The following is a 57,671-nucleotide window of genomic DNA, read 5'->3' on the forward strand; positions in this document are numbered from 1 at the left end:
CACCAGCCCGCCCAAGCTGGCGCAGAGTTCATTAGGCTTAAACTCAAGATGAGGCTCAGGGTAAGGCCCTGCCCGAGCACTGCTACTTTAGGAATCAACCTCATAATGCCAGCTCTCCATTGCTGATGAGATACCATCGCCCTTGCTTTAATGTCTCTACATCGGTTTTCACCAATGGAACCACCCTTGTTGTTTTAGGCATAATGCCAGTGTGAGCTTAGCTCAGTGCCGCTAATGACTTGGCCGCCTCACTAAAACGTGGGCGACTGGCGAAGTCGGCCTGCATACATTGCTCTTTTAGCTGCAGCAGCTGTGCGTGCAGCACCTCGTCCTCAAAACGATTAGCGAAGGGCAACAAATCATCAATCAAACAGCCCAGAGCCCGCACCTCTATGGCCTCCATCGCCTCTCGCTCTGATTGGGATAGCTTGGCCAAGTTTGAAGCGGCACCAAAGTCACCGAACAATAGCGCCATCTGCCGATTAATCATCATATTGTGCGCATACACATCCCCATGGCTGATTTGCTGGGCGTGCATATGCGCGAGAGTCTCGGCCAACTGCAAGGCTATCTTAACTATGCCCTTAAGGCTGAATTCGGTGCCCGCCTTAAAGGTATCGCGGGTGCAGGTTTCGAGTGAGGGCGGTAAACCTAAGTTAGAAAAACCTTGGGGGATTAACGCCATCACTAGCCCTAGCTGATCCTTCTGACTGATATGCGCTAAGACCTTGATGAGATTTGGATGCTCGCCCGTGGTTAAACAACAATCCAACTCATCGGCAGGGTAACCATCACTGGTCACCTCGCCCTTAAATAATTTCACCGCAATCTGCTCAGTCCCCGTGGCGGCAACCATCGCAGAATTTAACCAACGCCCCTGATAAATAATACCCGAGGCGCCCTCACCCAATTTGTCACCGAGGGCGATATCCGCTAATGACACATTGGGTACACTGGCCACATCGGCATGGGGGTCGACTAGCGAATGGCTAAAGGGATTGCCCGCAAACGCCAGCCAAGTGAGTTTAGGCAGCTTAAGCAACCAACTCGGCAGCGCGGCTAAAGCATTTGCCGATAAACGCACTAGCTCTAGGTTATGGCATTGGGCCATGGATGCTGGCAGCGAGGTTAACCGATTGCCCGCTAAGGCTAATTTTTGCAGGCGATACAACTGCCCCATACGTTCGGGCAAGGCGGTTATTTGGTTATCCGTTAAGATCAACCAGCGGGTATGCAAGGGCAATGACGCCTCAGGAACCGAACGAATTTGATTCGCCTTAAAGCCAATCATCTCCAGTTTGGGGCACTGACCTAACACTTCGGGCAGCACTTCAAAGCGGTTATTGGAAGCAAATAAAATCTTCAACTGAGTTAAGCGATGTAAATCGTCGGGCAGTGAACTGAGCTGGTTATTGGATAAGTCGAGGATCTCAAGGGTATCGGCTAAATCGAAGATCTCCCGCGGAAACTCGGTTAAATTTTCAACCAACTGTAAACGGGTAACCCCTTGTAATTGTCCCGCTTTTAACTGCGCTAACGTCTGCACACTCTCATCCACTGCAATAAAAAACCGCCGCTATCTTAGCGTATTTAGCGCTAAAGCTAAACGTAACTAACGCGGTCAAATTTTAAGCAAAGCTATTCACAAATGCGAAAACAGATTAGCATGTGCCAAATCATGGAATACCAAGTCATTACAGATTACAGGACAATCATGCGGAAAACCTTTCGCCAACCCCATGCCTTAGCTGCGCTCGTGGTCGCCATCTTGATGGGCCAGCTAAGCGGCTGCGCAACCACGTCGGCGCAAACGTCGCCTACGGAATACGCTGCAACCATGCCAGACGCCCAGGGCAATAGTGAAGAAACAGCACAACCTCAGCATGTTGAAACGGAAGTTATCGACGAGCGTTACGCCGATGTGTGGGAAAAAATCCAACACGCCCGCACCATTGATGTACATGACGATGCCGAAGTCCGCAAACAGCGTAACTTTTTCGATGATAAGCAAAAGTTTATGACTCAGGTGACCCAGCGCGCCGAGCCATTTTTATACTATATTGTCAGCCAACTCGAAGCCCGCAATATGCCGCTCGAACTGGCACTCCTGCCGATTGTTGAGAGTGGTTATAACCCGCTCGCTCAGGCAAATGGCCCCGCCGGGCTCTGGCAAATGATCCCTGCGACGGGACGTAATTTTGGCCTAACCATCAACTCGGCCTACGATGGCCGTAAAGATGCACTGGCCTCGACCGATGCCGTGCTCGACTATTTACAGCACTTGCACGACACCTTAGGTAACGACTGGATCAACGCCGTTGCGGGTTATAACAGTGGCGAGCTAGTGATCAAAGCCGCTATCGATAGAAACAAAGCGAAAGGCAGACCCACGGATTTCTGGTCGCTGAATATTCCGGCTCGCCAAGTGCAAACCGTGCCTAAATGGCTCGCCTTTATTCAAATTATCCGCGCACCTAGCCATTACAATCTCAAGGTGATGCCGATTGCCAACCGCCCATTTTTAGAGCGTTTACCTGCTCCTAACGGCGTTGAACTCAGTCAAATCGCCAATGCTGCGGGACTCACTAAGGCGGAGTTTAAAACCTATAACCCTGGTTATCGCCAAAGCGTGATCCCAAGTAAGGGCAAATACCAAATCGCCCTGCCGATTGAAAACATCGGCCAATATCAAGAGAATCAGCACCAGCTGTCCGCGCAAAAACATTACGACAGCCAAAGTTATATTGTGAAATCCGGCGATAGCCTAGGCACAATTGCTGCGAAATTTGATATCTCAGTCAAAGAGTTAAAGCAGGCAAACAACCTCAGCTCCGATAGAATTAAAATCGGCCAAGAGTTAACCCTGTTAACGCCGATGACAAGCGAAGATAACGCCTCGAGCGAGACGCCAAAACAGAGCAAAGCTCAAACAACATCTCAATCGGCTAAGGCTAAAACCAGCAGTAAAACCGCTGACAAGCCCGCCGCGAAAGCCAGCACATACAAGGTAAAGTCCGGTGACTCGTTAGATAAAATCGCGCGCAAAAACAAAGTGAAGCTCGCGGATTTAATGAAGTGGAACCAGCTCAATGCCAAGAGCATTATTAAGCCAGGCCAAGAGCTAAAACTGTCGGAATAAAGACGGTCAAGACGAAAAAGCACTACCTAGGTAGTGCTTTTTTATTGCCCAATCTATTTAGCGATTAAAGCTTAACGAGGTTATAGCCAAAGCTGGTTGAAGCGTCCTTATTCAGCACCATAGTGACATTATCTTCGTTATTAAAATCCATCATCTCTGATGCATAAACCACTGTCTTAGTGCCATTTTCTACCGCAATCACCTTGATAGAATACTCACCTTTTGGCACCACTAACGACTGCGGCGCCGTAGGGTTAACCGCACTGATCTTATAGGCAGCGGTTTCAATGGTGTCGTTCGCCTTTAAGAAGTACAGCGTAAGGTTACTCTTGTCCGCAAAACTGACGATATCAAACTTGAAGCTGTAGGGACTCGGCGTTTGCGTTTGCTTCATCTCCATCGCCTTCACTTGGCTACCTTCTTCGGTGGCTTGTTCGTAGATGAAGATGGTTTTGATCTCGTCCTGATTAAGGGTAATCAGCACATTATCGAGCAGTTTAGCTTGGCTAGTATGGTCAAACACGCTCACTCCAAAATCATTAAACTCAGCGCCTTGATAAGCCGTCACGCCAAAGGGAGCCACATTGCTAAATAGGGCTTCTTGCTTGTTGCTCACGACTTTGACATCGACATTATGTTCAGCCAAGCCATTGAATACCCTAAAATCGACACTGCTTTCGAGGGCAACGTGGTTACGCACATTGGTGGTCGAATCCACACTATCTAAGCTGATTTTGGCATCCGAAGCGCCAAAACTTTCCCGTAAAATCAACTTATAGGGCACCTTAGTCTTAAAGTTAATGCTTGCCGTGGTGTAGCTCACGTTGGTCGTTCCCGCAGGGGCGAGGTAAACCTTGTAATCCCCAGTGTCCAAAATCTGCGGTGTCGAAACTTCACCGTAAGCGACACTGCCTAGCATCACAGCATCGGCAAAGCTTTGATCGGCTTTGGCAATATAGGCATCGTAGGCGGGCGCATCCATCGCCGTATGGGCGATCAATAATTGCATTTTGCTCTTGTCCGCTTCGGCATTTTGCTTATCTAACTCAGTGCGGGAGTAATTGATATTCAGCAGCGATGGCGAGGCAAAATCCCCATGTAAGACGAAGAAGTGGTCAGTTGCGGTTTTTAAATCGATATCCTCTTTATAGAGCGAGATATCTTTGTTCGACGCATCTTTACCCATTACCTCGACGGCACTCACACCGGGTGTCGACGTGAACCTTGGCATGGCATCGGCGTAATTCACACTCTCGTAGGTTTTATCGCCAATCTTCAGTGCAGTTGCCGTGCTCCCCACAGAGGCATTGTAAAATTGCACATAGGTATCGGTCTTCGAGGTATCCTCGTCTTTGTTGTTATCGGAGCCACCACAAGCGGTCACGCCCAAACAGGCGAAGGTTAAAACCGCGAATCCTTTTAGTTTATTGTTGAGCATCGTATCCCTCATTAGCAGACAAAAAATTCAGTTCAGTCTACGCAGTTATACAATGACAACAACGGCAATTGCCACTTAAAACTCAAACAAATATTTCACAAACTCAAACACTTAACAAACATTTCAGCAACAAGGCCAAAGTTGATACAAATCACATTTTTAGCAGGATTTTTTGATACAAATTGCCCCTATCGCCACTGCAGCTCACCTCCATCGCATCGGCTGGCGAGAGTCGCATTTAGGCGAAAATTCCCAAAAGAAGTTGTCCTACACCTCGCATTGATCATCGACATGTTAATTACACAAATCGATATTGCAGATGCTAAAACCGACTCAATAAAAAAGCCCCCGTGATACTGAGATGACGGGGGCTGATTAGTTTAAGAAGCGACTTAGATTCGATAACCACAAGATGCCGCAGTTTAGCGCCTAAAAGTCTTTAGGCTTTATGGCGCCAAACCTTGGCTCATTACTGCGCCGTAGCGGGTGCAGGTAAGGTTTCGATGGTTAAACGCTTATCATCCTTGAGATATTTCAGCGCCAACTGGCTTAGCTCCGCAGGCGTAATTTGTTGCACCAGCGCCAATCGTTGATTAAAGGCGCTAAAACGCTCCGGTTGGCTTTGAGCGGTTGAGGCTAAATCGAGCCAAAAGTTATTGCTTTGCGGCGCCATCTGCATCCACTCCAACACAGGTTGGCGGGCGCGATTGAGTAAATCTTCACTGATCCCCGCTGGCGCTTGGACTTGCTTCACCGCGGCAGCGTAATACTGAGCCACCTCAGGCAACATGCTCTTAGTTGTGACGCTAAATAAGCCAAGATAGCCATAACCCGTTGGATTTAAATCATTATATGAGAATGCCGAAGGAGAATAACTCGCGCCGGCTTTTTCACGCACATTTTCGGTGAGTAGGATGTTTAGTACCTGCTCGAGCAAACCCAAACCCACCTGCTCACGGGGATTACTCATATCCGTGGTCGGCCACACCTGCGCCAGCGCCGCCATATCGACCTGACCATAATGCATCAGGCTCATGTGTGCGGGCACTTTGGGAAACACGGGCACAATCGTCTGCCCCTTAGGGATAGGCTGACGGGCAATGGCCCCTAAGGTTTGCGCCACTTCGGCAATCGCTTTGTCTTCATTCACATCACCCACAATTGCCAGTTCAATCGCCCCCTGCTGAACGGCAGAATGGAAGCTAGGCGCGAGCTCAGCAAACTGACGCTTGAGGATTTCCTCTGGATTACCATAGCCATAGCGTTTATCACCATTATGGGCAATACGGGCAAACTGGTTCGAAAACTCCAGTTGCGGATTGCTATGAATACTCTGTTGCTCGGCAATCACTTGCTCACGGAATAACTGCTCTGCTTGCTTATCCATACCGGGATCGACTAAGTATGCCGTCAGCACGCCTAATTGAGTGCGAAGCTCGGCAGCATTGCTGCTGATCTCGCCACCAAAACTCTGCTCACGCAGACTCAAACTCACCGAGATATCTTGGCCAGCAAAAATATCGCGCATGCTGTCCCAGTCATGTAAGCCTAAGCCGCCCTGCACAAAGGCGCTGTTAAACAGATAGGACAAGCCGTCTAACTCGGGGAATGGCACCTCGCCAAAGCCGATGTTTAAGCTCACTAACGCCACGCCCTGATTAAAATCCGTTGGCTTGATATTAAGGCGTACACCATTGGCAAACTGTATCTTACGGATCCCAGTTATGGCATCACGCTGATCGGCAACGATCTGCCCCGGCTCACCAAATTGACTATAAGCAAACTCGGCAATGGCTTTGGTTTCAGGCGCTTTTACCGCTTGCTTTTGGCTCGCGTTGTAGGCGGCTAATAGCTGTTTTTCAACATCATCTATGGGCTTATTACTGGTTAAATACAAATAAGGCGTGCCATTCCAAGTCTGTTTAAACAACTGCTGCAGTTTTTGCGGCGTGATACTCGGCATCAGTGTCTCAAACAATGCCAATTGCCACTCAGGCTCGACGGGCACCCGCTTGCTCGCTACGGCATTCACTAGGCTTTCGGCAATGTTCACGCTGTGAATAGTGTTGCTACCAGCGGCATTGAGCTGATACCCCTTATGCATTCGTTTAAGTTGTTGGTCGATTTCCTGTTGGCTAAAGCCAAATTCAAGCACCTGACGCAGGGTTTGCTCCAATAGCGCAATACCCTGTTGCCAGTTGTTTTCCTGCGTGCCCAGCGTCATTTGAGTGCCGTAGGCAATATCATACTCGGGACCAATTTGCAGATTAACGCCGTACAGGCCTTGACTGTGGAGTAATTGCGATTCTAGGCGGCGGTATAAAATGCCATGGGCAAGCTCTAATAAAATCTCCTGCTCACGCTGGGCAATGGTATCGGCTTTAGACTGTTGAGGCTTTAACAGCCCTAGAGAAACCGAGGTTTGCAGACTTGGATCGAAGAAGGCGCTCGCCTCCACCTTAGACTTGGTTTGCACCACACCGATAGATTGCACCTTTACCCCTGCGGCCTGCGGCGCAGCTTGCCAGTCGGTAAATTGCTGTTTGATCTTTTGCTCGATACGGCCGACATCAATATCGCCCACCACAATTAAGGTGGTGCGGGACGGCGTGTAAAAACGTTGATAGAGGGATAATAACTTTTCACGGTTCGCATTTTTAATGCTCGTCGCCTCCCCCACGGGGAAGCGCTGCGACAGCACTGTTTGCGGCATTAAAAAGGCTAACTGGTGGCGATAGTTTTCTAAATCGGCGCTGCTACGCTCACGCAGTTCAGACAAGACCACCGCCTTTTCACGCTCGATAAGCGCGGGATCAAGCAGCAGATTACCAGCGATTTCGCGCATTAAAAACAAAGCGGTATCGACTTTATCTTGGCTATTGCTCGGTAAATTAAACTGATAAACCGTCTGCTGAAATTCAGTCACCGCATTGGTATCGGCCCCAAAACTTAAACCTAAACGCTGTAGTGTCGGGATCATCTCCCCCGCCGCGAGCCCGGTAGAGCCATTAAATGCCATATGCTCTAAAAAATGCACCAGACCTTGCTCGGCATCCGTTTCCATCACAGATCCCACATCGACCCGCATACGGACGATAACGGCCTGTTCGGGAGTTTTATTGTTCACTAACAGGTAGTGCAACCCATTAGTCAGGGTGCCTGTGTGCACCCGTTGACTTAAGGGTAAATCGGCCGACTCTGGCCACAAAGGCGCTTCAACCGCTCTTAAGGGCAAGGCCACGCTGATAAATAGCAGCCATAGCCACAGGTGTTTAAACTGGATTCGCTTGAAATGATTCATAAAAATTCATTTTCTCCCCCAAATTGGGTTCATTAACCGGAGAAAATGCTAACCTCAGTACTGATAAATTGACTTTTTACTATAGCCGCTAAAAGGCTTTAAGTCACAAAATCAATACCTTACACCGTACCAAAAGCAATTATCACCTTGATATTTAGCACAATATCTTTAGAAATTATTTCACCAAAATCTCGAACCAAATGCCTAGTCCAGCGGCACACACTCTACGCCCCGAAGCGGCTGACACAGATCGCGAATAGTTTGATTCACTATGATATAAGCCAGTTTTTCCTGTAGCGAAAATATCGACGCTCCCCCCACCTTGCTGGCATCAATCACTAAAGTCTGGATTTGGAGTGACTGACATTCACCATAGCGGCGATAACTGACTTGCGAGCGATTCATATCGATACAGGCGAAACGTTTAAGCACCTTCATCGCATAAAATTGATGATTGATATCTCCGCTGTTATCACGAATTTCAGCAGGGATAAATTGGACTTCTTTGTCGCTAACTGCACGAAATTACTCGACAAATAATGAGCTGACAAGGGGAAGGCCTATGGTGGGCAAAATGTCGTACTGGGTAATCGCCTCATCAAGCACGCCCACCTCATAGTAAAGGGGCGTTACACCATTCAAAGGCTTAGTAAAGCTATCAATATAGGGCTGCTCATTCTGCTCCGAATACACAAAATAAACATCCCTGTGATAGAAAGCATCCAACTCAAAAAATGGTTCCATCTCTACATCCTGTAAATGGTTTGAAAGCAACTCAACGTTTTGCTATCGATGGAAAAATTGCAATTAAAACAAAGCCCCGTAAACGGGGCCTTGTGTTTGAATCTTAGCACTATGCTAGATAATCAAGCTTAGAACGGGATATCGTCGTCCCAACCATCATCCAAATCTGGGGTAAAGTTTTGTTGTGGCTGTGGCGCTGGACGTTGTGCAGGTGCCGCTGGAGCTTGATATGCTGGTGCAGCAGGCTTAGGCGCATAACCACCTTGCTGTGGCTGAGCATGGGATTGCTGTTGCTGGCCATAGCTTTGCTGAGCAGGCTGCTGATTGTAGCCAGATTGTGGCTGCTGTGCAGGTGCTTGGTAACTTTGCTGTGCTGGCGCGTATTGGTTTTGCGCTGGCGCTGTTTGAGCCGGTGCCGCTTGGTAACCCGCGTTTTGTTGCATGCCACCCATAGGTGCACCTTGGCCTTGACCTTGACTTTGGCCTTGATTGCGACCACCTAACATTTGCATGCTACCGCTTTGGTCGATAACCACTTCAGTGCTGTAACGATCTTGACCACTTTGGTCTTTCCACTTACGCGTCTGCAGTTTACCTTCGAGGTAAACCTGTGAACCTTTACGCAGGTACTCACCCGTAATTTCAGCCAACTTGCCAAACAGAACCACACGGTGCCATTCAGTACGCTCTTGCTGTTGACCTTGTTGGTCTTTCCACGATTCGCTGGTCGCTACTGTGATGTTAGCGACTGCGTTACCGTTTGGCATGTAACGTACTTCTGGATCTTGTCCCAAATTGCCAACCAAAATTACCTTGTTAACACCACGACTGGCCATTGAAATCTCCTGCGATTCTTTAAATAATCTATTAATTCAGTATGTTGTTTATAATTGTTGCCGCAAGGGAAAATCCGCTTCCCTAAAACTCGCGGCAATAAAACATATTATTGAGCAGAGCCTAACACAGCTCGGGCTTCTCTTAAATCGAAATGCTCATCAACCTTTAAGTAGGCCACTTTTTCGTCTAGCACCACAATCGCTTCGACCACACCCATCAATTGTGACAGCTGCGACGCCATATCCCGCGCTTGGGCCTTATCTTTCACGGCGGCTTCTAAGGTGTAACTCTTAAGCAGCACAGGATTTTTCATCCCTAGGGTCAATAATAACCAAACGCCCATCAATACCAGCGCGACGATAAACACGCCCACGGCGCCAACTAATTGGAACGCACCACCGCCGAGCATACCGCCACAGAAGGCGCCTAAGAATTGGCTAGTTGAATAAACCCCCATGGCCGAGCCTTTTTCACCCACGGGGCAGAATTTCGCAATCAAACTCGGCAGCGACGCTTCAAGGTAGTTAAAGCCGGTAAAAAACAGCAATACCGCTACGCTCAATACCCAGAGGTTGTTCGAAAACATCGCCATGGCCGCAAGGGCAAACATCATGATCACTAAAGCAATTTGAAACATCGCCTTGGTATTCTTACGCTTCACCCCGATAATGATTAACGGCACCATCAAGAAGAATGCGCCCACAAACGCGGGGAAATACAGCATCCAATGTTTTTCTTTCACCAGACCCGCATCGACTAAATCGAGTGGCAAGGCAACAAACACCGCGGTTAACACTAAGTGCAGAATAAAAATACCCGCATCGAGCCTAAACAGCTGCGGATCGGTCAACATACGCTTGAGCTTGGCGGGCGCGGCTAAGGTATCGCCCTTAGGTGCATGGGAAATCGGATTTGGCACTAATAACTGCACAATCAACATGCCAAGTACCGCAAGGCCAGCGGTTAGCAGGAATAAACCCGATAAGCCTAAATGCTGCGCCACAATTGGGCCCACGAGCAACGACAGGGCAAAGGAGCCGCCGATACACATGCCGATAATGGCCATCACCTTAGTGCGCTGCTCATCTCGGGTTAAGTCCGCCGCTAAGGCCAACACGGCGGCGGCAATCGCCCCCATCCCTTGCACAGCGCGGCCAAATACCACGCCGTAAATCGTATCGGCATTGGCGGCAATTAAGCTGCCGATGGCGAACAATACCAGGCCTGCGAGGATGACAGGTTTGCGACCATACTTGTCGGATAAAATCCCCATCGGGATCTGCAAAACGGCCTGAGTCAAGCCATAGGCACCAATGGCAATCCCCACCCAAAGGGGAGAAAAACCTTCTAAATGCTGACCATAGAGTGCAAAGACGGGCATGATCATAAACAAGCCCATCATACGTAAACCAAATACGCTGGCTAAAGAAAACGCGACTTTTTTCTCGGTTCCTGAAAGTCCGTTGTTACCCATGATTTTGCCCTGGATTGAAGTCTTTTAGGGGGCGCATGTTAACACACCCAAAAGCGTTTGCTCAAAAGGAAAAACCGCCCACGCCAAGAGTGTAAAACAGCGGGTTTTGCCCCACACCAATGCTGATGCTCGCGCGTTAGCGTACGCTTAGGCCTTTATTTTTAAGGCTTATCTAAAAGCCCATTGGCTACAAATAGTTAACTCGATGCTTACAGAAGTTGGATAAGTTCAAAGCCGATAGACGGATTAATCTTCGTTAATCCGCTAACTGTATCACCTTTATCAGCAATACCAGCCCCACAACCGCGCCCATTGGGCGTGTCAGCAAGATCACAGAATCGACTAAACTCGGCCGCCGAACTGTGCGATACTTAGGCTCATTTTTTTAAGCATAAGACTTGAGCGATAGATGGATAAGATTGAAATACGCGGCGCACGGACCCACAATCTCAAAAATATCAACCTGACTATCCCAAGGGATAAGTTAATCGTTATCACAGGGTTATCGGGTTCAGGCAAATCTTCCCTAGCATTTGATACCTTATATGCCGAAGGCCAACGACGTTACGTTGAGTCTCTTTCTGCCTATGCCCGCCAATTCTTAAGCTTGATGGAAAAGCCCGATGTCGACCATATCGAAGGCTTGAGCCCGGCGATTTCCATCGAACAAAAATCGACATCCCATAACCCGCGTTCCACCGTCGGGACTATTACCGAAATTTACGACTATCTGCGTCTGTTGTTTGCCCGTGTGGGCGAACCGCGCTGCCCGACACACGGCCAACCACTTGCTGCGCAAACCGTGAGTCAGATGGTCGATAAAGTGTTAGAAATGCCCGAAGACAGCCGCTTGATGCTGCTGGCGCCCGTGGTCAACGGTCGTAAGGGTGAGCACGTAAAATTACTCGAAGGCTTATCGGCGCAGGGCTATATCCGCGCCCGTATCGACGGTGAAGTCTGCGACTTAACCGACCCACCAGCACTCGATTTACACGTTAAGCACACCATCGAAGTGGTGGTCGACCGCTTTAAAGTCCGCAGCGATATTCAGCAGCGTCTCGCCGAATCCTTTGAAACTGCGCTCGAACTCTCCGGCGGAATTGCCGTGGTCGCCAGCATGGATGAAGGCAGCACAGAAGAATTAATCTTCTCTGCAAATTTTGCCTGTCCGCACTGTGGTTATTCGATGGCCGAGCTTGAGCCCCGGATCTTCTCCTTTAACAACCCAGCTGGCGCTTGCCCAACCTGTGATGGTTTAGGGGTACAACAATTTTTCGACCCAGACAGAGTGATCACTAATCCTGAGTTATCCCTTGCGGGCGGCGCGATTCGTGGTTGGGATAGACGTAACTTTTATTATTTTCAGATGCTGAGTTCGCTCGCCGACCACTATAAGTTCGATGTCGAAGTTCCCTTCGAACAGCTGTCGGATAAGGTGAGAAAAATCGTCCTCTACGGCTCAGGCAAAGACAGTATCGCCTTCAAATACATCAACGACCGTGGCGATGTGGTGGTGCGTAATCACCCCTTCGAAGGCATCTTAAATAATATGGATCGGCGCTACCGCGAGACCGAAAGCAACGCGGTGCGCGAAGAATTAGCCAAGTTTATCAATACTCAAGCCTGCCAAAGCTGTGGCGGCTCGCGCCTACGTGAAGAAGCCCGTAACGTGTTTATTGGCGATCTTAACCTGCCCAAACTCACTGTTTGGTCGATAGGTGAAGCCCTCGAATACTTCGACAAACTCGAGTTCAGCGGCCAAAAGGCACAGATCGCCGAGAAGGTATTGAAGGAAGTACGCGATCGCTTAGGCTTCCTCGTTAATGTCGGCCTCAACTATTTAAGTCTATCGCGTTCGGCCGAAACGCTTTCAGGCGGTGAAGCGCAGCGTATTCGTCTCGCCAGCCAAATCGGCGCAGGACTTGTCGGTGTGATGTATGTGCTCGACGAGCCATCTATTGGCTTGCATCAACGGGATAACGAACGGTTATTGCAGACCTTAATCCACCTGCGGGATTTAGGTAATACAGTGATTGTGGTGGAGCATGATGAAGATGCGATTCGTATTGCGGATCATATTATCGATATCGGCCCCGGCGCTGGTGTACACGGCGGCGAAGTGATTTGCGACGGTCCAATTGAGAAAATTGTCGCCTGCGACGAGTCTGTCACTGGCCAATATATTTCGGGCAAACGCAATATCCATATCAGCACCCCACGTACACCTTACGACCCAAAACAAGTGATTGAGCTTTATGGCGCCCGCGGCAATAACCTGCGCAATGTGGATTTAACCATCCCAGTGGGATTATTCACCTGCGTGACCGGGGTATCGGGTTCGGGTAAATCGACGCTGATTAACGACACCTTTTTTAGAATTGCCCATAAGCAACTCAACGGTGCCACAGTCGATGAGCCTGCGCCATACGATCGCATCGTCGGCATGGAGCAATGCGATAAAGTGGTCGATATCGACCAAAGCCCGATTGGCCGCACACCGCGCTCTAACCCCGCCACTTATACTGGCATCTTTACGCCTATTCGGGAGATTTTTGCCGCGACGCAGGAATCCCGTACCCGCGGTTATCAGGTGGGCCGTTTCTCCTTTAACGTGAAAGGCGGTCGCTGTGAGGCCTGCCAAGGCGATGGCTTAATTAAGGTCGAAATGCACTTCCTGCCCGATGTGTATGTGCCCTGCGATGCCTGTAAGGGGAAACGCTATAACCGCGAAACCTTAGAGGTGCGCTATAAAGGTAAGAACATCCACGAAGTGCTGCAAATGACAGTGGAAGATGCGCGGGAGTTTTTCGATGCCGTGCCAGCCATTGCCCGTAAACTGCAAACCCTGATGGATGTAGGTTTGTCCTACGTGCGTTTAGGCCAAAGCGCGACCACGCTGTCGGGCGGTGAAGCCCAAAGGGTGAAACTTGCGAAGGAACTCTCTAAGCGCGATACGGGTAAGACCTTGTATATTCTGGATGAACCGACAACTGGCTTGCACTTTGCCGATATCCAATTGCTGCTCGATGTACTGCATCGCCTCAAATCCCACGGCAATACTATTGTGGTGATTGAGCATAATCTGGATGTGATTAAAACCGCAGACTGGATTATCGACTTAGGCCCAGAAGGCGGCGGAGGCGGCGGTACTATCCTAGCAACCGGTACGCCAGAAGATGTGGCGCAGCATCCAACGTCCCATACCGCGCGCTTCTTAAAGCCGCTGCTGGAGCGGGATGCTAAACTAGCCAAGCAGTCATAATATTAAGTGTCAGCAGTGCCTTGGTATCTCCAAGGCGCTGTAATTACACCCTATCGTGGTATAAAACATCTCAGGCAAGCCATTCGCCGTTATCAATCGAGGAGAACATGTTGCCAACGCATCGCCCGAGTTTGACGAGCTTAAGTCGCGCCAATCTATTACTCATCACCTGTCTAGGGCTAACGCTTGTGGCATTGGTTATTGCCGCTGTCGATCCGCTTATCGGTCAACCCACACGTTTACAGGTGACAGTGTTGGATAGCTCAGCCAATAGCAGCCTGCTCGCCTTACCCGATGGTAGGATCACTACGCTTGCCCAAGGCGGACTCACCAAAAACACCCAAGTCACTATTTGCTCACGCACCCATTTAGTCTCTGGCTTGGAGCACTTTAATTTAAGCCGTCATCAAGAGGCGACACTCTCCCCCGAGATCCGCGTCTTAGACTAATTCAGCATTACGGCCAATGCAGCCAGGCTAAATCCCTGTTAGGCTTAGGATTGATCATCCTATTGCCAACCTTAAGGATAGCCATGGGCAATCTGGCGCACCCACTCATAGCAATCACTCGCCCCCAGTCTCATCGCATAGGCTTGAGCATATTGCGCTTGTGTATCCTGAGCTTGTGTTTGGGCCTTACGGCCTGTGCCAATCAACCCGCCGAATACACTTGCTCACCTGAGGCGATTCGATTGAATTGGGCCGTGCCCGCAGATCTTAAGCAAACAGTAGCAACACTCAGCGCCGCAGAATTAATGGGGCGTAAAACCCAAACGGAAGGTGCCGCCAAGACTCGCAACTATCTGCACAGCCAGTATCAACAACTTGGGCTTACTCCTTGGGCAGAGACTTTCGAGGTGCCCTTCGAATATGCCACGCTTTTTAGCCAAGAGACGGGAAGCAATATGGTGGCGTTAGTTCCCGCACACCAGCCCACCAATCGATGGCGCATTGTGGTGGCTCACTACGATCATCTCGGCATGAGTGGCAGCAAGATTTACCACGGCGCCGATGATAACGCCTCAGGTGTTGCCGCCCTGTTGGCTCTCGCCGCCCACTGGCAAGCGCAGCTAAGCGCCGTCCCCGATTCGCTGCCCAATATTAACTTAATGTTTGTCGCCACCGATGCGGAAGAGCCGGGGCTGTATGGCAGTACGGCACTCGTCGAACAACTCAAGCAGCGCATGCCCGAGGCGCAATTTGAACTGATGCTTAATCTCGATATGATTGGCCACCCGAGTCGCCCCTATGCCATTTACCTCGAGGGGAGCCGCAACTTTTATCAGTTTCCACAATTTAGGACCATGCTAAACGCGAATAATCGCCTCTGCATTAAGTTGAGTCATCCCAAACCCGTGGGACGAAGCATCCAGAGCACTGATTGGCTCAGGGCCTCGGATCATTATCCTTTCCATAAAGCTAAGATCCCTTGGCTCTACTTTGGCGTTCCCACTCATCCGCAGTACCATACCCCCGAAGATACCCCCGACACTTTGGACTATGTGTTTCTCGCGGCGGTGACAGAATCCGCCTTCGAAATCCTACGACTCAATGGCGACTTTTTGAAAAATTAATCGAAGTGGCGCGTTTCTTGCTCAGTTTTTGCAAAAAATATACGCAAAACCCTGTATTTATCCTCAGTCAGATTGGTAAAGTGGCACACATGCTGCTATAATCTGGCGTTTTCGGTGCGGGAAATCGACACGGGGTTGATTTTCTGTCTGTGAAACTTAAGCGCCAATCCGGGCGCATCCACAAGGCTACAACCCAATGTCATCCAGTGAAAGAACTTTCCGTGAACTCGGCTTGTCCGAGAATTTGTTGCGTGCTCTTGACGAGCTAGGTTACGAAAACCCAACGCCAATCCAATCAGCCAGTATTGACCCATTAATGGCTGGCAAAGATATTTTAGGTCAGGCACAAACAGGTACAGGTAAAACTGGCGCCTTCGCCCTGCCCCTGCTCAACAAAGTGACCAGCCAAGCTGTTCCACAAATCTTAGTATTAGCGCCAACCCGCGAATTAGCGGTGCAAGTAGCAGAAGCTTTCAGCAGCTACGCGAAATTTATGAAAGGTTTCCATGTACTGCCAATCTATGGCGGTCAGAGCATGCATCAGCAATTAAACGCCCTGAAGCGTGGCCCACAGGTTATCGTGGGTACCCCTGGCCGTGTAATGGACCATATGCGCCGTGGCACCTTAAAGCTGGAAACCCTGCAAGCGCTGGTACTCGACGAAGCCGACGAAATGTTAAAAATGGGCTTTATCGACGATATCGAATGGATTCTGGAACACACACCAGAGCAGCGCCAACTGGCACTGTTCTCGGCCACTATGCCAGAACAAATCAAGCGTGTTGCTAACAAGCACTTAAAAGATGCGACTAACATCAGCATCGCTGCGAGCCACACCACAGTTGACTCTATCGAGCAACGTTTCGTGCAAGTGTCTCAGCACAACAAGTTAGAAGCCTTAGTACGCGTATTAGAAGTTGAAAATACCGAAGGTATCATCATCTTCGTTCGTACCCGTAACTCATGCGTTGAATTAGCAGAAAAACTCGAAGCCCGCGGCTACGCTTCATCACCACTGCACGGTGATATGAACCAGCAAGCCCGTGAGCGCGCCGTTGAGCAGCTGAAAAGCGGCAAGCTAGACATTCTGATCGCGACCGACGTTGCGGCCCGTGGTCTGGACGTTGAGCGTATCGGCCACGTAGTGAACTACGATATCCCTTACGATACTGAAGCTTACGTACACCGTATCGGTCGTACTGGCCGTGCTGGCCGTACGGGTATGGCGATTCTGTTCGTTACCAGCCGTGAAATGCGTATGCTGCGCACCATCGAGCGCGCAACCAACAGCCGTATTTCACCAATGAAAGTACCAAGCCCAGAGACGGTTGCAGAACGTCGTCTGTCTCGCTTAGGTGAGCAGTTAGCGCAAACCATGACGCAAGATCTGGACTTTATGCGCGAAGCAGTTGCCCAGTTATGCCAACAGTTGGAAGTGGATACCGATCTGCTGGCCGCAGCCCTGCTGCACCAAGTTCAGCAAGAACGCCCACTGCAATTACCTGCGATTCAAGAGCGTACCCGCGATGAACGCAATGAGCGCAGCGAACGTGGTGCTGAACGTGGCGAGCGCGGTGAACGTCGCAGCCGTGAGTCACGCCCACTGCCAGCCAGCCTTGGCAGCGCCGAAGCGTTAAAAGACAACCCAGATCTGAAGATGTGCCGTTATGTTATCGACGTAGGTCGTGACAATGGCGTGGGTGTGGGCAACATCGTTGGCGCTATTGCAAACGAAGCTAACATCGACAGCCGTTACATCGGTGCCATCCAATTATACGATGCAGTGACTACCGTTGACCTGCCAGACGGCATGCCAAAAGAAGTGCTGCAGCACCTGAAGAAAGTGCGCGTATGTGGCAAGCCACTGAACATCCGTGAAGCAGGCGATCAGGTATTCGTAGATTCAGGCCGTGGCGCACGTAGCGACCGTCGTCCACGTGGTGACCGTCCAATGGGCGAGCGTAAACCACGTTCAGCCTCTGGCGACAAGCCATTTGCTGATCGCAAACCACGCTCTGATAAGCCAGCAGGCGAGCGTAGACCACGTAAACCACGCGAAGAGTAATCGCCAAACCTAAGTCGTTAGGTTAAGCAGATTTAAACAAACGCATTAAAAAAGGAGCCTCGGCTCCTTTTTTGTTGTCTATCATTTTTCCGAATTAACTTGCACTTAAGCCAATAGGTCTATTAGTGTCGCCTTAGTCTTTGGCAACACAATTAATGTATTTCGATGAAAAAAGCCATTACCGCTGGCCTGTTATCCGCTTTTGTCGCCCCCGGCAGCGGCCACTTTTACCTTAAACATAAACGTTCGGCGCTGGTGTTTTTCAGCTTAGCTGTTATCAGCCTGATGCTGCTCCTCATGCAAATCTATCAAGTGGCACAAGTGATCGCCTTAGAGATCCAAAATGGCACCTTACCCCTAGATGTCGGCGTGATATCCGCCGAAATCACTCAGCAAACCCAAACCACCATGGCCAATGCCAATGAACTGCTCTATGGCTTTTTGCTCTGCTGGTTAGTGGCATTGCTCGACAGTATTCGGCTGGGGCTTAAGCAAGATAAACAAGATGCCTTAACCACGAGTACAACTGGGCAGTAGATTTAGACTTTAATGGGCTTGCAAACACAGTGGTTAGCAAGCCCATATTGCAACGATAACCTATTGCTTAACTCCATCGACTGACGCATTAACAGGCTCAGTTCGAGTATCCAAATAACCACTCAGGCGAGTTAATAGCAGCGCCGCAATCACCACTAGCGCACCAATCAATGGGGTTTGCATTAATCCCATCTGCTCGACAATGAGTCCGCCGCCCCAAGCACCTAAGGCAATTCCAATGTTGAAGGCGGCGATATTTAATCCCGACGCTACATCTACTGCGGTTGGAGCATAGGTTTCAGCCAGTTTGACAACATAGACCTGTAATCCAGGAACATTGCCAAAGGCGAAAGCGCCCCAAACGAGTATGGTTAACACAGCGGTAATAGGGTTTAACGCCGTAAAATGGAAGATAAACAACACCGCAGCTAAACCAGTAAAAATATAACTGAGGGCTTTGATTGGCCCCATGTTATCGGCCATCTTACCGCCCCAGATGTTACCTATGGCAACCGAGACACCATACACCAACATGATCATCCCTATCGCACTCGCATCGAAGCCACTGATCTGCTGTAAAATCGGCGCGAGAAAGGTAAAGGCGACAAAAGTACCGCCATACCCAATTGCAGTAATGGCAAATACCAGCAGTAATCTTGGCTCAGTCAACACTTTAGCTTGGGTCAGTAAACTGGCAGCACGGGTCTGCTTAAGGTTGTTCGGCACTAAGAATGCACTGCCTATCAAGGCGATAAGACCAAGCAGAGCAACGGCTAAAAATGTCGATTGCCAACCAAAACTCTGGCCGATATAAGTCCCTAGGGGCACTCCTGTTACCAGTGCGACGGTCAGTCCTGTAAACATAATCGCAATGGCACTGGCCGCTTTTTCCTTTGGTACCAGTCCAGTTGCAATGGTTGAGCCAATCGAAAAGAACACCCCATGGGCTAAACCAGTGATCACCCGCGCTGCAATCAGAGTTTCATAACTCGGGGCTTGCCACGCGAGCACATTCCCCGCGACGAATAGCGTCATTACCGCTAATAACACATGTTTACGATTCCAATGCCCCGTTAACGCCGTTAATACTGGGGCGCCAACGGCTACCCCAAGGGCATAGAGGCTGACTAATAATCCCGCCGAGGGGAGAGAAACCTGTAAGTCCTGCGCCATAGTGGGAATTAATCCCACGATGACAAACTCAGTTGTTCCAATAGCAAAGGCGCTTAGCGTCAATGCGAGTAAAGCTAAAGGCATGATGGCGTCCATCCTGTATTAAACGAGCGACAAGCTCGATAAGGGCTAATAGAGCTGAAGTTAAACCTGTTCACATAACTTCAGATGGCGCTATCTTGACGATAAAGTTTATTGTCAAAAAGAGTGATTTTTACAAATGATTTTTGCTATAAACGTAACTAATTACCTCGTTGGAGACTGACATGCTGACTCGCTCAGATGACTTACAGATACTACTCACAGTGGTCGATAGTGGCGGATTTTCCGCAGCGGCCGAAGCGCTCGATATTCAAGTTGCTAGGGTTTCAAGAGCTGTGACCAAACTTGAGAGTCAGTTGCAAATCACCCTGCTCAACCGCACGACTCGACGAGTCGAATTAACCAATGAGGGACGCCTGTTTGTCGATGCAGTTAGGCTTGGGCTGCAAACCATACAGTTAGCGGAAGAAGAACTTATGAGTCGAGGGGAGCAACCTAAGGGTAAGCTTAGAGTCGATGCTGCCAGCCCTTTTGTGCTACACCAGATAGTCCCCTTAGTGCATGAGTTTAAACAGCTTTACCCCGAGATAGAGCTAGAACTGACCTCGAACGAAGGCTTTGTCGACTTGATTGAAAAGCGCACCGATGTGGCGATTCGTATAGGAAAACTCACCGACTCAACCCTGCACGCTAGACCCTTAGGTAAGAGTAAACTGCATATTGTGGCCTCTAAGGAATACCTCGCCAAACGCGGTTTACCTAAAAGCGTCAGCGAGCTAAACCACCACAGTCTTATCGGTTTTACGGGCGCTAAGGTCTTGAATCATTGGCCACTCAAAGGGCTGGAACCCATTGTTCCCACAATGCGGGCAAGCAATGGCGAAACCGTACGTCAATTAGCCCTCGCGGGTAACGGCATAGCCTGCCTGTCTGGCTTTATGGTCAGCGATGATATTGCCAACGGTCGTTTATTGCCTTTGCTTGAAAACGAGCGAGTCGTGAATATAGAGCGGGAACAAGTCAATGCCGTCTATTACAAGACCTCTACCGTTGCTCGGCGGATCTCCGCCTTTATTGATTTTATTCAACCTCGGCTAACCCTTTAAATTTAGAAGTGATTAGGGCGTTAAGTACCATAGATTGTTGCGGTAATAGCAAAAATCATTTGTGCTTTAGCCTCTTTATCAACAAAGCGTGATCGGTGACAGTTACCCCATCCACAGAATAAGGGGAAGAATATGACTCACACCAATGCGACAGCATTTAACCAAACGCCTCTGACAGCGATGCCGATACTGGGCACAGGAACATTCAGGCTTAAAGATAAAGCTGCGTTCGATGCAGTGTTGATGGCACTCGAAGAAGGTTCACGCCATATCGATACGGCACAAATTTATGGTAATGAATCGGCCGTCGGGGATGCGATTAACGCCTCAGGGATCCCACGCCAAGAACTGTTTATCACGACCAAAGTTTGGACTGAAAACCTGACGAAGGAACGCTTTGAGACTAGCGTTATCGACAGTCTAACGGCGCTGCAAACCGAGTATCTTGACCTGTTACTCATCCATTGGCCGTTAAACAGCGATGAGCCCAATATGGTCGAGTATCTTTCAGAACTCAAAGCGGTATTAGATAAAGGCCTAACCCGTCGGATTGGCGTATCAAACTTTACCAATGCACAACTCGCGCAAGCGATTGCCATCTTAGGCGAAGGTGTTATTTATACCAATCAAGTAGAAGTGCATCCCTATCTCATCAATCGCAAAGTGACGGATTTTTGTAAACAACACAATGTATTAGTAACGGGATACATGCCATTTGCCTATGGCGCAGTGTTGCAGGATGAAACCATTGTCAACTTAGCCATGGCGCATCGAGCCACTCCCGCACAAATTGTGTTGGCATGGCTGCGACAATTAGGTTTTGCCACCATTCCCTCCTCAACCCAAAGAGAGAATGTTCGCAGCAACCTTGCCGCAGCAAGGATTAGCTTAACGCCTGCAGAAATAGAGCAAATCAATCAACTGGATCGCAATCACAGGGTCGCAGATCCAGACTTTGCCCCCGATTGGGATTAGTCCGTCCGCGCTTGAGTTAGCCTTTAACTTCTAATGCCCAAGCGTCGATAAAGCTCTGATAATTAGCGATGAGTAAATCCGCCGCTTGGGCATAGTCGGGCACCTCTTCTGGGCAATAGAGGGCGCAGCGGCTACCGGCGTTTTGCGCGGTTTGCAGATCGAATAGATAGTCCCCCACATACAAGATATCCGCCGGACTCAACTGCCATTGCTCGCAAATCAAGTGGATACCCTGCGGATGTGGCTTTGGCTCGGCATCGTAACGGGTCAGCACTAGAGGGATATCAATACCGAGTTTTTCGATGGTAATTTTGGCCGCCTCGGGCATATTGCGGGTCAAAATCGCCAGAGGTAGTTGCCGTGTCTTTAAAAAGGCAATCAGCGCCTGCGCGCCTTCAATCCAGCTCGCCTGACGCGAACTTTCCAGCTCATAGTCATGGACAATTTCCAGCGCCTGCATCTTAGCCATTGTGGTCTCAAGGCTATGTATATGCTCGAGAATATCGGTCCCCGATCCAATACCTAATGCCGCCCTTAAGCCTTTAAAATCGGGGTTTGAATGGGCAAGCGTGCCGTCGAGATCAAAGATAACCCCGCGGATTTGTTCAAGTTGCATGTCGGTCAGGCGTGTTATCACTCGGGTACCTATTCAGTGGTCTGTGAAGCGGGTTGCAAACGTCGTGCGCGGCGCTGGCGATACATGGGCAGTAACTGCACCACCATCACTGACACAATAATCACACCTATGCCAAAGAGCGATAGCGCATCTAATTTATCGGCCTTAAATACATCAGGCCACCAACCTATACTGACCACTAACGCCGTGGCGCTAAAGCTAAATACCGGCGTTAACGCCAGCATGGCGCTCACCTGTGCCGTCGGCCAGTACTTCATCGATTGTCCGAAGCAGCCGTAGGCAATTAAGGTATTGGCGGCGCAAAACAGCGCCACTTGCCAGTCGAAGCTATCCATTTGTGCAAACTGGCTAAAATCGCTAAAGGGCGCCATCGCAAAGATCCCTAAGGCGTAGATGACTAAGAGTACGTTGGCGGGGGACAAACGGTTCAACAGTGACTTTTGCAGCAGCGCATAGGTAGTCCATGACAATGCGGAAAACTGCACTATCATCACCCCAAGCCAGATCTCATGGTTATCGGTGGCGGAAAAATCTAAATAGGGATGGAAAAACATCAACATCCCTAAAGCTAAGGTAGCAAAACAACTGAGCTGCACCGCATTCAAGCGTTCTTTAAAAAACAATACGCCGCCAAAGGCGAGGAAAAATGGCGAGGTTTGAAAATTAAGCTGCGCCGCTCCCGGAGCTAAATAATCGAGGGAATACACGAATGACACATAGTTAAGCATTAGAAACAGTCCAGCGAGGATAAGCCTGAGCCAAACCTTGGCATCGAGCGCCGCAAACTGTTTCAAGCTCCCGGCACTCCACTGCACCAAAATACTGACGAGGAGCGCCACTAAAAAACGGAACCAAGTCAACGTCACAGGATCGATAAAACTACCCGATAGCTTAAGCGCTATGGGTAACATGCCCCAAAACAATACGGCGACAGAAATAAACAACAATCCTAATTGAGCATGGTTAGTTGCCAAGGATCCAGAGTGGCTTTGATTCACGGAAAAGTCCCAGTAGTACCGCAGAAAGGAACGCCATTCTGGCACCGCGGCGCGCTAAGATCTAGCCTAAAAAGCGATTAACTTATCCTCCGGATTGGATAGTTAAGCTGACACTAAACCTATCTTAACTGGCGATAAATGCAGAGCATATCAAGCTAAGTTTTATCAAGCCTTTAGCAGCACAAAAAGGTATATTGAGCGCAATTTCTCTTTTAGCTCAAATTGGATTTACAGAGTCGAGTTATGCCTTATGCGCTCAGTGATTGCGACATAAACGACTCTGCACAAGTCCTTTAAATAAGTCCTTTTAAATAAGTTAGTTAGGATTAAACATGTCACAGACAGACGCTAAAACACAGCTTGAGTCCATTAAGGCTGCAGCACAAGAACTCGCCCAGCGACGCGCCAAAGGTGAAGCGGGCGCGCTGTTGCAAGAAGCGCTAAGACCGAAAGATTTCCCCTTGGCCTTTGCCATCCAGCAGACCATTGCGCAGCAGTTTAGCGCCCAAGACAACCCGATTGCGGGGTGGAAGTGCCTACTCCCAACCGCAGAAAAAACCGTGGTAGCGCCTATCTATCAACATGATGTGTATGTCGAAACCGCCGAGTGTCCACTTTATCCTTCGAGCAAAGGGCTTGCCCGTGTCGAACCCGAGCTCGCCTTTGAAATTGGCAGCGATTTACCACCACGAGCCACGCCTTATTCGGAAGCCGAAATCGACGCCGCCCTAGGTAAAACGCGCCTCGCTTTAGAACTGATCAAAAGTCGTTATCAAAACCCAAGCGAAGCCAACCACTTCGATGCTCTCGCCGATGGTTTAGTCAATCAAGGCTTGTGGTTAGGGCCAGAAATCTCAACCTCGGCTGAAACAGGCCATTTCGCCCTGAGTGTTGACGTTGCCGCTGGCGGACAGCAAGCAAGTGAGACGCTGCAAAAAGCCGCGGTTCATCCCAACGGTTTCCCTAAAGCAGGGCTTTATTGGTTGGTCAACTTCTTATCTGCCCAAGGGATTGGCTTAACCCGTGGACAGTATGTGATCACAGGCTCATATGCGGGGGTATTAGATCTGCCGCTCAATCAGCACTGCCAATTCTACTACGGCGAGTTAGGTCAATTTGGTTTACAGTTCGTAGCTAAATAAGTCACGCACTAAAGAGTACCAAGCCAATCGGCAAAGTCAGAAGGTAGGCAAATGCTTACCTTCCTAATCCCCTACTGACCAACAGAGGGAAAACAAGCTTGTATCAAGAGTGAAACATTTGTACTATCCGATGGAACTAAATATAAGGATATACAAGATGTTAGACGGAAAAATATTACCCTTAGCCAGTCTATTTGCTTTAGCCTTAAGTACTTCGTTACCCATAAATGCCTCGGAAAACACATTTTCCCAAGCCTACAGTGACTACCAAACCGCACTCAAACAAGGTGATAACGCCCAAATAGAAGTCAGTGCCAAAAGGGCCTTCGAACTAGGTGAAGCTCAATATGCTAAGGACAGTGTCGACTTAGCTAACCTCGCCATGAACTGGGCTGGTGCAATAGAGAAGCAAGTCGCCCCTTACCCATTTGCAGAAAATAATTTGCCAAAAACAGCGAAGGCGAATGAGTTATATCAACTCGCTCTCACAAATTATAAAGTTCATTATGGTAAAGAAGCGCTTGAGCTTATCGATCCCTTACTTGGTGCAGCACAAACCGCCGTCGAAGCCAAAGATGCGAAAAATGATTTGCTTGATGCAATCACAATTGCTGAAAAATCCGATAACAAGAAACTGATCGCCGATGTAAAAATGGCCGCTTTTAACCGCTTATCCAATACTGAGCTATACACAAGAAGCGTAAGAAGCTATGCCTTCGAGGCCTACGAAACTTACAAAGAAATCCTGCCCGAAAATGCCCTCGACAGAGTCAAAGCTACCTATGTCGTCGGTGCCGTTCAATATGCCGAAAAGCATGATGACAAGGCGATTCCGCTGCTTTTAGAAGTAGTGAAGCAGTTTGAAGCCCTTAACTACAGCCACCCTTATGCGTTAAGCGCCCATGCTTATCTAGTCGAACTTTATGAGCGCCAAGGAAAGCGTGACGAATCGACCGCCCACTGTATCGCCATCGGCAAGATGCGCCCTTGGGCCGACGCACAGGAACAGCAACCGCTGTTTCGCACTACGCCTAAATACCCTGCATCCTATGTCCAAAAACGTAAAAGCGGCTGGGTTCAACTTAAATTTACCGTTGATGAACATGGCTTTGTGAAAAATCCTGAAATCTTAGCCTCTAAGGGTGGCACTTTATTTGAAAAAGAAAGCATCGAAGCCTTAAATAAATGGCGTTACGCACCCAAATTTGAAAATGGTAAAGCCGTAGAAGCACAAAGTAGCGTACAACTGGATTACACCATCAATTAATAGCCCGCTATTTCACCTCATATCCCAGCCCATCGACTAATCCCGATGGGCTGTTTTTATCTTCTGAAGCAGAAACTGTTAGCTCGCGCTTTATCCGGCTTAAACAAGTCTCACAAATGCAAGCCGTCGCAGGCTGCGATAATAATTTCGCTAACTTATCGGCACTCAGCCCCGTTGTATCGCCTGTCGATAAGCCTGCCGCCAAATCGCCAGATAACAATTGAGTCAACTTCGGAAACGCCTGCTTAGCACACCAACAGTCACTGATATCTGCACCAAGAGTCATTGCGCACTGATTCGCCCCTTGGCATAAAGGGCAAATTTGCGCTGTATCTAAATGAGATTCTGGTAAGTGCTTAGGCACGGTAATCCTTATGGTATCGGAGTGATAACGCAGAAATAATAATGGTTTTTGCATTAACATTGGAATAATCATTCCATCATCAAGGCACTCATCATATCGATTAAGCGTGCAAATAAACATCTAGGTATTTATTGCCCTTTAGTTGACCGTATTCATCAAGTGGTGTCTAACTAAAATCATATTTAGTGTATTCATTTAGCTCAGTAAGCCGGATTCCTGCGATATGGAAAGTGTATTCACGGATTCATACATAATGATGTCAATTAAGTGTTGATTCAAACACTTCCTAAATTCACCTTAATATGACATTAAAGGAGTTTAGGAATGATGCGTCTACAAAGATAACCACGCTTAGATTTACAATTTCTCAGCTATCACATTATATGTTTTTTAGATGAATCCCTTAAGCCAAGAGAAGAAGTCGGATAACCACATAAAAAGGTGAGAGACAAAACTAAACAACGAGGTAATTGTTTCTTTAAGGCCAAAAATGGATTGCCAGACAGTAACTATCGTCAGTAAAAGGATGTAGTTATTCGTTCTTGCTTGAAGTAACTCCATCCTTTTTTGAACATAAATTTCATCCATCCATCTATTATCATCATTTTCCCCTGAATGGTATTTGTTAACAATCCCAGTTTTAGAGTCTTTTTGAAAGGTTATATACTTCACATTAGAAAGTTCAGGCTCAAGTTCAATGTATACCCAAAGTACCCCTTCCAGATAAATAGTAGAATGGTCTATTTCTATGTATGTGCTTTCACCTGGATTTAATGACCTTACAAAGATTGTTTTTTCGGATTGGTCAAAGTACTTTTCATCGAGGTCATGGAAACCTGCATCAATAATCTTGAATGAAGAGCTAGGCTTATCATCGATATTTTCGATTTGTACTCCCCATGAAAAGGGCTCACCTTGAACAATATTCGGATGTTTAAAGAATTTTTTTGACTTGTTTTTATAATAAAAAGAGATTAGTAACTTATTTTCTGTGTACTTGACGTCTTCATTTTCTATGCCCAAAAGAAACTCCTATTAATTTAACAATCTTTTGCCTGTACTTCTAATAAAACCCAAACAGCATAGAGTTTGACATTGAAATGACACAAACAAATAATTCAATTATGCCAATAAGTTAACATCTGCATCAGTGGGCTATCAACATTTTTCATCCAGGAAAATCTAGACTTTATTTACCGAGAAGTATTTTGGCGCGGTAAATAGTATTAAGCAAAGTTAAATGACAATAATTTCCGTTAATTGCACAAACATCCAAGCAAAAACCGATACCTTTATAGGCTCACTTTAAAGTTAGTTTATAAATTTCCCAGAAAGATGAGACGACAGGCACAAATATTTAGGACTAACAGCTAACACCAAGGCAGCAGAAGTTCACCCTACCCTGCGAAGTTGCTGAAGGGCGTTGAAGAAAATCGCGTGACGCAGACAGGAAGTCTGCGTAGCTTTCGGGGGGGAAGGGACGCCCCATCGGAAGCGTTAGCGATTTTTGAATAAGCACGAAGCCACTAACCAATGCATGTAACTTCGCTAGGGGCGTCTTGGAGAATCCAAGGAGGATAGGACGAGCAGTCCTCCTTGGTCGGGTGTGGGGTGAAGCCCCACGACTTTGATTCACCTCGGCCGTAAGGCCGCTATGACTCACATATTCACTGAACACCAAAAGGCGATTTTATAAACCTCCCATCCAGTGACTCGCTTTACTTCATTACACGAGCACTGAATGAGAGCGACTCAACTAAGACTTTTTCGGAAACACCGGATAAGAGGCGGTGCCAAGCACTTTGCCATCGACTTCGACACCGTAGTAGTCATTGTCGTTATGGTATTTCTCCTGCGCTTGTTTCACATCGCCCTTATTGCGGGGGTCCTGTGGCCGTTCATGGGAGTTAATGTAAGCCGCAACGTCCCAAGCCTGTTGGTTAGTCAGCTGAATACTCTTAGCGAAGGGCATGTTTTCATAAATGAAGAATGCGGCCGTATTGACCCTGTGCATGCCTGCGCCCCAGTTGTAGCTCTTAGGACCCCATAATGGCGGCAGAGAGTAAACACCCGCAATCGCTTGGCCTTGACCATCGGCGCCATGGCATGCTTGGCAGTGAGCGGTATACACGGCTTTGCCGCGCTCGGGTGAGAACGCGAGTTCAGGTTTGGGGATCTCAGGATAACCACGGCCAGGCAGATTTGCGCGTTGCTCCACTGTCATGGCTTTGGCTAGCGTGTCAGGCAGTGGGAAATCCTCACGTTTGGCGCCTTTTACCAATTCGGCATCGCTGAGTTCTGGCACAGGGCCATCAAGGTTAGCCGCATCCATTAATCCACTCATCCCTAACCAGTAGGCGTAGGCAGATAGCGCGACCAGCTCGGGGCTGCCCGCAGCGGGGGCTTTACCGTTCATCGAATAGTTAAAACAGCCTTGTACCCGCTCTTGAAAGGTATTTACTTTATCGTCTTTTTTACGATACGCGGGATACGCAAAATAGGCGCCCCAAAGCGGTGACGCATTCGCCTTACGGCCCGCATCCATATGGCAGTTGGTACAGTTAAGCTCGTTACCCACATACTTATCTCTCAGCTGCTGGGTATTCACAAATAGCTGATAACCCAAGCGTACTTTATCGCCGAAGGCCCCTTCGGGAATCGCACTTAAGGGTCTTGGGGTTAAGTAACTTTGCTCAGGATTTTTAGGGACTGAGGGCAATGGCGCTTGTTTGTCGGGTAACTCATTCGCAGCCTGAACTTGAGCGGTTAGCACGCCCATTGCGGCCAATAGTAAGATGGCAGAATATTTCATGGCCGGCTCCTTATTTCAAATTCGCAAAGTAGTTCGCTAAGGCATCCACCTCGGCGGCGGTCAGCTTGTTAGCCACATTGGCCATCATGCCGTCCACATCTCCCTTACGAGTGCCAGCTTGCCACGCCAAGAGTTGCGTCTTGATATAACTGGCCTGTTGACCCGCTAAACGTGGGAACAGGCCGCCACCTAAACCCGAGGGGCCATGGCAAGTCACGCAAGCCGGTAAGCCGCGAGACCAATCACCTTGATAGGCCAAGCGCGCTGTATCGTCGCTAAAGGTCACCTGCTCACCACGGATCACCGGCTTGACCTCAGTCTTAGGCGATTTGGTGGAGAAGTAACTCGCCACTTGCTCGATGCCATCACCTTGCAATGTCATCGCCATCGGCATCATGGTCGCGTTTTGGCGCACACCTGCCTGAAAATGTTGTAATTGGGTGGTGATGTATTCTTTCGAGAGTCCAGCGAGTCGGGGGCCGAGGGGTTCTATGCCCTCGCCTTCGACGCCGTGACAGGTCACGCAGATTTGTCCCGCTGGCGGGACTGCGGTTGGATTGGCTATGGCTACAGAGGTCAAGGCACAGCCGTAGATCAGCGCGATGCCTTTGGCTAATGTTCTAATTTTAATATTCATTTTCTATCCTTGAACATACCTTGAGTAGAACTTAAACGGCTCAAGTGATAGCCAAGTCCTAAACCTAGGTCGTTAAAAAGAGATAATTGAGTGGTGCGTTCACACGTTTAGCCCACACTAAACGAGTTTGTACCTTACTCCTCGAATCTCCACTGAACAAGTATTAAAAAAATCTAATATTAAGTTCTTAATAACCAAATCGAGTCGCTTCAAAGCTATTCAATAACTTATGAAGCAGGTAACAGAGGAATAACGTCGCCACTATCGCCACAAAAATACTGCTCACCCGGTACAGCGCACTAAAAATCAGGTCGTTGCCAGGGGTTAAGTATTGGCCAAACAAAATTCCTAAGGTAGTCATGGCACCAAACCCCACACCAGAGCCACTCGCCTCCTTTACATGGGCCTGCGCAAACAACATAAGTCCAACCCACAGCAGCGGCACAATCAGGATCAACAATCCAGACCAGTCGTAGAGGAAGAGTTGCACCATCACCCCAAACGACACCCCAAGCAGGGTGCCCAGCGCGCGTTTACGGGCATAATCCAGCGCCCCGTTCCAATGCATGGGGAACAGGAGTAACAGCGTGGTCGCCTGTGCCGACATGGAGTCGCGCAAATCGAAAATTTGAAACACTAAGAAAGAGAGCGTGGCAATACTGGCACCGAGTAAAGCCTCGTGCCGCATACGGTGCGGCGCCTTAGGGCCGGGTTTGTAGGCTGGACGAGGCTCGACATCCGGCCAGAGTGCCGTCATCAGATAGGCGATAACCACAGACAATCCCGTCGCCCAGAAATTACTGAAGATTAAGTCATTGAGATCTGTGCCCGGATAGCTGGCAAAGTGCAGCATAATGCTCAAACTCAGCACGCCATTGGCACCAAACAGAAATAGGCTACCGCGGGACATAGCCGCAAAACGATATAAAAACAGTAAAAAGACAATCGGCGTCATCAATCCGGGGTGGCTACCGAAGAAACCTCCGAGTAAGCCGACTTCAAGCCCCGCCATGGCCGATGAAGCCAGCAACTGCCGCATCGCATGGCCACTCATCACAGGGACGAGTCCCAGCAATAGCATCGGGGTTACCGTAAAAAACACCCCATTACTCCACCCAAAGAGCTTACAGAGGGTAAAGCCAATGGTGCCGCCAGTGGCAATGCGCAAACACTGGCGTAGGTCATTGGTGGTTAAAGGGTTGTGGCGTAACAACATGCGAATGGCCTTGAGATTAATAGATGTAATGGAGCAGGCTAATGACCTTAATCTGCACCTTGGCTAGCAGGCTAAACAGCGTATTGTCAGGCAGTAATTGCACAGTGGCACGCGCACCTGCTGGCAGATTATTCATCGCATCGTCGTCTAACACTAAATGTAGTCTTAAGCGCTGCGCATCGCGCACCCAACGGTCCGACTCCTGCGGCGCCGCTAAGCGGCCATTGGCATCAAACTGCCCCGCACTCACACCAGCATCAACACTGCTCACTTGGGCGCGGTATAAACGGCCTGGCTCACCATCGAAGGCGATTAATGCAGGGTAAGATGCGTTAACGCCACGTAAGGTCTTTTCACGAAAATCGGCAATAATATCTAATTTATCAGAGACTAAGGCGAGTAGCGGCTGGCCGACTGCGGCAAAACTGCCCACTTCGAGTTGCAGGTTGGTCACCACCCCATCTTGGTCGGCACGAATTTGGGTGTAAGACAGGTTCAGCTCAGCTTGCTCTAAGGCATTCATCGCTTGGCGAACTCTTAGGTTTTCTTCGCCATAGAGGCCACGGCTCACTTTGAGTTTATCGAGGCGAGCATTAGCGGCTAACAGATTCGCCTCGGCGGCGTCCGCATCGCTATCGGCCTGATCCCGTTGCTGCTGCGACACACCATGGGTGGCATACAGTGCATCTAAACGTTTGGCTTCGCGACGCTTTAATTGAGCCGTCGTAGTACTGGCATTCACTTCCGCCTTGGCGGCTAACAACGAAGCATCTAACTCGGCATTGTCCTGGCGCACTTGCTCTAGGGCCAATTTTGCCTGAGACACGGCTAACGCAAAGGGCGCAGGGTCGACTTGAAACAGTAAATCGCCCTTGGCAACCACTTGGTTATTCTTCACATTAATGGTTTGAATCTTGCCGCTGATCTGCGGAGTCACCTTAGTCACCACACGGGTTGCCATGGCCTGTGGGGTCAAGGGCATCATAGCGTCGGCAAACATAAAATAGCCAAACACAGCCACAAAACCGAGCATGGCGATTTTTACAAGGCGGGCAAATTGTTGATCCGGTGTCATCTTATTTCTCACTCAAGAATTTCTGTGCTCTTAGCCAACTTGGCTAAGGCGTTATCACTGATTAGGCTAATGATGCGTTCAAACTCACCAAGCTCGCTGGCGCTGATCCCAGCCAACAACTCTGCGCGCACTTGAATAATCCGCGCTTCGACTTGCTTTAATACATCCTTTCCCGCGGGCGTTAGCGATACGATTCGAGCGCGCTTATCTTTAGTGCAGCAGTGACGCTCGACTAAACCTTGTTCCTCAAGCTGCCCTAACGTGCGCATCAAAGAAGCCAATTCAATTTCCAGCGCATCCGCCAACACCTTCTGGCTCACGTTGTCGCCCAGACGCAATAACTTCCACAATGCCGTCCAACGAGGATGAGTTAACCCGAGTGGCGCTAATTCCACATCCGCCACGGTGCGCCATAGTCGGTGCAAGCGGCCTAAATGTTCCGCCAGGGATAACTCCTTTAGTCGCTCTAATTCTTTTTGCATCATGCTTACCCATTTACTTAGCCTGCTAAGCATTATACTTAGTTAGCAGGCTAAGTAAATATTCGCCACGAAAAAAAGATCTGTGCACGCTGCCACGAAATCTACAAAAAAACGGAAAACAACTGAAAAAGGCTAAGCTGCTCTCAAATCTAAAAAGCAGTATCTCTATAATATTCAAAAAGATAATTAGGCAGACATACGGATATTTGGAGGTTAACTGTGAAGAATTTAAACATTAGCACTAGGATAGTGTTAGGGATCAGCCTACTGCTATTTGCGGTGATGAGCTTTATCATGCCACTGGTGCTATCGGAATTCAGTCGCCAAATTCGCGAGTCCGAGCAGCGAGAACTGCACAAACTGTACGAAACCGCAGTAGCCAATATCGCCTCATCGGGTCAAAGAGCACAGGCAATGGCGACATTAATCTCCTTAACCCCAGAGATCCAAAGCAGCTTTGCCGCACGCGACCGTGATGAATTACTGCAACGCACACTGCCGCTATTTACTCGCCTTAAACAAGATTTTGCCGTGCAACAGTTCCAGTTCCACACCCCGCCAGCCACTTCGTTTTTACGCCTGCACCGCCCAGAGAAATATGGCGACGACCTCACCGCGATCCGTAAAACCATTGTCGAAACTAACACGCAAAAACAACCGCTTAGCGGCTTAGAATATGGCGTGGAAGGCTTAGGGATCCGTGGGCTAGTCCCGATGAATTACGAAGGGCAGCACATGGGCTCAGTGGAGTTTGGCATGTCCTTTGGCCAAACCTTCTTCGATCATTTTAAAAATGCTTATCAGGCCGAGATCAGTCTCCTGCTTCCAAAAGATGGCGGCTTTGTCCCCTTCGGTGGCACGTTTACCACAGACACCAGCGCCGCCAGCGAACTTAAGAGCGTTATGCAAGGCGACGAAGTTATCCGCACCATAGATTTAAATGGCAAGAGCTTTGCACTCTACCGCCATGGAATACAGGACTATTCGGGCAAAACCTTCGGGGTGTTAGATATTGCGCTGGACAGAAGTCATTCAGAGCAAGCTATGTCCGATATTCGTTTAAAACTCATCATGATAGGAATCATTGCCTTATTAATCGGTACAGCAATCGCGTGGTTTATTGCTAAGAGTATTACCCGCCCAATTGCCGAAACCACTGACGCACTCAACGATATTGCCGAAGGTGAAGGCGATCTAACCCGTCGTATCGAAGTGAAGAGCAAGGATGAAATGGCCCAACTTGCTCAGGCCTTTAACCGCTTCGCTGAGAAAATCCACGCCACAGTGGTCCAAGTATCAGACTCGACCAGTTTGCTCGCGACATCGGCCGAGGAAATGTCCGCCATCACCCGTGAAACCCAGCAAATGGCGAATCGGCAACACCTCGAAACCGAACAGGTTGCCACCGCGATGAACGAAATGGCGGCAACAGTGCAAGAGGTCGCCCACAATGCCACCGACGCCGCCGATGCTGCAACCCATGCCAGCGAGTCTACCGAGCAGGGTAAACAATTAGTCGAAAAAGTCATATCGACCATTAGCTTGCTCGCTGATGAGATTGCCCAAGCCGCCAATGCCATTAACGAACTCGAGCGCAATACCACGCAAATTGATTCGGTATTAGTGGTGATCCGCAATATTGCCGATCAGACCAATTTACTCGCCCTCAATGCCGCGATTGAGGCCGCCCGCGCCGGAGAGCAAGGCCGTGGCTTTGCCGTAGTGGCAGATGAGGTACGCACCCTCGCCAGCCGAACTCAGGCTTCAACCACAGAAATTCAGCAGATGATTGAGGCGTTGCAACAGAGTGCCAAGGCCACAGTTAGCAGCATGAATACCAGCACGGCCACCACACAGAGTTGTGTATCACTGGTGCATGAGGCAGGTTCTGCCCTCGAGGCCATTACCCAAGCCGTATCGACCATCAGCCAAATGAACATTCAAATCGCCAGCGCCGCCAATGAGCAGTGCGCCGTTTCGGCGGAAATTAATAAAAACGTCAATAATATTAATGATATTGCGACCAATGCGACCGAAAGTGCCGTGCAAACCGCGCGGGCGGGGGATGAACTCGCGCAGCTTTCAATGCGCTTAACGACTCTGCTCTCCCAATTTAAGATTTAGGAATTAGTCACTAGCCAAAAACAAAACGCCGCTAAATAGCGGCGTTTTTTTATGGATGTTTACTGCGTTATACCGCCTTTGGGCGAACCCCTAAGGTATGGCAAATCGCATAGGTCAGCTCTGCGCGGTTAAGGGTGTAGAAGTGAAAATCTTTAACACCTTCACGGGATAACACTTTAACCATATCAATCGCCACGTTAGCCCCCACCAGCTGACGCGTGCCCGCATCATTCTCTAGGCCATCGAACTGCTTATGCAACCAGCTCGGCAGGCTTACATTGGTCATACCCGCGAAACGTTTTAACTGGGTAAAGTTAGTCACAGGCAAAATGCCGGGGACGATTTCGACATCAATTCCCGCCGCAACGCAGCGGTCGCGAAAACGCAGGTAAGATTCAACATCGAAGAAAAACTGGGTAATAGCACGGCTCGCACCGGCATCGATTTTACGCTTGAGGTTAATCAAATCGGCCTGAGCATTAGCCGCATCTGGATGCACTTCTGGGTAAGCGGCAACCGAAATATCAAAGTCGGCCACTGAGCGCAGTAAGCGCACTAAATCCGCCGCAAAGCGAGTCGGTTTCGGGCTGCCCGCTGGTAAATCGCCACGCAGTGCCACTATGTCGCGGATCCCCGATTTCCAGTAATGCTTCGCCAGATCTAACAATTCTTCGTCGCTGGCATCCACTAAGGTTAAATGCGGCGCGGCAACCAGATTGGTTTCTTTTTGAATACGTTCAATCACGCCGTGGGTACGGTCACGCACGCCCGAGTTGGCACCATAGGTCACTGAAACAAACTTAGGATTCAGCGGCTCTAAACGGCGGATAGAGTTCCACAGGATCTGTTCCATTTCGGGGGTTGATGGCGGGAAAAACTCAAAAGAAACATTAATATCGCCATTAAGTTCAGACAAACTTTGGTTTAGCGAATGTGAATGTTGTGCGTGATGAAAAGCCATGTGTATTTCCTCAACCGCCCAAGTGCGACGCTCCATCGCGCTGGTACGACTTATAAATGCAGTAATTTAATCCATATGGACGTTTGGACGTCTATATGTCCATATACTAGAGAAACTGGCCGTTAAGTCAAGCCAAAAAATCCCCCTTTTTGGCATTTTCTTATCCCTCGTTGACCACCTTGATTTTAGTCCTGATCTTCGCCAATAAAAAAAGGACTCGAATGAGTCCTTTACGTCTATGAATATTGCCCGAATCAGCTTGAAGATACGGGGGCTAAGTTCTTCAAGTGTCTGGGTTTATGACTACTCTTGCAGCAGATCGCGACAGATCTGCGTCAGATCCGATTGCACCGCTGCGGCAGTTACCTCACGCCCCGCACCCGGCCCACGGATAATCAGCGGATTACCTTGGTAGAAAGCAGAGCGGATCACAAACACATTGTCCCCAGGCGTCAGGTTAGCGTAGGGATGATTCGCATCAATCCACTGTAATCCCACCTCAGCTTTCAGGGCCGCGCCGCTATTGTCCAAGGAGGCGACATATCTCAGCACTTTGTTTTGCTCCGCCGCCGCACCGTATTGTTGCTGCAATTCATCATCCAGCTCAGCGATACGGGCAAGGAATTGCTCCAGTGGAATATCCGCTAAATGAGCCGGCACTAGGGAGCGCAGCTCAATATCCTCAAGCTCGATTTCCAGACCGATTTCACGGGCCAAAATCAGTAGCTTGCGCTGCATGTCGCGCCCAGAGAGATCGTCGCGGGGATCGGGTTCGGTAATCCCTAGGCCACGTGCTTCAACCACTAATTCCGAGAAGGGTTTGCTGGTATCGTATTTCTCGAATAACCAACACAGGGTACCAGAGAAAATCCCGCCGACGGCCTCAACCGTATCTCCACTGTTACGCAAATCGTTTAAGGCGTGCTGAATAGGTAAGCCCGCACCGCAGCTGGCGTTATAACGCCAGAATAGACGGCGATAACCGAGTTGTTCCTTCAGCTCGCGATAGAACGGCAGCGGGCCAGAACCCGCAAGCTTGTTCGCGCTGACCATATGGATGCCACGCTCGAAAAACTCTGGGTATTGTAGAGTCAAACTGGCGCTGGCGCTGATGTCTAATGCAATCAGTTCGTCGCAGTTAAGTTGTTCTAATTGTTCGAATAAATGTTCATATTGCCAAGGTGTTGCCTCGGCATCGAATTCCTGCTGCCAGTTTTCCAAATCCACAGCCGTAGACTTGATCAGGGCTTTGCTGGAACTCACCAAACCGACAAGCTCGACACGCGCTTCAAGCTCTTGATTTAACGAGGGAGAAACTGACTTAAATAGCTTCACCCACGCCTCGCCAATATTGCCAACACCCAGCAGCAATACGCCAATGCGTTTACGTGGACCGGCGCAGCGGCGATGCACTTTTTGCGTCAGCAGATTAACCTGCGACTGTGGCACTAAGGTCACCAAACTTAAGTCACCACTGAACAAGGGCTTAGCGTCACGGCTCAGTAAACGGGCAAAGCTGCGGCGATAATGCTCGGCATCGGCACTCACAAGCGCCACTAAACCGAGTTCGGTATTAATTTGCAGATCTTTAATGCCGAGGGCTTCGGCCTGCGCATCCAATAACTTTTGTACTTGTTTTTGGTTTTCAGCGGTATAAGCGAGCTCGAGTCGTTGATGCGCCGATACCCAATGGGCCAGTGGCGTTAATCCTGCTTCGACTAATTGCTCAAGCAGACTGGCCACATCGCCCGCGATCTTAAAGCCAAATAACACCACGGCATTCAGGTTAGTCACCACAGGCGCACTCGCCGAGGAACTGTGGGGCGCAATCAGGGTAAAGTCGGTATGGGAGGCGTAGCTTGAACGTACGGCTAGGCTCACCTCGGTGTTAAACAGCGGCTGCAAAGTGCGTGAATGTAATACTGGCGAACCTAGACGCGCCAAGCGGTCGGCTTCAGCGAGGGACATGCTCTTGAGTAATTTCGCATCGTTGATCTTATTCGGATCGGCGTTAAATACCCCTTCAACGTCAGTCCAAATGGTTACGCGCTCAATGTCGGCAAGGCTAGCAATTAAGCTGGCGCTAAAGTCAGAGCCATTGCGACCCAATAGCAAGGTATCGCCACGCTCGTTGGCACAGATAAAACCTGTGATCACTAAACGCTCGTTAGGATGCGCGGCCAGTAAGGCTTGCACTTTGGCGCGGGATTCTTGCACACGAATTTGCGGTACGGCGGCCTCGTCGGCCACAAGAATCGAACAGGCATCCACATGACTTGCGGCCACACCCGATTCGCGCAGCAGCGCCGCCATTAAGCGCGCCGACCAACGCTCACCAAAGCTCACCACATGGCTAATTTGGTAATCGTTGCGGGAATCTAAAGATAATAGACTGATTAACTGAGCTTTATCCGTGGTTAAACGCTCACGTAGATCCCGCGCTTGCTCATTAGATAACAGCTGCTCAATCAAACCTTGTTGATAGCTGATAAGAACCTGTAACTCTTCTTGCCATAATTGGTTGCTATCGCGCAGGGACAATAATTTATATAAAAAGTTAGTGGTTTTACCCGCGGCAGACACCACCACCAGATCATCACTATGACCATGGGTTAACAGAATATGGGCGACTCGGCGATAACAATCGGCATCGGCTAAGCTGGAACCACCAAATTTATGTAAGTGACAACGTGCCATCTCGAATTCCTCTACTGACAAGCCGCAACGGCGGCCAATCCTGCTTGAATATCTGCAACTAAGTCTTCGGCATCTTCAATACCAACCGACAAACGTAATAGGGTGTCTTTAATGCCAGCTTCATAACGCGCTTGGGGCTCCATCGCCCTGTGGGTCATAGTCGCGGGCACGGCCACGAGACTCTCAACGCCACCTAAGCTCTCGGCCACGCTAAATAAACTTAAGGCATCTAAAAAGGCGACCACTTCGGCCTCGCCGCCCTTAAGCTCAAAACTCAGCATAGCGCCAAAGCCTTTTTGCTGCTTGGCGGCAATGGCATGACCGGGGTGATCCGCAAGGCCTGGGTAATACACTTTGCTCACTACAGCGCTGCTCGTCAGCACGTCCAGAATACGCTGGGCATTGCTTTGATGCTCGCGAATGCGCACGGCCAAGGTACGCAGACCGCGCAGGGTTTGATAACTGTCGAAGGCAGACCCAGTTAAGCCTAAGGTGTTTGACCACCAATGTAAGGTCTCACCGAGTTGAGGATCTTTGGCGATCACCGCGCCGCCCACCACATCGCTGTGACCATTGATGTACTTAGTGGTGGAGTGGATAACGATATCGGCACCGAGTAACAGCGGTTGCTGCAAAATGGGCGAGAGGAAAGTATTGTCCACCACCACTAAAGCACCTACAGCGTGGCTTGCCTTGGCGATAGCTTCGATATCGACGACTCGCAGCAGAGGGTTTGATGGGGTTTCAATCCACACCATCTTAGGTTGCTGGGCAATCGCTTGCTCGAGCGCTTGGGCATCGGTTTGATCGACCACCAGCAGTTTAAATTGGCCCTTTTTAGCCAAGTTAGTGAATAAACGGTAAGAACCGCCGTAACAATCGTGGGGCACCACCAGCAAGTCATCGGGGCCGAGCAAGGTAGTGACTAGAGTAATGGCTGCCATGCCAGTGCAAGTCACCACACCGGTTGCGCCCTTTTCCAGCTTAGCTAAGGCATCACCTAAGATGCTGCGGGTGGGATTGCCGGAACGGCTGTAATCAAATTCGCGAGGATTTTTATGACCATCGAAGGCGTAATTAGTCGACAGGTAAATTGGCGGCACCACCGCGCCATACTGAGTATCGCTTTCGATACCCTGACGCACTGCTAATGTGGCTAATTGACGTTCGGTCACTAATTTGCCTGCGGTCATCGGGAACTCCTAAGTTCGCAAAGAGATGTCTGGACGTCTAAATGTACCTAAGCCCAGTGGCATCGTCAATAGGCGTTAAGACGTTTAGACGTCTAAACATAAAGAAATCTGTTTGCAATCACTAAGAAATAGTAGCAATAATTTGACTGTTATCTGTAAGGGTTTAAAATCTGCCCCGAATTTAGCGTTATAACAGGTGAGTCAATGACTGAATGGAATGGGGAATACATCAGCCCCTATGCTGAACATGGCAAGAAGAATGAACAAGTAAAGAAAATTACTGTGTCTATTCCGCTCAAAGTGCTAAAAGTCCTCACGGATGAACGTACCCGTCGTCAGGTGAACAACCTGCGCCACGCCACCAATAGCGAACTCTTGTGTGAAGCATTTTTGCATGCCTACACCGGCCAGCCTCTGCCTGATGATGCCGATCTGTCGAAAGATAGCCCAGACAGCATTCCCGCCGAAGCGAAACGGTTGATGGACGAAATGGGGATCGAGTGGGAAGATATGGAGTAACGCTTAAGCGTCCAATATCCTACTTATCATTAGGGATCGTTAATGCTCATCTTGCCTGATGGGTTAGAGTAACGATCCCTATTTTGTTTTGATGGAATCCTATGTTCTCCTTGATAGATCCACAAACGCTCGCCATTGCGTCTGTGATTGTGTTTTTAGGTGCCCTCACCCAGAGTCTGATTGGCTTTGGTCTTGCCGTGGTGGCGAGCCCGTTGCTGTATATTGTCGACCCCGAATTAGTGCCCGCACCTGTGATTGTGATGGGTTTTTCCATCGCCCTACTCACCCTACTGCGTGAACGCGGCCATTTAGAATTCAATGGCTTGCAATACGCGCTTATCGGTCGAGTGCCCGGAGGTTTTATCGGTGCCAGCCTGCTGCTGTTTGCGCCGCAGCCGATTCTTGGTCTGGCGATTGCTGGCATTGTGGCAGTCGCCGTGGTGCTGAGCCTGTATAAATTGACTCTTCCCGTGAATAAGGCAACCCTGTTTGGCGCGGGCGTAGTCTCGGGGATCTTTGGTAATATTGCCGCCATTGGTGGCCCACCGATGGCGATTTTGTTGGCGGGTAAGGATGCCTCCAAATTTCGCGCCGCACTGTCGGCCTTCTTTATCTTCAGCTCGACCATAGCCCTGGTCATTCTTGGGGTGACGGGCCTACTCGAAATCAAGCATTTGTGGTTATCACTCATGCTGCTGCCCTCAGTGTTTTTAGGCTATTTAGTGGCGGGCAAACTGGTGGGGAATGTGGATAAACATAAGACCAAGATGGCAACCTTAGCCCTCTGCGCTATCAGTGCCTTAGTGCTTACGGTGAAATCTGTGATTGAGCTATTGCCGCAATAATTACCGCAATAATTACCGCAATAAAATCCTGCTAATCGCAGCCATAAAAAAGCACCGTTAATCGGTGCTTTTTGCTTGCAGGGATAAGTGATGTATCCCATCGATATTGCCGTTAACCAGCACTCTAACTTAGATAGCTTTGTCCCGCATACACAATAAAGTGTCTCAGTGCTAACACGCCGGTTAAGCTGGCGCAGGCCACCATGATCATCGCGCCCTTAGTGTGGCGAGTCGCGGTGGGAAGCAGCATAAACAACAGCGGAATACCAAAACCAATCCCGACCACGCCAATCCAAAATACGCTCGCCCACACGCCAGAGGTGAGTGATGCCAGCGCCGCAGCCGCCGCTCCGCCCTTAAAGTACAAGGCGCAGAACAACATAAACAGGAACATGATTTCGATTGCCATCACTGGCAGCTCTAAGCCATGCATTTTGGCTAAGGTCTTGTCGTGGCTATCGGTCTTGAACATCACCAGCGCCAGCACCGCATTAGCCGCCGCGCCCGCCGATAAACCAGAGACTAAAAACAGCGCTGGCAATACCGCAGTGTTCAACATCGGATAGGCATTCATAGCCGAAATTAAGAAGCCAGTGTAAGCCCCCACGCCAATGGCGAGGATAAACAGCAGTACTTCAATCAACTTTCTAAAGGGCATCAGCAGCTTAGCGATAGGCACGAGGAAACCTAAGCCCCACTTTGGCAGTTCATCACGCAACACAAGAATCGCGTAGGCAAATGCCAAGGGGGAGTAAGCCAGTAGTGCTAACACCCCAATCGCCATTACGGACTGGAAGTTATAGTTGATTAAAATCAGCCAGAAGTGGAAAGGCTTCGTTAAATCAAACACTAAACATGCCAAGCCTAGACAAATGGCCACTGGACCAATAATCGCCGCGGCCTTGAGAATACTCGTCTCCCCCTGCGCTTGCTCCTTATTAAACCAACGCAGGCCAATGCCAATCAGCAAACTTCCGGCGGATAAACCCGCCATAAACAGATACACGGCGATGATCCAATGCCAAGTGACGGGATCATATTGCGCCATATCGCCCCAAGTATTGTTCATAATCAAATCCCCCCTCTTTTGGTAGGAACGCGATATACCCTAGGCTGAGTGCCTAAATGGGTCTTATCTTGGTAAGTGATCTTAGTGTTGAGTAGCATAGCCACCTCACTCAGTGGATCGTTGGCATCGCCAAAGACTAAAGCATCGGTCGGACACACAGTCACACAGGCAGGCTCTTCACCACGGGCCAAACGCGTGTCCTTACAGAAGTTACACTTGTCAGCCACTTTGGTTTCTGGGTTCATAAAACGTACCTTGTAGGGACACGCCGCCACGCAGTACATACAACCCACACACTTATCGCCATGGATGGAGACAATCCCATCCTCGCCCACATAGGCCGCGCCCGTTGGGCATACCTTCACACAAGGCGCATCTTCACACTGCTGGCACGATACCCTGTGGTACTTAAAGTGCAGGTGTGGCATCTCGCCGAAGGGGCCCTCTACGCGCACTTGTAAGCGAGTCACGCCCTCGGGGACACCGTTTTCACTGCGGCAGGCCACGTTACAGGCTTGGCAGCCGATGCACTTGTTCTCATCGTGCACCATCACATATCTTTTCGTCATTTGAGCCTCCAATTAGCGTTTTGCCAGCGTGACGCCTGTCGTATGAATATTCATGCCACACACAGGGGCTGTTTGATGGGGCAGTAAGTTTCCGCAGTGGATACCTTTACCAGTCGCTCTAACCAACTCTTTGTTTTTAGAGCCAAAGCCCATATAGGCAAACACGGTATCGGGGCGAATGCCCGGGGTGACTAAGGCGTGGCCTTCTTCGCTACCCACGCTGCTGGTTAACCGAATCGGGTCGCCATTGCTGATCCCTAACTTGCCCGCCGTGACGGGATGCACCCAAATGGCGTTATCCGACATCAGGTTAGCCAGCATAGGGATATTGTGAGTCGCGCCATTGGTATGCACGGCGACCTTGCCTTGGATAAAGTACAGCTCGTCGGCTTTCTTCAAATGCACTTCGCGGAATTTAATGACACCGCGTCCTGGCGCCATGGCTTCGACCTTGGCGGAGGTCAATTCAATCTTGCCGCTTGGGGTTTTAAAGCTGAGTAAACTGCCGTAGGTACCGTCTTCATCCACGGGTTTGGCATTGGCGTAAGCCTTAGTAAACTCGGCCACCATCTTAGGTTCGCGCAGCATGATGGGCTTACCGAAGCTAACAAAACCTTCATCCTTGATGCGGCGCAGCAGTGCGGTATCGCGATTCACCTGCAGCAGTTGCAGGGTTTCCATATTATCCCAGGGGTAAAATTCACTTAGCCCGAGCTTATGGCCAATGTCCTTAAAGATTTGCCATGAAGGCTTAGTGTCACCCAAGGTTTCCACCACCCGTTGGCGCACATAGTAGGCGGGATTTTTACCCGACTTATCGGCGATTTCTTCATCGCGCTCAAGGTAAGTCGACTCGGGTAAAATCACGTCGGCATAGGCGGCGGTTTCACTGATATACACATCGCAAACCGCAACAAAGTCGAGCTTTTTCAAGGCTTCAACCACACGCGCCCTGTCGGTCATGGTTTGCATTGGGTTGGTACGGGACATCACCCAGCCATGTAACTGATAAGGCACCGCGCTTAAGGTCGCATCGAGAATCGTTTGATAAATCCCGCCCGATGACCACATCATGGCGTACTGCTCTTCCACTTGGTCGATACGTTTCGCCGCAGGCTTTGGCATATCTTTTACGCCGGGCTTACCTAATACGGGCGCCACGCTTTCTCCCGCCAGCTTGTTATAGTCGCCAGGCTTTTGACCTAGGTAGATACCGCCCTTGCGCTCGATATTACCAATCAAAATATTGGCAGCGTACAAGGCCCGGCGCATTTCAAACTCTTCGGTGGTAAAGGTGGCTCTGTGACCAAAATCCACCACAGCATGGGGTGCCTTGGCCGCATATTCGTGGGCGATACGGCGAATATCTTTGGCGGGCACATCGGAAATGGTTTCGGCCCACTCAGGGGTGTAGGCTTTCACTTCGGCGGCGAAGGCATCAAACCCTTCCACATAACGCTCGATAAAGGCCTTGTCGTAGAGATTATCTTCTATCAATACATGGCATAAGGCTAAAGCCACCGCCACATCGGTACCGGGACGGATCGCATACCATTCATCGGCTTTGTCGGCGACGATGGAGAATCTTGGCTCGAACACCACCAGCTTGGCGCCTTTATCCATTTGCGCCGCCATCATGCCGCGGGTTTCGGACATGTTGATGCCTTCGTACAGGTTATGGCCGAAGTTAATGATGTATTTGGAGTTGCTTAAATCGCGCTTCACCTTAGTACCAAACATGGCCTTAGCGGCAATTTCGTAACCACCGGGGCAAGTTGAGGCATGGGTAAAGGTATTCGGGCTACCAAAGGCGGTGGCGAGATGGAATAAGTGTTTTTCTTGCGAACCGGACTTAGAGGAAAACGCCACGGCTTCAGGGCCATAAGCTTGTTTGATTTTATTAAGATTATCGGCAATCAGTTGATAGGCTTCATCCCAAGAGATCTCGGCCCACTTACCCTCGCCGCGCTCACCCACCCGTTTGAGCGGCTTCACGATACGCTGTGGATCGTAAAGCAAACTATGGCCAGCGCCGCCCCGGGCACAGACTTTACCACCAAAGGATTTAGCCGCCTTATTGCCACTGATAAAGACGTTTTTGCCCTCAATCACCCGCGCCGAAATCGGGCAGCGAGTCGAACACATCTCACAGATACTGGCAATGTCTTTGCCCATTCCCTTTAGCTGCTTGCTCTCTAATGCCGCTAAGCTGCCCGGCAACAGGCTAGCCAATGCACATGTTGCACCGCTGGCCCCTGCGCCCTTTAAAAAGGTTCGCCTATTAAGCTCAATCATGGTTACCTCCATCACACTCATCCACCCTAATGCGCCACTTGGCACACGCAAACTTAGGCTTTGGCTTACCACTGCGGTTTAAAGACTAAATTCGCTCACAGGTTTTTAGTTATTAGTGCCAACAGACCTAGTGTTACGTCGCGTCGGCATTTTGCTGTTTCAGGGTGATTGTTATCCCGAAAGGGAGAGGCGGATATTGTGGTAAACCACATGGCAAAGTTGAGTGTGATCTGCGGCAACTAAAAGTTAAAATTGTTCTAAAAAATCGTGAATAAGATCAATAAGCCTGTTTTGCCTAAACCTGTACTTAGCCAGTACTAAGCCAGCGCACAGACTCGCGGCTTTGATAAGTTAAAAAGTTCTCAAAAACCCTCAAAAGCCGCTCCCATATTTAGGATGGCCGCGTGCGCAGAGTATGAGATAAGCGTTTCGCCCAGTCGTCACAGGGGAATCGTTGAAAGGGAGTCAGGCATAAGCAAGGCTAATGCCTAAGGGAGTTAGTCAACCAAGGTGATCTCTAAGCCATTTAATAGGCGAATCGCTTCGTCGCGACTAAACTTAGCGCCCTTAATTTTATTGTTAAAAATATCGATATCGTAATCGGTCGCCTCGGAGAAATCCGCCTCCATCAACTCGGTGCGGCCGAATAAGCTGTGGCGAAAATCGCTGTAACTAAAGTTGGCGCGATTAAACTTGCCCTCACGGAAATCCACATCCTGTGCCTTACAGCCCTCGAGCACCATTTCATCGAGCTGAAGCCCCATAAAAGAGCAATCGTTTAAAATACAGGTTCTAAAGCTAAAAGGCGCCGCAAAGGATAATCTCGGCCAAGCGGCGCGGGTCCAATCTATGCCGACCAACTTACATTCTTCAAAACTCACACCGTTAAATTGGCTTAAGGGCACCTTGAGCAGGCTCAAGTTACAGCCCACAAAACGGCAATCGATAAACTTACAGTTATGGAATGTGCTATCGCTAAACTGGCAATCGTGGAACTCGCACTCTTCAAACTCCAACTCCTGCCACTGGGTTTGGCTTTCGGCCAAGGCGATAAATTGCTGCGAGAAAAAATATCGCCCCTCAGCAGCGGCGCGCGCCATCATCGGCGTTTTTACATCTGTCATTGACTACCTCTATGTGTGCCCTCTGCCTTATGCTAAGGGCTGATGGGCAAACTGTGTTTTTCAATTCACAAAAAATGGGCGTTAACGCAAAGGCCACGCTGTATATCGTGCTTAGCCACGACCTTTATTCAGACCGCCTATGCTAACCCGATTTACAGAGCTAACTGCATGCCTATATTGGGATTAATACCATTCTAAGGCTTAGCGAGTCACACTATAAACTCAAGCTTCGCGATTCCTCTGCTCGGATTTCATGGAAAGTATTTTCAGCCGCCGCATTGCTCCCCTACCCAATTTACCCCGACACGCCGCACAGATGTGCATAAATAGCCGTGGAAAATTTTGCGAATAAAGGTAAAATGGCGCCACTTTTCGCGGCTGTCTAACAAGGTTCTCTCGGATTAATGGTTAGCCTTTTCGAGCAAAATGGCACGGGGTTTCCCCGCTTGAACAGACCAGATTCTCTCTGGCACCAACCTTGCTCTGCGTGCTATTTTTACCCCTTATCCCGACCTTCTCTCTCCTGCCTATCGCCCGAAAACATCCTATTCGCTTTACGTTTTAACCTCACCAATCTCTTGTGCGCACTTAGCGATAAGCTGTTGGTCAATAATAAAAAGGTGGCAAAGCATTTACGGCTTAAGCACACCGCAACGAATAAAAAACTCGTCCCTACACTCTCTATCCAAAGGAATACTCGTCATGAGTCTTGCTGATTCCGTATTAGCCGTAAACAACGATTTACCCATCCGCACCGACAGCCCAGTCCATAGCGGCAAGGTACGTAGCGTTTACTGGCTAACCGACGCCGACAGCCGCCGTTTAATCAAAACCAAGGGCTACAATGTGCCCGAAGATACGCCGCTTGCCATTATGGTGATTAGCGATCGCATCTCCGCCTTCGACTGCATCTTCCACGGTGAAGGCGGATTAAAAGGCATCCCAGGTAAAGGCGCGGCATTAAATGCCATTTCTAATCATTGGTTTAAGTTATTTGCCGAAAATGGTTTAGCTGACAGCCACATTTTAGATATTCCGCATCCCTTCGTTTGGATAGTCCAAAAAGCCCGTCCGATTAAAGTCGAAGCCATTTGCCGCCAATATATTACTGGCTCAATGTGGCGCGCCTACTCTAAGGGCGAGCGCGTATTCTGCGGTATCACACTGCCAGAAGGCTTAGAGAAAGATCAAAAGCTGCCAGATTTGCTGATCACCCCTTCCACCAAAGGTATTTTAACTGGGATCCCCGGTGTGCCCGCGCAGGATGACGTTAACATCAGCCGCAGCGATATCGAAGCCAACTACCAAGCCTTTGGTTTTGAAAAGGTAGAAGATATCGACCTGTACGAGAAGCTGTTAAAAGATGGCTTTAAGGTGATCTCAAAGGCACTGGCCGACCTTGACCAAGTATTTGTGGATACCAAGTTCGAGTTTGGTTATGTGACCGATAAAAACGGCAACTCAAAACTGATCTATATGGATGAAGTGGGCACCCCCGATTCATCTCGCATTTGGGACGGCGCCGCCTACCGCGATGGTAAAATCCTTGAAAACTCTAAGGAAGGCTTCCGTCAGTTCCTGCTGAACCACTTCCCCGATCCGGACATTCTGCTCAACAAAGACAGAATGCCAGAACGCGAAGCCCTCGCCCGCGATAACGCCCTGCCATTAGAGGCGATGATGGATGTGTCACGCACTTACACCGGCATCGCCGAGAAGGTGACTGGCGCGGCGATTCCGCTGCCAGCCAATCCTAAGGCAGATATTATTAAGATCCTGCGTGAAGAGTATGATCTGATTGTTTAATCAGATTTCGATGAGGTAGGGTGTTTTTCCTTAACCTCTAAATGTAGAAAAGGCGCTTAGGCGCCTTTTTGTTTGAGTCATTTAAACACTTAACCAATACAACGCTGATAATTAAGCACTGTCATTCCAGTGACACGCCGTGAACTCGTCCATGAGGGCTCGACGACGGCATCCATGCCGTCAACGGTCACTTACATGCCAATGCTTAATTCAACCAACTCTTCAGTAATCTGTATGCCTTTTTACAAGCAAACACCTTGCAAATTTAACAATGAGTGGCTCGTTAAATCGTTCTAATTTCTAGTCTCCAATGCTTTTAACTCCTCGATACTTAATGGCTCTTTTCCTTGATGGATAATAGAGTGACAGTTTGAGCAGACTGGGATTAGATCGTTAATTGGATCAATTTGATAACTTCCTTTGATAAAGTTTTTTGTAGCCGTTGCCATCGAAGATGAGTTAACATTTTATTAGGTATAATCGAGTGTAATTATCTGTTTTTTTTAATAAACCATAGCAACTAAGAATGCCACTAAAAACACTCACGAAAGATCAATACGCCATAATTTGACTACTATAGTGTTTTAAAACTGTTAATGGTCTTAAATTTACTGACCATCATCTTCATTTTGTAAGGGAACAACGATATGAGTTACTGGAAAATTTTTGCGGGTGCAGCAATTGGTGTTGGAGCAATAGCTGCCGCCCCTTTTACCGGTGGAGGTTCTGTTTTAGGCGCGGCTACATTATTAGGTTCGTTAAGTGGCGCAGGTGCTTTGGCTGCTGGTGCCGGTGTTGCTGGAGCAGCAGCGGGAGCGGTATTAGCAAACAAGGATGACGAAGCTCGAAATGAAAACTACCAAATAGCAAAAGCTGAACAAGCCATTGAAATGGAGAAGCTACAAGTACAGCTTGCAGAAATGATGGCAGATATAGCCAAAAGAGAGCAGTTTATCCTGACCGCATTTGCGCTGGGTATCTGTTGTGCTTATGCGGACGGTCACATTTGTGATACTGAAATTGATGAGTTGGATTATCTTGTCTCTGGAATCGGTACAAGCGAAATGCTTTCAGAATCAACAAAAAAACAAATTATGGATATGAAAAATTCGCCTCCAAATTTAAGCACTGTGTGGGCAATGATTAGAAAGTATGAGCTTGATACAGAACATTATTTAAGAATATTCAGTACAGTAGTTGAACTTGTAGCTCATGCAGATGGGAGTGTAACTCAAGACGAAAAAGAGTTTCTAGAGAGATGGAATAGCCTTGTGGCATAGGAGGCCCGAAATGAGTTCAGCTAAAGAGCACAAGTTAAGATTAGAAAGAATAAAGAACTTTCAAAGTACACAGAGGCTTAAACCACTAGCGACTGGTGAAGTACTGCAGAAATACTCTGATGAAATTGTTGACTTAACTTTCATCGCAAAAAATGATGTTAATGCAGTTTATGCGACACGTATTAAAGAATTTAAACTTGATGTAACTAGGAAAGAAGCTATCAGTTTAATTGAAGCTGTTAGCTCAGGCAGCGCTATTGATAACATTCTTGAGCCGGTATTTTTAAGCCTGTTTGATGGCACTATGAGAGCATTTAAAATTGGCACAACACACGGTATTACAGCATCACGATTATACAATGAGTGTAAATCATTTACTTATGAATCCGCCTCGAAAAGCATTGCACTGGATAGTTACACTGAGTCGTTAAATGAGCGTGAGAACATAAAGCGATTTGGTGAACAGTCAAGTTATAGCAATGGAGATATGACGCGCGGAAACCAGACCATTAATATGCGTGATGGTACGAAGATGAATAAGGTCAAAGAGATTCATTTTAATGGCAACCCGCGGGCGACAGATGGATATGATGGGTCTACGGTGTATCAATCAAAGAAGCATGCAAAAAGTGCAGGGGAATCCACACAAACAGGTGAAGTTGAACATATCATTTCCTGCGCAGAGGTCTGCAATCAACTTAAAAGTAATAAAGCGCTGAATGTAACTGATATAAAAGATATTTTAAATGACGAAGATAATCTCTTAGTAACCAGCATGCAAAATAACAGGGGAGCAAAAACTGGGAAGTTTGACAAGTCCAGCACAGAACTCGAACAAGAAATTAATCAAGGATATGTTATAGATAAACAAGGAAGGAGGAAAAACCTTTCAGAGAAAGATATTGAAACGCGAAAAAAAATGGTTAGCAAAATGGCCGAAACACAAAAAAAACTAGATTCCGCCACAAATTCAAAAGTAATAAAAAATATTACAAGCGACAAAAAAGTTCAGAAAACTCTTGTCAAAGATGCAAAAGATGCTGCGGCAGAACAGTCGATTGGTGATGTGATAGTCTTCATAATGAAGCCGTTGTTTTACGAACTTAGGGATTGCTTTCTTAATGGTATAGAGAAAGGTGTAAAAAGTAACAGCTTTAAGTCTGCACTGAAAATCAGATTGGATCGAATGAAAACTTATATCCTACAGCAAGTCGAAGTGCTACTAAAAGATGGATTATTAAATTTCTTCAGAAACTTTTTAGCAATGCTGCTTGAAGGTATTTTGAATTGTTTTGTTGGGATATTTAAACAGGTTGCCAGGATGGTAAAAGAAGGATTTAAGATTCTTCTTCAGATTGCTCCGATTTTGGTGGATAAGAATAAAAGTTTCGCTGAAAAGGGTGATGCAGTATTAAAACTAGTTGCAAGTTCGTTGACTATTTTCGCCAGCATTGGAATAGAGACCTGGCTTAATAGTTTAGGTTTGGGTGAACCTTGGTCAATTATTATGTCGTCTGTTATTACTGCCGTGCTAACGGCACTGATTATGTATCTACTTGATAAATTAGATTTATTCTCTGTGAATCGAACAAGACAACTTCAGCGTCTAGATGAAATTTTAAATTTAAAAATAGAAGGCAGCCAAGAAGATATGTTCAAAATGATTAATGCATATACCTGAATCCAAAAGCCTTAAAGGCACTAACGATGATTTAAGAATTGAAAAAAGGACATATATGGTCACCTCGGGTTTAGCAAGGCCAATGTCCTATTTTGTTCAAACTAATTTGTGCTAATCAATAATTCACCTTTCACAACGGGGTATCGGTCGTTAATGGTTGGCGGTCTTGCGACATATATCCGGCGTCTGTTGCGCCCTAATGAGATCCAAATTGACGTCTTACCCTCCTACGCATATGACCTCAAAGGCCACTGTCCGAATCAGGTTTTGGGTAAGACAAACCGTTTAACTCATTAATACCATTACCGCTGTTGTACTTTGATGGACATTTATCGATTTACATTTTGAGTCTATTTACGCCAAATCGAAAGATGGGACGAGCACAAATTTTTAGGACTAACAGCTAACACCAAGGCAACAGAAGTTCCCCCTCCCCTGCGAAGTTGCTGAAGGACGTTGAAGAAAATCGCGTGAGAAAAGATAGAACAGGCATAACTCTTTCGGGATTAACAGCCAACACAGAAGCGACAGGAGTTCACCATCCCCTCGGAGTTGCCGCAGGGCGAATAGACAAATTGCGTGAGTCTTGCCATGGATGGCAAGCTAGCTTTCGCAGGTGCAAGGACGCATCCTTCGGAAGCGATAGCAAATTTGGCAATGAGCACAAGGGGTTTTCAACTCCGTTAGGGGCGTCTTGGAGAATCCAAGGAGGATAGGACGAGCAGTCCTCCTTGGTCGGGTGTGGGGTGAAGCCCCACGACTTTGATTCACCTCGGCCGTAAGGCCGCAATGATAAACAGTTACTCACAGGAAAATTGTGACAGGCAAAGATGGGATATGGGTGTAAATCAGAGCAGTCAAAGCTAACCGCCCAGTTGTCACACCTTCAACCCAAGGTTAAATCTTCACACAGACAAACAGCGCATTACCTGAGCTTAAATCCCATGGGACGATTTTTTCATAATCGTGTTCAAAGATATGTACTTCAAAATATGGCGCGAGTAAGGCTTGCAGCTCCGCGAAACTGGTCGCGACCATAGTATGTTGGTCTTGCCATAATTCAGTCTGATGCGCAGATGTATCGGTATCGCCTTCGAAATCAGTGAGTTGAGTAAAAGGCTGGTGACGCTTTGCAATACTCAGGTTTAATGACTGGTTTTCGCCTTGACCACTGTAATGCCAGCCAGATTCAAAGGCAAAATGGTGCCCCTCAAACTCGGCAAAATGCTTAATCGATAAGCGGTTATCGATGCGGTGCTTATCAACCGAGTTAAAACAAAATATCCCGCCGTCATTCAGGGCGCGGTGCACGCTGGCAATACAACTCTTAAGGCGCTCAATGCCCGCACTGTAATGAATGGAATATAAAAAACAGGTAATTAAATCAACTGGCTGCTCAAGATAAAAGGCGGTCATATCCTGTAGATTAAACAGGGCCTCAGGGCAGCGACGCATGGCCATATCGAGCATCGGCTGATTAATATCTAGGCCACGACACTGATAACCTAGATCGATAAAATGCCGCACATGTGGGCCAGTGCCACAGGCTAAATCGAGGTGTTGCTTGCCATTATTGCCTAAGAACTGATGCAATCGATGGATGCTCGCACTCTGTTGTTGATAGTTGATATCGGAGCACATGAGATCGTAATAACCGGAGAGATCGGTATAAAGCGCATTAGAAGACATAGCGGCAAACAGGAGCCATAGGCAATTAAGGGTGGCGCATGATATATCAGTTGGCTAAGAACCGATACACGCAATTCCGCCCTAGAGTCGAGTGCAAGACGCGAGAATCCATTTTATTCAATAAAACAGTGCACTAGGATAAAAGATGGGTAGGAGTTTTCTTCAATTCGGTTCGCTGAGTGGGATATGCCTTTACGGCCAAGCATATAAAAATGGGCTGCTCAGTTAAGCAGCCCAGAGTGATAGAGAGTCATACTCACATCGCGGTTTTATTTGAGTTTATAAACCACTTCGACTCTATCTTCGATAGTCACTTGGCCATATTGATAGCTTTCAGCAGCGCCCATGGCATCGGCCTTAGCATTCATACGTAACATTACGGGCTGCACAGGGCGTTGATCGTAATAACGAATTTGCCACACCTTACCTAAGTTCTCCCCAAATCCCTTGGCTAAGCTTTCGGCTTTTTGTTTGGCATCGACAATCGCCGCTTGGCGCGCCTTGGCCACATACTCGGCCTCTTTGCTCGACTTAAGGGCGATATTGTTAACCCTGTTAATCCCCTCCTCTAAGGCGGAGTCCAAAATAGTATTTAAGCGGGCTAAATCACTAATGGTAACTGTGATTTGGCGACTCGCGGTATAACCACTCAGCTCTGGCGCCTTATCCTGGGCATACACATATTGCGGTTGCAGATTTAAGTTAGCGCTTTGGATTTGCTCCTTGGTAATGCCCGCGGCGGTTAAACGGGCGATAAATTTCGCCACTGCGGCATCCGAATTATCCTTGGCAGCCTTAGCCTCTTTCTCGGTAACGGCTACTTCGACATTAAGCTCGGCCATATCCGGCTCAACCTGAATTTGGCTCACGCCCATGGTTTCGATATGGGGAAAATCTACGTCGGCGGCCATCGCCTTCGCGGTAAATACACCTGAAAAAAGACCACCAGCCACTAATACAGCTAAAAGAGAATGCTTCATTGTTAACTCCAACTAAATCATTTAAGGCGAGACTGCCGTGGTTCTGACGCGGCGGCTATCGGCTAAAAGTACGACTCCCTATCCCAAGGTGTAAGTACCAATATGTAACAGCACCAATTATCGTCCGTTGCGATAGCCACGCATCATGCAAACTACCCCTATAAACGCAGGCAAAAATAAAAAGGGTTAATTTTTTTGAAAATTTTTTAAATCGGCGCCGAGCGGCAGTGCACTGCGCCATTCAAACCGTAAAGCCATTCACTCAAGATGAAATGCGGCGGGATAACAGAGCTACGGACTCTGCCGCGCCGCAACTGGTAGAAACGCACTCTTGGCTGTACACTTTTCACCCAAAGACACTGTACCTTTTAATCACTTCAGGTATAATCCGCGCTCTTTTTACGGCGCTCTTTTATCAGCATCAGCGAGACACCATGACAGTTGAAACTTTTAATCCTAAGCAAACAACCACGCTTGAGACCCCAGCCAAGACATTAGAAGCAGCGAGTGCTGATTCTACTGCTACCGGGAATCGCATCGGTTTCGTGTCTTTGGGTTGCCCAAAAAACCTAGTGGACTCAGAGCGCATTCTGACCCAATTACGCATCGACGGCTATGAAGTCACCAACAGCTACGACAATGCCGATCTGGTAATCGTCAACACCTGTGGTTTTATCGATGCGGCGGTTGAAGAATCCTTAGATGCGGTGCGCGAAGCCCTAGAAGAAAACGGCAAAGTGATCGTGACCGGCTGTTTAGGCGCCAAGGAAAACCAAATCCGTGAAGTGCACCCAGACGTGCTCGAAATCACGGGTCCACACAGCTACGAAGCCGTGTTAAAGCATGTACACAAGTACGTGCCAAAACCAGAGCACAACCCATTTACCTCATTAATCCCACAAACTGGGGTTAAGTTAACGCCTAAGCATTATGCTTATTTAAAGATTTCAGAAGGTTGTGATAACCGTTGTACTTTCTGCATCATCCCAGCACTGCGTGGCGATTTAGACAGCCGCCCAGCGGGTAGCGTATTAGATGAAGCCAAGCGCTTAGTTGAATCGGGCGTGCAAGAAATTTTAGTCGTAAGCCAAGACACCTCTGCCTACGGTAAAGACAAGGGCGGCCGCACCGATTTCTGGAACGGTATGCCAGTGAAGCAAGACATCACTAGCCTTGCTCGCCAACTGGGCAAGATGGGCGCTTGGGTACGTTTACACTACATCTACCCATACCCATGGGTAGACGATCTCATCCCCTTGATGGCCGAAGGTTTAATCCTGCCATACCTAGATATTCCAATGCAGCACGCCAGCCCACGCATCCTGAAGATGATGAAGCGTCCAGGCCGTGTTGACCGTCAGTTAGAAGCCATCCAACGCTGGCGCGAAATCTGCCCAGACTTGGTGATCCGCTCAACCTTCATCGTGGGCTTCCCTGGCGAAACCGAAGAAGATTTCGAAATGCTACTCGACTTCCTGCGTGAAGCGCGCCTCGACCGCGTTGGCTGCTTCAAGTACTCAGAAGTGGAAGGCGCTGTAGCCAACACCATCGCTGAACTTATCAGCGAAGACGTGAAAGAAGACAGATACCACAGATTTATGGAAGTCCAAGCCGAGATCAGCGCCGAGCGTTTAGCCCGTTTCGTTGGCCGCACTATGGATATTCTGATCGATGACGTTGACGAAGAAGGTGCGATTGGCCGCAGCTTCGCCGATGCTCCAGAAATCGACGGCATGGTCTTTATCAACGGTGAAACCGAACTCGAACCCGGCATGTTAGTTCGTGCTGTGATCACTCACTCGGACGAGCACGATCTGTGGGCCGAGTTAGTCGACGCAGACGCAGAAGATGATATCGAGGCTTAAGCACTCGACTTAAACACTAGGCTTAGGCATTCGCTCTAAGCGCTTGTCCTCGGCATTCGATTAGCCGGATTAAAAGCATCAATAGCGAGCCCCTGATATTAATACTAATAGTCAAGGGGCTCGCTTTTTTATGGGCAATCGTTACCGACCTAGTGATAGGCATTGAAAGATATCGGCAGCAAATGGCACAGCTAATAAGTCGAGGGATAAGCTCAAGAATGGCGCTTTACGAGGTTTACAGGGTAAGCATCAAAGAGAAATTGAGCAGAGATAAGGGATAAACAAATCAGCGCGAGCAAAGTTAAGGGATCTACACTAGGCTCCAGCAAGGCAAACTCCCATAAAGTCGAAAGGGGTATCGCCCCTGTGCTGATACCCCTTTCGGTTTGCTGCTTTACGGTTGTAAGACCCTTTGCCCTTTTTCGGCTTTTCGGTTCGCATTCTAAACAGTGAGCTAGTCACCACTGCCTTGAGTGCGTTGTCGGTAATAGTGCCGCGACCATTTTCATGTTCGAGCACGCTAGTCTCTTTAAGCTTTGCCATAGGAACTCCTCAGTTAATATTTACAGACCAAATACACCTCACTCAGTCTGCGGCGACACTATAGCGCAATATGACAGGATGTACAGAGTTTGTGCAGCAGCGCAAAGAATCACGCTTTTTATTATCAAAAAGTATGATAGATTAATTCAATAAAAATAATACATTAGACTAACAAGCCTCAATCTTGTTCGTTACTTTTGATCGCGACTTTGCGATGAGATTACCCTTTGTAATCACGGGATAAGGAGATCATTTTGCAATTTGCAGTTATTTATCGGCCCTTACTTAGCCTCGTTTTCCTATTAGTCAGCCTCTTCCCCAGCTTAGCGCAGGCGTTTTCAAGCTCTGAGTGCATCATTACCATGGGGTATCGCACCAGTGAGCGCCTTCCTTTTATCCAACACGAACCTAATAACCAAGGGTTTTACCACGATATCTATCAAGCCGCCGCCGAGCGAATTGGTTGCAAATTACGGATCACACGCGCGCCTAAGATGCGGATTTTGCGGGATCTCAAACTCGGTAATATCGACTTTTACCCAGGCCTGAGTTTTAGTGAAGAGCGCGCTCAATTTGCCTTTTTTATTCCTAATGGCCTGTCGGAGCGCGCCATCGGCATAAGCCGTGCGGGAGCCGCCGATATACGTTCGTTAGAGCAGTTGTCCCAGAGTGGGATGACACTGTTAATCGCCCCCGGCAGCTACGACTTTAACGGCCTACCCGAGACCATGTCGGTACGTAAACCGCCCGAACTCGATGTGCCTAAGGCCTTAGATTACCTGCTTGCCAGCCAAGGGGATTTTTTTATCTACGATCAGGCCACCATCAGCTACTACCTTAAACAGCGGGACATGGGCCAATTTAAGCTGCACCCGAATTGCTGCCAGCAGCCTCAGGCCATGTATCTGGGCTTTTCGAAAAAAAGCCGCCATTTTCGCGGGCAACATAACCCCAATTACCGAGCAGACCTCCCCGTCAGCGCAGATAACAGCCCCAACAGACTGGCCGAAGATTCAAAGGCCTATGAGTTTGCCAAGGCACTCGCCGCCATGGACGCCGAAGGAGAAACCCAGCGTATCTACTTCAATCACTTCGGTTAATCCAAGGGCGTGTTAAATCGCGCTGCTGTTATCCACACTTGGCGCTAGCTTATCTTCATCTCGGTGCTAGCGAGCACTTCAGGCAGCTATTTCAGCTTTGTCTTTATAAGCTCTGCGACAATATGCCGCACCTGTCACACTGTGATGATCTTTATAATGCAGCGCAATTTATCCGAGTGAATGGAAGACAAAACGATGGCTGCAAACGCTTCAACTATCCCCCACGGCTTTAAATGCTCCGCAATCGCCAGCGCGCTGACCTTAGCATTAGGCGCTTCGGTTACCTCACACGCCATGGCCAACGAGACAAATCAGACGCAAATTGAACGTATTCAAGTCCATGGCGAGCAGAGTATTGGCCGTAATGCCTTAGGCGCGGCCGATGCCTTGCTAAAAGACCAAGGCGTCGATTTCTCCGAAGCGGGCGGCGTTTCCGCCTTGCCCGTGCTTAATGGCATGATGGGCGATCGCATTAAAGTATTAGTCGATGGCGCGGATATCACCGCCTCCTGTGCCAACCAAATGAACCCACCACTTTCCTACGTTTCCGCTAATCAAATCAGCTCGGTAGAAGTGGTCGCGGGCGTGTCCCCTGTCAGTGCGGGCGGCGACAATATCGCCGGCGTGATTAAGGTTAATAGCCTTAATCCAAAGTTTAACGACAGCGACAACCTCAGCTTCGAAAGCGGCGAGATTTCATCGGGATACCGCAGCACCAGCGATGCCTTCTTACTCGGTGCTAAGGCTGGAATCGCCAGTAAGGACTTAAGTTTCAGCTATCAAGGCGCCTATGAAGATGCCAATAGCTACCACGATGGTCACGGCGATAAAGTGCTCGATACCCTCTATCGCGCCCAAAACCATGCGTTAACAGCGGCATGGCGCGATGACACACAACAACTGGCGATTAAGCTAACGCACCAGACGATCCCGTTCCAAGGTTTCCCGAACCAATACATGGATATGACGGATAACAAGAGTTATGGCGCCCTAGTCCGTTATCTGCGGGATTTAGACAACGACGGCGAATTTAGC

Annotated in this window: 46 protein-coding genes and 1 pseudogene (2 of these 47 running past the window's edge); 19 read left to right on the forward strand and 28 right to left on the reverse strand. The window is 48.7% G+C overall.

Translation table 11 applies throughout. The features are described 5' to 3' along the window. Together L2713_RS04615 and L2713_RS04620 are read right to left on the reverse strand one after the other, a co-directional pair. Positions 1 to 104 carry the 5' portion of a tetratricopeptide repeat protein gene (locus tag L2713_RS04615; RefSeq protein WP_248967101.1) on the reverse strand. 1,696 nt of this gene lie to the left of the window's left edge, so 104 of the gene's 1,800 nt are visible here — the first part of the coding sequence; the start codon lies at positions 102 to 104; its stop codon lies beyond the left edge, outside the window. 113 nt (positions 105 to 217) lie between these two features. Then, a complete protein-coding gene (locus L2713_RS04620) occupies positions 218 to 1,546 on the reverse strand; it encodes a leucine-rich repeat-containing protein kinase family protein (protein WP_248967102.1) in 1,329 nt (442 codons plus the stop codon). A gap of 168 nt (positions 1,547 to 1,714) precedes the next feature. On the opposite strand from L2713_RS04620, the gene L2713_RS04625 reads away from it, so the two are divergent. After that, on the forward strand, positions 1,715 to 3,139 hold the full coding sequence (locus L2713_RS04625) for a LysM peptidoglycan-binding domain-containing protein (RefSeq protein ID WP_248967103.1): 1,425 nt from the start codon (positions 1,715 to 1,717) through the stop codon (positions 3,137 to 3,139). Between the two features lie 64 nt (positions 3,140 to 3,203). Here the strand turns inward: L2713_RS04625 and L2713_RS04630 are convergent, their stop codons facing one another. The 6 genes and pseudogenes from L2713_RS04630 to L2713_RS04655 form a co-directional block, all read right to left on the reverse strand. Further along, positions 3,204 to 4,577 (reverse strand): DUF4397 domain-containing protein, encoded by a 1,374-nt coding sequence (locus L2713_RS04630; protein ID WP_126511959.1) that lies wholly within the window; start codon positions 4,575 to 4,577, stop codon positions 3,204 to 3,206. A gap of 469 nt (positions 4,578 to 5,046) precedes the next feature. Beyond that, a complete protein-coding gene (locus L2713_RS04635; protein ID WP_248967104.1) occupies positions 5,047 to 7,878 on the reverse strand; it encodes a M16 family metallopeptidase in 2,832 nt (943 codons plus the stop codon). Between the two features lie 204 nt (positions 7,879 to 8,082). Continuing rightward, positions 8,083 to 8,388, reverse strand: a pseudogene (locus tag L2713_RS04640) (imm11 family protein); the annotation flags it as partial. 15 nt (positions 8,389 to 8,403) lie between these two features. Next, positions 8,404 to 8,622 carry a hypothetical protein gene (locus L2713_RS04645; protein WP_248967106.1) on the reverse strand — a complete coding sequence of 73 codons (219 nt, stop codon included), beginning with the start codon at positions 8,620 to 8,622 and terminating at the stop codon, positions 8,404 to 8,406. Positions 8,623 to 8,750: 128 nt separating this feature from the next. Beyond that, complete coding sequence (gene ssb / locus L2713_RS04650; protein WP_126511989.1) at positions 8,751 to 9,458, reverse strand: single-stranded DNA-binding protein; 708 nt, start codon at positions 9,456 to 9,458, stop codon at positions 8,751 to 8,753. Between the two features lie 107 nt (positions 9,459 to 9,565). Beyond that, the gene (locus tag L2713_RS04655; RefSeq protein WP_011624151.1) at positions 9,566 to 10,933 is read right to left on the reverse strand and encodes an MFS transporter; all 1,368 of its coding nucleotides are present in this window, start codon (positions 10,931 to 10,933) and stop codon (positions 9,566 to 9,568) included. A 409-nt stretch (positions 10,934 to 11,342) separates the two neighbouring features. Between L2713_RS04655 and uvrA the strand changes: the two genes are divergently transcribed. From uvrA to L2713_RS04680, 5 genes are all read left to right on the forward strand, one after another. Then, complete coding sequence (gene uvrA, locus L2713_RS04660; protein ID WP_248967107.1) at positions 11,343 to 14,195, forward strand: excinuclease ABC subunit UvrA; 2,853 nt, start codon at positions 11,343 to 11,345, stop codon at positions 14,193 to 14,195. Between the two features lie 107 nt (positions 14,196 to 14,302). Beyond that, the gene (locus L2713_RS04665; protein WP_248967108.1) at positions 14,303 to 14,644 is read left to right on the forward strand and encodes a hypothetical protein; all 342 of its coding nucleotides are present in this window, start codon (positions 14,303 to 14,305) and stop codon (positions 14,642 to 14,644) included. Positions 14,645 to 14,727: 83 nt separating this feature from the next. Next, a complete protein-coding gene (locus L2713_RS04670; RefSeq protein WP_248967109.1) occupies positions 14,728 to 15,768 on the forward strand; it encodes a M28 family peptidase in 1,041 nt (346 codons plus the stop codon). A gap of 196 nt (positions 15,769 to 15,964) precedes the next feature. Then, positions 15,965 to 17,833, forward strand: a complete 1,869-nt coding sequence (locus L2713_RS04675) for a DEAD/DEAH box helicase (protein WP_248967110.1) — start codon at positions 15,965 to 15,967, stop codon at positions 17,831 to 17,833. Positions 17,834 to 17,998: 165 nt separating this feature from the next. Beyond that, complete coding sequence (locus L2713_RS04680; protein ID WP_248967111.1) at positions 17,999 to 18,370, forward strand: hypothetical protein; 372 nt, start codon at positions 17,999 to 18,001, stop codon at positions 18,368 to 18,370. 60 nt (positions 18,371 to 18,430) lie between these two features. Here the strand turns inward: L2713_RS04680 and L2713_RS04685 are convergent, their stop codons facing one another. Beyond that, positions 18,431 to 19,627, reverse strand: coding sequence for an MFS transporter (locus tag L2713_RS04685; protein WP_248967112.1), 1,197 nt, complete (start codon positions 19,625 to 19,627; stop codon positions 18,431 to 18,433). A 182-nt stretch (positions 19,628 to 19,809) separates the two neighbouring features. Here L2713_RS04685 and L2713_RS04690 point away from each other — a divergent pair, with 182 nt between their 5' ends. Further along, positions 19,810 to 20,691: a LysR family transcriptional regulator gene (locus tag L2713_RS04690; protein ID WP_248967113.1), complete on the forward strand. Its 882-nt coding sequence runs from the start codon at positions 19,810 to 19,812 to the stop codon at positions 20,689 to 20,691. A 132-nt stretch (positions 20,692 to 20,823) separates the two neighbouring features. After that, positions 20,824 to 21,666 (forward strand): 2,5-didehydrogluconate reductase DkgB, encoded by an 843-nt coding sequence (gene dkgB, locus L2713_RS04695; protein WP_248967114.1) that lies wholly within the window; start codon positions 20,824 to 20,826, stop codon positions 21,664 to 21,666. A 16-nt stretch (positions 21,667 to 21,682) separates the two neighbouring features. On the opposite strand, the gene L2713_RS04700 is transcribed toward dkgB, so the two are convergent. Then, positions 21,683 to 22,303 (reverse strand): HAD family hydrolase, encoded by a 621-nt coding sequence (locus L2713_RS04700; protein WP_248967115.1) that lies wholly within the window; start codon positions 22,301 to 22,303, stop codon positions 21,683 to 21,685. A gap of 8 nt (positions 22,304 to 22,311) precedes the next feature. Continuing rightward, on the reverse strand, positions 22,312 to 23,301 hold the full coding sequence (locus L2713_RS04705) for a DMT family transporter (protein ID WP_248967116.1): 990 nt from the start codon (positions 23,299 to 23,301) through the stop codon (positions 22,312 to 22,314). A gap of 332 nt (positions 23,302 to 23,633) precedes the next feature. Here L2713_RS04705 and L2713_RS04710 point away from each other — a divergent pair, with 332 nt between their 5' ends. Together L2713_RS04710 and L2713_RS04715 are read left to right on the forward strand one after the other, a co-directional pair. Next, the gene (locus tag L2713_RS04710) at positions 23,634 to 24,443 is read left to right on the forward strand and encodes a hydratase (protein ID WP_248967117.1); all 810 of its coding nucleotides are present in this window, start codon (positions 23,634 to 23,636) and stop codon (positions 24,441 to 24,443) included. Between the two features lie 157 nt (positions 24,444 to 24,600). After that, positions 24,601 to 25,710: an energy transducer TonB gene (locus L2713_RS04715; protein ID WP_248967118.1), complete on the forward strand. Its 1,110-nt coding sequence runs from the start codon at positions 24,601 to 24,603 to the stop codon at positions 25,708 to 25,710. Between the two features lie 7 nt (positions 25,711 to 25,717). Here the strand turns inward: L2713_RS04715 and L2713_RS04720 are convergent, their stop codons facing one another. The 7 genes from L2713_RS04720 to slyA form a co-directional block, all read right to left on the reverse strand. Next, the gene (locus L2713_RS04720) at positions 25,718 to 26,194 is read right to left on the reverse strand and encodes a cysteine-rich CWC family protein (protein ID WP_428847966.1); all 477 of its coding nucleotides are present in this window, start codon (positions 26,192 to 26,194) and stop codon (positions 25,718 to 25,720) included. A gap of 270 nt (positions 26,195 to 26,464) precedes the next feature. Then, on the reverse strand, positions 26,465 to 27,097 hold the full coding sequence (locus L2713_RS04725) for a hypothetical protein (RefSeq protein ID WP_248967120.1): 633 nt from the start codon (positions 27,095 to 27,097) through the stop codon (positions 26,465 to 26,467). A gap of 733 nt (positions 27,098 to 27,830) precedes the next feature. Next, positions 27,831 to 28,886: a c-type cytochrome gene (locus tag L2713_RS04730; RefSeq protein ID WP_248967121.1), complete on the reverse strand. Its 1,056-nt coding sequence runs from the start codon at positions 28,884 to 28,886 to the stop codon at positions 27,831 to 27,833. Between the two features lie 10 nt (positions 28,887 to 28,896). After that, on the reverse strand, positions 28,897 to 29,523 hold the full coding sequence (locus L2713_RS04735) for a c-type cytochrome (RefSeq protein WP_248967122.1): 627 nt from the start codon (positions 29,521 to 29,523) through the stop codon (positions 28,897 to 28,899). 187 nt (positions 29,524 to 29,710) lie between these two features. Beyond that, positions 29,711 to 30,739: a DUF2955 domain-containing protein gene (locus L2713_RS04740; protein WP_086902211.1), complete on the reverse strand. Its 1,029-nt coding sequence runs from the start codon at positions 30,737 to 30,739 to the stop codon at positions 29,711 to 29,713. Between the two features lie 16 nt (positions 30,740 to 30,755). Continuing rightward, complete coding sequence (locus L2713_RS04745) at positions 30,756 to 31,814, reverse strand: HlyD family secretion protein (protein WP_248967123.1); 1,059 nt, start codon at positions 31,812 to 31,814, stop codon at positions 30,756 to 30,758. A gap of 8 nt (positions 31,815 to 31,822) precedes the next feature. Then, positions 31,823 to 32,296, reverse strand: a complete 474-nt coding sequence (gene slyA, locus L2713_RS04750) for a transcriptional regulator SlyA (RefSeq protein WP_086902296.1) — start codon at positions 32,294 to 32,296, stop codon at positions 31,823 to 31,825. A 219-nt stretch (positions 32,297 to 32,515) separates the two neighbouring features. Between slyA and L2713_RS04755 the strand changes: the two genes are divergently transcribed. Then, on the forward strand, positions 32,516 to 34,420 hold the full coding sequence (locus L2713_RS04755; RefSeq protein ID WP_248967124.1) for a methyl-accepting chemotaxis protein: 1,905 nt from the start codon (positions 32,516 to 32,518) through the stop codon (positions 34,418 to 34,420). A gap of 67 nt (positions 34,421 to 34,487) precedes the next feature. Here L2713_RS04755 and metF read toward each other — a convergent pair whose 3' ends face one another. The 3 genes from metF to metB all read right to left on the reverse strand — a co-directional run bounded on the left by metF (position 34,488) and on the right by metB (position 39,253). Further along, the gene (gene metF, locus L2713_RS04760) at positions 34,488 to 35,381 is read right to left on the reverse strand and encodes a methylenetetrahydrofolate reductase (protein ID WP_011624168.1); all 894 of its coding nucleotides are present in this window, start codon (positions 35,379 to 35,381) and stop codon (positions 34,488 to 34,490) included. A gap of 303 nt (positions 35,382 to 35,684) precedes the next feature. Then, the gene (locus L2713_RS04765) at positions 35,685 to 38,078 is read right to left on the reverse strand and encodes a bifunctional aspartate kinase/homoserine dehydrogenase II (RefSeq protein ID WP_248967125.1); all 2,394 of its coding nucleotides are present in this window, start codon (positions 38,076 to 38,078) and stop codon (positions 35,685 to 35,687) included. Positions 38,079 to 38,089: 11 nt separating this feature from the next. Continuing rightward, entirely contained in the window at positions 38,090 to 39,253 is a 1,164-nt protein-coding gene (gene metB, locus L2713_RS04770) for a cystathionine gamma-synthase (protein WP_248967217.1), read from the reverse strand. 222 nt (positions 39,254 to 39,475) lie between these two features. Here metB and metJ point away from each other — a divergent pair, with 222 nt between their 5' ends. Beyond that, entirely contained in the window at positions 39,476 to 39,790 is a 315-nt protein-coding gene (gene metJ / locus L2713_RS04775; RefSeq protein WP_086902215.1) for a met regulon transcriptional regulator MetJ, read from the forward strand. Between the two features lie 101 nt (positions 39,791 to 39,891). Continuing rightward, the gene (locus L2713_RS04780) at positions 39,892 to 40,635 is read left to right on the forward strand and encodes a sulfite exporter TauE/SafE family protein (protein ID WP_011624172.1); all 744 of its coding nucleotides are present in this window, start codon (positions 39,892 to 39,894) and stop codon (positions 40,633 to 40,635) included. 124 nt (positions 40,636 to 40,759) lie between these two features. Here the strand turns inward: L2713_RS04780 and nrfD are convergent, their stop codons facing one another. The 4 genes from nrfD to L2713_RS04800 all read right to left on the reverse strand — a co-directional run bounded on the left by nrfD (position 40,760) and on the right by L2713_RS04800 (position 45,692). Continuing rightward, positions 40,760 to 41,704, reverse strand: coding sequence for an NrfD/PsrC family molybdoenzyme membrane anchor subunit (gene nrfD, locus L2713_RS04785; protein ID WP_248967126.1), 945 nt, complete (start codon positions 41,702 to 41,704; stop codon positions 40,760 to 40,762). 2 nt (positions 41,705 to 41,706) lie between these two features. After that, positions 41,707 to 42,273: a 4Fe-4S dicluster domain-containing protein gene (locus tag L2713_RS04790; protein ID WP_248967127.1), complete on the reverse strand. Its 567-nt coding sequence runs from the start codon at positions 42,271 to 42,273 to the stop codon at positions 41,707 to 41,709. Positions 42,274 to 42,285: 12 nt separating this feature from the next. Further along, positions 42,286 to 44,568 (reverse strand): thiosulfate reductase PhsA, encoded by a 2,283-nt coding sequence (gene phsA / locus L2713_RS04795; protein WP_126512008.1) that lies wholly within the window; start codon positions 44,566 to 44,568, stop codon positions 42,286 to 42,288. A 497-nt stretch (positions 44,569 to 45,065) separates the two neighbouring features. Next, positions 45,066 to 45,692 (reverse strand): pentapeptide repeat-containing protein, encoded by a 627-nt coding sequence (locus L2713_RS04800; protein ID WP_248967128.1) that lies wholly within the window; start codon positions 45,690 to 45,692, stop codon positions 45,066 to 45,068. A 702-nt stretch (positions 45,693 to 46,394) separates the two neighbouring features. Between L2713_RS04800 and L2713_RS04805 the strand changes: the two genes are divergently transcribed. From L2713_RS04805 to L2713_RS04815, 3 genes are all read left to right on the forward strand, one after another. Further along, the gene (locus L2713_RS04805) at positions 46,395 to 47,498 is read left to right on the forward strand and encodes a phosphoribosylaminoimidazolesuccinocarboxamide synthase (protein WP_248967129.1); all 1,104 of its coding nucleotides are present in this window, start codon (positions 46,395 to 46,397) and stop codon (positions 47,496 to 47,498) included. 647 nt (positions 47,499 to 48,145) lie between these two features. Further along, positions 48,146 to 48,778 (forward strand): tellurite resistance TerB family protein, encoded by a 633-nt coding sequence (locus L2713_RS04810; protein ID WP_248967130.1) that lies wholly within the window; start codon positions 48,146 to 48,148, stop codon positions 48,776 to 48,778. A gap of 10 nt (positions 48,779 to 48,788) precedes the next feature. Continuing rightward, positions 48,789 to 50,459, forward strand: coding sequence for a type IV secretion system protein (locus L2713_RS04815; protein WP_248967131.1), 1,671 nt, complete (start codon positions 48,789 to 48,791; stop codon positions 50,457 to 50,459). Between the two features lie 897 nt (positions 50,460 to 51,356). Here L2713_RS04815 and L2713_RS04820 read toward each other — a convergent pair. Both L2713_RS04820 and L2713_RS04825 read right to left on the reverse strand, forming a co-directional pair. Beyond that, the gene (locus L2713_RS04820; protein WP_248967132.1) at positions 51,357 to 52,148 is read right to left on the reverse strand and encodes a class I SAM-dependent DNA methyltransferase; all 792 of its coding nucleotides are present in this window, start codon (positions 52,146 to 52,148) and stop codon (positions 51,357 to 51,359) included. A gap of 269 nt (positions 52,149 to 52,417) precedes the next feature. After that, positions 52,418 to 53,128, reverse strand: coding sequence for an oxidative stress defense protein (locus L2713_RS04825; protein ID WP_011624181.1), 711 nt, complete (start codon positions 53,126 to 53,128; stop codon positions 52,418 to 52,420). Between the two features lie 434 nt (positions 53,129 to 53,562). Here L2713_RS04825 and rimO point away from each other — a divergent pair, with 434 nt between their 5' ends. Continuing rightward, on the forward strand, positions 53,563 to 54,993 hold the full coding sequence (gene rimO, locus L2713_RS04830; RefSeq protein WP_011624182.1) for a 30S ribosomal protein S12 methylthiotransferase RimO: 1,431 nt from the start codon (positions 53,563 to 53,565) through the stop codon (positions 54,991 to 54,993). Positions 54,994 to 55,308: 315 nt separating this feature from the next. Here rimO and L2713_RS04835 read toward each other — a convergent pair whose 3' ends face one another. Then, positions 55,309 to 55,536: a ribosome alternative rescue factor ArfA gene (locus L2713_RS04835; protein ID WP_086902221.1), complete on the reverse strand. Its 228-nt coding sequence runs from the start codon at positions 55,534 to 55,536 to the stop codon at positions 55,309 to 55,311. A gap of 254 nt (positions 55,537 to 55,790) precedes the next feature. Between L2713_RS04835 and L2713_RS04840 the strand changes: the two genes are divergently transcribed. Together L2713_RS04840 and L2713_RS04845 are read left to right on the forward strand one after the other, a co-directional pair. Then, positions 55,791 to 56,636, forward strand: a complete 846-nt coding sequence (locus tag L2713_RS04840; RefSeq protein WP_011625018.1) for a substrate-binding periplasmic protein — start codon at positions 55,791 to 55,793, stop codon at positions 56,634 to 56,636. A gap of 180 nt (positions 56,637 to 56,816) precedes the next feature. Further along, positions 56,817 to 57,671, forward strand: the 5' portion of a protein-coding gene (locus L2713_RS04845; RefSeq protein WP_380823570.1) for a TonB-dependent receptor plug domain-containing protein. 1,287 nt of this gene lie beyond the right edge of the window; 855 of the gene's 2,142 nt are visible here — the first part of the coding sequence; the start codon lies at positions 56,817 to 56,819; its stop codon lies off the right edge, out of view.

Origin of the sequence: Shewanella seohaensis, assembly GCF_023283775.1 — a bacterium.
GTDB lineage: Bacteria > Pseudomonadota > Gammaproteobacteria > Enterobacterales > Shewanellaceae > Shewanella > Shewanella seohaensis.

Coding starts and splice junctions, on each gene's coding strand:
- L2713_RS04625 (WP_248967103.1), top strand. CDS start 1,715: ATGCGGAAAACCTTTCGCCAACCCCATGCCTTAGCTGCGCTCGTGGTC.
- L2713_RS04630 (WP_126511959.1), bottom strand. CDS start 4,577: ATGCTCAACAATAAACTAAAAGGATTCGCGGTTTTAACCTTCGCCTGT.
- L2713_RS04635 (WP_248967104.1), bottom strand. CDS start 7,878: ATGAATCATTTCAAGCGAATCCAGTTTAAACACCTGTGGCTATGGCTG.
- L2713_RS04645 (WP_248967106.1), bottom strand. CDS start 8,622: ATGGAACCATTTTTTGAGTTGGATGCTTTCTATCACAGGGATGTTTAT.
- ssb (WP_126511989.1), bottom strand. CDS start 9,458: ATGGCCAGTCGTGGTGTTAACAAGGTAATTTTGGTTGGCAATTTGGGA.
- L2713_RS04655 (WP_011624151.1), bottom strand. CDS start 10,933: ATGGGTAACAACGGACTTTCAGGAACCGAGAAAAAAGTCGCGTTTTCT.
- uvrA (WP_248967107.1), top strand. CDS start 11,343: ATGGATAAGATTGAAATACGCGGCGCACGGACCCACAATCTCAAAAAT.
- L2713_RS04665 (WP_248967108.1), top strand. CDS start 14,303: ATGTTGCCAACGCATCGCCCGAGTTTGACGAGCTTAAGTCGCGCCAAT.
- L2713_RS04670 (WP_248967109.1), top strand. CDS start 14,728: ATGGGCAATCTGGCGCACCCACTCATAGCAATCACTCGCCCCCAGTCT.
- L2713_RS04675 (WP_248967110.1), top strand. CDS start 15,965: ATGTCATCCAGTGAAAGAACTTTCCGTGAACTCGGCTTGTCCGAGAAT.
- L2713_RS04680 (WP_248967111.1), top strand. CDS start 17,999: ATGAAAAAAGCCATTACCGCTGGCCTGTTATCCGCTTTTGTCGCCCCC.
- L2713_RS04685 (WP_248967112.1), bottom strand. CDS start 19,627: ATGCCTTTAGCTTTACTCGCATTGACGCTAAGCGCCTTTGCTATTGGA.
- L2713_RS04690 (WP_248967113.1), top strand. CDS start 19,810: ATGCTGACTCGCTCAGATGACTTACAGATACTACTCACAGTGGTCGAT.
- dkgB (WP_248967114.1), top strand. CDS start 20,824: ATGACTCACACCAATGCGACAGCATTTAACCAAACGCCTCTGACAGCG.
- L2713_RS04710 (WP_248967117.1), top strand. CDS start 23,634: ATGTCACAGACAGACGCTAAAACACAGCTTGAGTCCATTAAGGCTGCA.
- L2713_RS04715 (WP_248967118.1), top strand. CDS start 24,601: ATGTTAGACGGAAAAATATTACCCTTAGCCAGTCTATTTGCTTTAGCC.
- L2713_RS04720 (WP_428847966.1), bottom strand. CDS start 26,194: ATGTTTATTTGCACGCTTAATCGATATGATGAGTGCCTTGATGATGGA.
- L2713_RS04730 (WP_248967121.1), bottom strand. CDS start 28,886: ATGAAATATTCTGCCATCTTACTATTGGCCGCAATGGGCGTGCTAACC.
- L2713_RS04735 (WP_248967122.1), bottom strand. CDS start 29,523: ATGAATATTAAAATTAGAACATTAGCCAAAGGCATCGCGCTGATCTAC.
- L2713_RS04740 (WP_086902211.1), bottom strand. CDS start 30,739: ATGTTGTTACGCCACAACCCTTTAACCACCAATGACCTACGCCAGTGT.
- L2713_RS04745 (WP_248967123.1), bottom strand. CDS start 31,814: ATGACACCGGATCAACAATTTGCCCGCCTTGTAAAAATCGCCATGCTC.
- slyA (WP_086902296.1), bottom strand. CDS start 32,296: ATGCAAAAAGAATTAGAGCGACTAAAGGAGTTATCCCTGGCGGAACAT.
- metF (WP_011624168.1), bottom strand. CDS start 35,381: ATGGCTTTTCATCACGCACAACATTCACATTCGCTAAACCAAAGTTTG.
- L2713_RS04765 (WP_248967125.1), bottom strand. CDS start 38,078: ATGGCACGTTGTCACTTACATAAATTTGGTGGTTCCAGCTTAGCCGAT.
- metJ (WP_086902215.1), top strand. CDS start 39,476: ATGACTGAATGGAATGGGGAATACATCAGCCCCTATGCTGAACATGGC.
- L2713_RS04780 (WP_011624172.1), top strand. CDS start 39,892: ATGTTCTCCTTGATAGATCCACAAACGCTCGCCATTGCGTCTGTGATT.
- nrfD (WP_248967126.1), bottom strand. CDS start 41,704: ATGAACAATACTTGGGGCGATATGGCGCAATATGATCCCGTCACTTGG.
- L2713_RS04790 (WP_248967127.1), bottom strand. CDS start 42,273: ATGACGAAAAGATATGTGATGGTGCACGATGAGAACAAGTGCATCGGC.
- phsA (WP_126512008.1), bottom strand. CDS start 44,568: ATGATTGAGCTTAATAGGCGAACCTTTTTAAAGGGCGCAGGGGCCAGC.
- L2713_RS04800 (WP_248967128.1), bottom strand. CDS start 45,692: ATGACAGATGTAAAAACGCCGATGATGGCGCGCGCCGCTGCTGAGGGG.
- L2713_RS04805 (WP_248967129.1), top strand. CDS start 46,395: ATGAGTCTTGCTGATTCCGTATTAGCCGTAAACAACGATTTACCCATC.
- L2713_RS04810 (WP_248967130.1), top strand. CDS start 48,146: ATGAGTTACTGGAAAATTTTTGCGGGTGCAGCAATTGGTGTTGGAGCA.
- L2713_RS04815 (WP_248967131.1), top strand. CDS start 48,789: ATGAGTTCAGCTAAAGAGCACAAGTTAAGATTAGAAAGAATAAAGAAC.
- L2713_RS04820 (WP_248967132.1), bottom strand. CDS start 52,148: ATGTCTTCTAATGCGCTTTATACCGATCTCTCCGGTTATTACGATCTC.
- L2713_RS04825 (WP_011624181.1), bottom strand. CDS start 53,128: ATGAAGCATTCTCTTTTAGCTGTATTAGTGGCTGGTGGTCTTTTTTCA.
- rimO (WP_011624182.1), top strand. CDS start 53,563: ATGACAGTTGAAACTTTTAATCCTAAGCAAACAACCACGCTTGAGACC.
- L2713_RS04835 (WP_086902221.1), bottom strand. CDS start 55,536: ATGGCAAAGCTTAAAGAGACTAGCGTGCTCGAACATGAAAATGGTCGC.